39 protein-coding genes and 4 tRNA genes are annotated in these 48,359 nt (G+C 38.8%); 28 read left to right on the forward strand and 15 right to left on the reverse strand.

Annotated elements, in window-relative coordinates:
* Window positions 1-466 precede the first annotated feature (466 nt).
* The 8 genes from ccoN to B3E00_RS21005 all read left to right on the forward strand — a co-directional run bounded on the left by ccoN (window position 467) and on the right by B3E00_RS21005 (window position 10,635).
* On the forward strand, window positions 467-2,608 hold the full coding sequence (gene ccoN, locus B3E00_RS20970) for a cytochrome-c oxidase, cbb3-type subunit I (RefSeq protein ID WP_293888555.1): 2,142 nt from the start codon (window positions 467-469) through the stop codon (window positions 2,606-2,608).
* A gap of 4 nt (window positions 2,609-2,612) precedes the next feature.
* Window positions 2,613-2,810, forward strand: a complete 198-nt coding sequence (locus B3E00_RS20975) for a hypothetical protein (RefSeq protein WP_293888553.1) — start codon at window positions 2,613-2,615, stop codon at window positions 2,808-2,810.
* A 3-nt stretch (window positions 2,811-2,813) separates the two neighbouring features.
* Window positions 2,814-3,728 carry a cbb3-type cytochrome c oxidase N-terminal domain-containing protein gene (locus B3E00_RS20980; RefSeq protein WP_293888552.1) on the forward strand — a complete coding sequence of 305 codons (915 nt, stop codon included), beginning with the start codon at window positions 2,814-2,816 and terminating at the stop codon, window positions 3,726-3,728.
* 15 nt (window positions 3,729-3,743) lie between these two features.
* The gene (ccoG, locus tag B3E00_RS20985; protein WP_293881671.1) at window positions 3,744-5,132 is read left to right on the forward strand and encodes a cytochrome c oxidase accessory protein CcoG; all 1,389 of its coding nucleotides are present in this window, start codon (window positions 3,744-3,746) and stop codon (window positions 5,130-5,132) included.
* An 11-nt stretch (window positions 5,133-5,143) separates the two neighbouring features.
* Window positions 5,144-5,566, forward strand: coding sequence for a FixH family protein (locus B3E00_RS20990; RefSeq protein ID WP_293881673.1), 423 nt, complete (start codon window positions 5,144-5,146; stop codon window positions 5,564-5,566).
* Window positions 5,567-5,575: 9 nt separating this feature from the next.
* Window positions 5,576-6,265 carry a sulfite exporter TauE/SafE family protein gene (locus tag B3E00_RS20995; RefSeq protein ID WP_293888550.1) on the forward strand — a complete coding sequence of 230 codons (690 nt, stop codon included), beginning with the start codon at window positions 5,576-5,578 and terminating at the stop codon, window positions 6,263-6,265.
* A 56-nt stretch (window positions 6,266-6,321) separates the two neighbouring features.
* Window positions 6,322-7,785 (forward strand): cardiolipin synthase, encoded by a 1,464-nt coding sequence (gene cls, locus B3E00_RS21000; protein ID WP_293888548.1) that lies wholly within the window; start codon window positions 6,322-6,324, stop codon window positions 7,783-7,785.
* Window positions 7,786-7,911: 126 nt separating this feature from the next.
* On the forward strand, window positions 7,912-10,635 hold the full coding sequence (locus B3E00_RS21005) for a carboxypeptidase-like regulatory domain-containing protein (RefSeq protein ID WP_293939923.1): 2,724 nt from the start codon (window positions 7,912-7,914) through the stop codon (window positions 10,633-10,635).
* 199 nt (window positions 10,636-10,834) lie between these two features.
* Here the strand turns inward: B3E00_RS21005 and B3E00_RS21010 are convergent, their stop codons facing one another.
* Window positions 10,835-11,416: a thymidine kinase gene (locus B3E00_RS21010; RefSeq protein WP_293939924.1), complete on the reverse strand. Its 582-nt coding sequence runs from the start codon at window positions 11,414-11,416 to the stop codon at window positions 10,835-10,837.
* A 234-nt stretch (window positions 11,417-11,650) separates the two neighbouring features.
* On the opposite strand from B3E00_RS21010, the gene B3E00_RS21015 reads away from it, so the two are divergent.
* The gene (locus tag B3E00_RS21015) at window positions 11,651-12,628 is read left to right on the forward strand and encodes a hypothetical protein (protein WP_293939925.1); all 978 of its coding nucleotides are present in this window, start codon (window positions 11,651-11,653) and stop codon (window positions 12,626-12,628) included.
* A gap of 70 nt (window positions 12,629-12,698) precedes the next feature.
* On the opposite strand, the gene B3E00_RS21020 is transcribed toward B3E00_RS21015, so the two are convergent.
* Complete coding sequence (locus B3E00_RS21020; protein WP_293939926.1) at window positions 12,699-13,325, reverse strand: hypothetical protein; 627 nt, start codon at window positions 13,323-13,325, stop codon at window positions 12,699-12,701.
* 204 nt (window positions 13,326-13,529) lie between these two features.
* Here B3E00_RS21020 and B3E00_RS21025 point away from each other — a divergent pair, with 204 nt between their 5' ends.
* Window positions 13,530-13,835, forward strand: a complete 306-nt coding sequence (locus B3E00_RS21025) for a YbaB/EbfC family nucleoid-associated protein (RefSeq protein WP_209582269.1) — start codon at window positions 13,530-13,532, stop codon at window positions 13,833-13,835.
* 10 nt (window positions 13,836-13,845) lie between these two features.
* Window positions 13,846-14,529, forward strand: a complete 684-nt coding sequence (locus B3E00_RS21030) for a metal-dependent hydrolase (protein ID WP_293881687.1) — start codon at window positions 13,846-13,848, stop codon at window positions 14,527-14,529.
* Between the two features lie 72 nt (window positions 14,530-14,601).
* Here B3E00_RS21030 and B3E00_RS21035 read toward each other — a convergent pair whose 3' ends face one another.
* The 3 genes from B3E00_RS21035 to B3E00_RS21045 all read right to left on the reverse strand — a co-directional run bounded on the left by B3E00_RS21035 (window position 14,602) and on the right by B3E00_RS21045 (window position 18,572).
* Window positions 14,602-15,423, reverse strand: a complete 822-nt coding sequence (locus tag B3E00_RS21035; protein WP_209582274.1) for a UDP-2,3-diacylglucosamine diphosphatase — start codon at window positions 15,421-15,423, stop codon at window positions 14,602-14,604.
* Window positions 15,424-15,740: 317 nt separating this feature from the next.
* Window positions 15,741-16,604 carry an N-acetylglucosamine kinase gene (locus B3E00_RS21040; protein WP_209582276.1) on the reverse strand — a complete coding sequence of 288 codons (864 nt, stop codon included), beginning with the start codon at window positions 16,602-16,604 and terminating at the stop codon, window positions 15,741-15,743.
* A 240-nt stretch (window positions 16,605-16,844) separates the two neighbouring features.
* A complete protein-coding gene (locus B3E00_RS21045; RefSeq protein WP_209582279.1) occupies window positions 16,845-18,572 on the reverse strand; it encodes an MFS transporter in 1,728 nt (575 codons plus the stop codon).
* Between the two features lie 301 nt (window positions 18,573-18,873).
* Between B3E00_RS21045 and rho the strand changes: the two genes are divergently transcribed.
* Window positions 18,874-20,376: a transcription termination factor Rho gene (rho, locus tag B3E00_RS21050; RefSeq protein WP_293939927.1), complete on the forward strand. Its 1,503-nt coding sequence runs from the start codon at window positions 18,874-18,876 to the stop codon at window positions 20,374-20,376.
* A 75-nt stretch (window positions 20,377-20,451) separates the two neighbouring features.
* Window positions 20,452-21,138: a CDP-diacylglycerol--serine O-phosphatidyltransferase gene (gene pssA, locus B3E00_RS21055; protein ID WP_293939929.1), complete on the forward strand. Its 687-nt coding sequence runs from the start codon at window positions 20,452-20,454 to the stop codon at window positions 21,136-21,138.
* Here pssA and B3E00_RS21060 read toward each other — a convergent pair.
* Together B3E00_RS21060 and folK are read right to left on the reverse strand one after the other, a co-directional pair.
* A complete protein-coding gene (locus tag B3E00_RS21060) occupies window positions 21,135-21,479 on the reverse strand; it encodes an Hpt domain-containing protein (protein ID WP_293939931.1) in 345 nt (114 codons plus the stop codon). The genes pssA and B3E00_RS21060 overlap by 4 nt on opposite strands.
* On the reverse strand, window positions 21,460-21,963 hold the full coding sequence (gene folK, locus B3E00_RS21065) for a 2-amino-4-hydroxy-6-hydroxymethyldihydropteridine diphosphokinase (RefSeq protein ID WP_209582291.1): 504 nt from the start codon (window positions 21,961-21,963) through the stop codon (window positions 21,460-21,462). The genes B3E00_RS21060 and folK overlap by 20 nt, the downstream gene beginning before the upstream one ends.
* Window positions 21,964-22,181: 218 nt before the next feature.
* Between folK and sppA the strand changes: the two genes are divergently transcribed.
* The 3 genes from sppA (at window position 22,182) to B3E00_RS21080 (ending at window position 26,391) form a co-directional block, all read left to right on the forward strand.
* On the forward strand, window positions 22,182-23,948 hold the full coding sequence (sppA, locus tag B3E00_RS21070; RefSeq protein ID WP_293939934.1) for a signal peptide peptidase SppA: 1,767 nt from the start codon (window positions 22,182-22,184) through the stop codon (window positions 23,946-23,948).
* 214 nt (window positions 23,949-24,162) lie between these two features.
* Window positions 24,163-25,353 carry a phosphoglycerate kinase gene (locus B3E00_RS21075; protein ID WP_293939936.1) on the forward strand — a complete coding sequence of 397 codons (1,191 nt, stop codon included), beginning with the start codon at window positions 24,163-24,165 and terminating at the stop codon, window positions 25,351-25,353.
* Window positions 25,354-25,536: 183 nt separating this feature from the next.
* Entirely contained in the window at window positions 25,537-26,391 is an 855-nt protein-coding gene (locus B3E00_RS21080; RefSeq protein WP_293939939.1) for an endonuclease/exonuclease/phosphatase family protein, read from the forward strand.
* Here the strand turns inward: B3E00_RS21080 and B3E00_RS21085 are convergent.
* Window positions 26,388-29,237, reverse strand: coding sequence for a hypothetical protein (locus tag B3E00_RS21085; RefSeq protein ID WP_293939941.1), 2,850 nt, complete (start codon window positions 29,235-29,237; stop codon window positions 26,388-26,390). The genes B3E00_RS21080 and B3E00_RS21085 overlap by 4 nt on opposite strands.
* 650 nt (window positions 29,238-29,887) lie before the next feature.
* On the opposite strand from B3E00_RS21085, the gene mgtE reads away from it, so the two are divergent.
* The 5 genes from mgtE (at window position 29,888) to B3E00_RS21110 (ending at window position 32,844) form a co-directional block, all read left to right on the forward strand.
* A complete protein-coding gene (gene mgtE / locus B3E00_RS21090) occupies window positions 29,888-31,264 on the forward strand; it encodes a magnesium transporter (RefSeq protein WP_293881708.1) in 1,377 nt (458 codons plus the stop codon).
* Window positions 31,265-31,512: 248 nt separating this feature from the next.
* Window positions 31,513-31,586, forward strand: a tRNA-Asn gene (locus B3E00_RS21095).
* A gap of 51 nt (window positions 31,587-31,637) precedes the next feature.
* A tRNA-Asn gene (locus B3E00_RS21100) sits at window positions 31,638-31,711 on the forward strand.
* 87 nt (window positions 31,712-31,798) lie between these two features.
* A tRNA-Asn gene (locus B3E00_RS21105) sits at window positions 31,799-31,872 on the forward strand.
* A gap of 57 nt (window positions 31,873-31,929) precedes the next feature.
* Window positions 31,930-32,844, forward strand: a complete 915-nt coding sequence (locus B3E00_RS21110) for a PfkB family carbohydrate kinase (protein ID WP_209576051.1) — start codon at window positions 31,930-31,932, stop codon at window positions 32,842-32,844.
* Here B3E00_RS21110 and B3E00_RS21115 read toward each other — a convergent pair whose 3' ends face one another.
* The 3 genes from B3E00_RS21115 to murB all read right to left on the reverse strand — a co-directional run bounded on the left by B3E00_RS21115 (window position 32,845) and on the right by murB (window position 34,910).
* On the reverse strand, window positions 32,845-33,090 hold the full coding sequence (locus B3E00_RS21115; protein ID WP_209576049.1) for a cytochrome b5 domain-containing protein: 246 nt from the start codon (window positions 33,088-33,090) through the stop codon (window positions 32,845-32,847).
* Between the two features lie 31 nt (window positions 33,091-33,121).
* Window positions 33,122-33,631 carry an RNA polymerase sigma factor gene (locus tag B3E00_RS21120; protein ID WP_293881714.1) on the reverse strand — a complete coding sequence of 170 codons (510 nt, stop codon included), beginning with the start codon at window positions 33,629-33,631 and terminating at the stop codon, window positions 33,122-33,124.
* A gap of 262 nt (window positions 33,632-33,893) precedes the next feature.
* Entirely contained in the window at window positions 33,894-34,910 is a 1,017-nt protein-coding gene (gene murB, locus B3E00_RS21125; protein ID WP_293881716.1) for a UDP-N-acetylmuramate dehydrogenase, read from the reverse strand.
* A gap of 104 nt (window positions 34,911-35,014) precedes the next feature.
* On the opposite strand from murB, the gene B3E00_RS21130 reads away from it, so the two are divergent.
* Entirely contained in the window at window positions 35,015-35,629 is a 615-nt protein-coding gene (locus B3E00_RS21130) for a TetR/AcrR family transcriptional regulator (RefSeq protein WP_209576044.1), read from the forward strand.
* Here B3E00_RS21130 and B3E00_RS21135 read toward each other — a convergent pair.
* Window positions 35,622-36,593: a YpdA family putative bacillithiol disulfide reductase gene (locus tag B3E00_RS21135; RefSeq protein ID WP_293881719.1), complete on the reverse strand. Its 972-nt coding sequence runs from the start codon at window positions 36,591-36,593 to the stop codon at window positions 35,622-35,624. The genes B3E00_RS21130 and B3E00_RS21135 overlap by 8 nt on opposite strands.
* A 43-nt stretch (window positions 36,594-36,636) precedes the next feature.
* Window positions 36,637-38,829 (reverse strand): FUSC family protein, encoded by a 2,193-nt coding sequence (locus B3E00_RS21140; RefSeq protein WP_293939944.1) that lies wholly within the window; start codon window positions 38,827-38,829, stop codon window positions 36,637-36,639.
* Between the two features lie 334 nt (window positions 38,830-39,163).
* Between B3E00_RS21140 and B3E00_RS21145 the strand changes: the two genes are divergently transcribed.
* From B3E00_RS21145 to B3E00_RS21165, 5 genes are all read left to right on the forward strand, one after another.
* Window positions 39,164-41,740 (forward strand): phosphoenolpyruvate carboxylase, encoded by a 2,577-nt coding sequence (locus B3E00_RS21145; protein ID WP_293881722.1) that lies wholly within the window; start codon window positions 39,164-39,166, stop codon window positions 41,738-41,740.
* Window positions 41,741-41,815: 75 nt separating this feature from the next.
* Complete coding sequence (locus tag B3E00_RS21150) at window positions 41,816-42,358, forward strand: hypothetical protein (RefSeq protein ID WP_293881724.1); 543 nt, start codon at window positions 41,816-41,818, stop codon at window positions 42,356-42,358.
* A 190-nt stretch (window positions 42,359-42,548) separates the two neighbouring features.
* Window positions 42,549-43,427, forward strand: coding sequence for an exopolyphosphatase (locus tag B3E00_RS21155; protein WP_209576038.1), 879 nt, complete (start codon window positions 42,549-42,551; stop codon window positions 43,425-43,427).
* 74 nt (window positions 43,428-43,501) lie between these two features.
* A tRNA-Leu gene (locus B3E00_RS21160) sits at window positions 43,502-43,585 on the forward strand.
* Window positions 43,586-43,873: 288 nt separating this feature from the next.
* Entirely contained in the window at window positions 43,874-44,899 is a 1,026-nt protein-coding gene (locus B3E00_RS21165) for a hypothetical protein (protein ID WP_293939946.1), read from the forward strand.
* A 39-nt stretch (window positions 44,900-44,938) separates the two neighbouring features.
* Here B3E00_RS21165 and B3E00_RS21170 read toward each other — a convergent pair whose 3' ends face one another.
* On the reverse strand, window positions 44,939-45,391 hold the full coding sequence (locus B3E00_RS21170; RefSeq protein WP_293939948.1) for an SRPBCC domain-containing protein: 453 nt from the start codon (window positions 45,389-45,391) through the stop codon (window positions 44,939-44,941).
* 3 nt (window positions 45,392-45,394) lie between these two features.
* A complete protein-coding gene (locus tag B3E00_RS21175; RefSeq protein WP_293939950.1) occupies window positions 45,395-46,075 on the reverse strand; it encodes a DinB family protein in 681 nt (226 codons plus the stop codon).
* Between the two features lie 323 nt (window positions 46,076-46,398).
* Between B3E00_RS21175 and B3E00_RS21180 the strand changes: the two genes are divergently transcribed.
* A complete protein-coding gene (locus B3E00_RS21180) occupies window positions 46,399-48,315 on the forward strand; it encodes a glycoside hydrolase family 97 protein (protein ID WP_293939952.1) in 1,917 nt (638 codons plus the stop codon).
* Window positions 48,316-48,359 lie beyond the last annotated feature (44 nt).

Below are 48,359 nucleotides of genomic sequence, written 5' to 3' on the forward strand. Positions count from 1 at the left end.
CGTTTAACTACCTCCATGGCCGTAGATGCGGCTGGTCCATCTGCCATGTTCCGCAACCGGCACTGTCCTCAGTCGCACAGTGCATCTTCATAGAGGTCTGCCGATCAATCTTAGTCCAAACTTGCAATTGTATCGATAGTGGCTATTGCATAACTGAGGCAAAGGTGTGTCTTGAGGAAACAACAACCTTTTTTGGCCGTAATAATAGGTTGACTTATATTAAAAGATCTAGCTGCAAGGTTAGAAAAGTGATTAGCATCACTTTTGACTTCACGATTAATTATAGGAACGCCGGTTCACCATTTTTATTTTTGATAACTTACTTACATTCAGTTGCAAATTGTAGAAACGAAGCGAAAGCCGAGATTAAGCTAAAAGTGATGCACATCACTTTTGTACGCATTGTGCATCATTAGATTGTCATAAAATGCTGCTTACTTTTGAAGCAGAATCAACAATTTAAGTAATGCAGTTAGAGCAATTTAATTACGACAATAAGATTGTCAGAAATTTCGGAATCGCTACCATTATTTGGGGGATAGTTGGTATGACCATAGGATTGCTTGTGGCGACTCAACTTGTTTGGCCTCAGATGAACTTTGGATTGCAATTTACAACATTTGGCCGTGTACGACCTGTACATACCAATGCGGTTATTTTTGCTTTCGTAGGTAATGGTATTTTTATGGGAGTATACTACTCCTTGCAGCGGGTGCTTAAAGCAAGAATGTTCAGTGATGCTTTGAGTAAGCTCCATTTTTGGGGTTGGCAATTAATTATTGTTGCCTCGGCTATTACACTTCCACTGGGTCTTACTTCAAGCCATGAGTATGCCGAAATGGAATGGCCAATTGATATCGCCATTACCCTTATTTGGGTTGTATTTGGTATCAATATGTTCGGCACTATTATCAAACGACGCGAACGCCATATGTATGTCGCAGTTTGGTTCTATATTGCCACGTTTGTTACAGTCGCTGTTTTGCACATTGTTAACTCCATTCAATTGCCCGTAGCGGGCTGGAAAAGTTACTATGTGTATAAAGGTGTACAGGATGCCCTTGTACAATGGTGGTATGGACACAATGCAGTAGCCTTTTTCTTGACGACTCCTTATCTGGGAATGATGTATTATTTTCTTCCTAAAATGGCCAACCGTCCGGTTTACTCGTATAAATTAAGTATTCTTCACTTTTGGTCTTTAATCTTTATTTATATCTGGGCAGGTCCTCACCATTTATTATATACGGCACTACCGGGTTGGGTACAGTCTTTAGGAGTCGTGTTTTCAATTATGTTGATTGCTCCGAGTTGGGGTGGTATGATCAATGGTCTGCTCACCTTACGGGGTGCATGGGATAAGGTGCGGACAGAACCGATGTTAAAATTCATGGTGGTGGCACTTACCTGTTATGGGATGGCAACTTTCGAGGGGCCTATGTTATCCTTGAAACAAGTTAATGCAATTGCTCACTTTACCGATTGGATTGTAGCACACGTACACGTGGGGGCATTGGGATGGAACGGATTTATGACATTCGGAATTTTGTACTGGTTGATACCTCGTATTTATAAAACAGAACTCTACTCTAAAAAACTGGCATCAACTCACTTCTGGATTGGTACACTGGGTATTTTGTTCTATGCAATCCCAATGTACTGGGCAGCTGTAGTACAAGGTTTGATGTGGAAAGAATTTACACCAGAGGGTGTTTTGAAATATCCGAATTTCCTTGCGACGACATTAGAAATTTTGCCGATGCACATGATGCGTGCATTAGGTGGGGCTCTTTATCTGTCTGGTGTGTTCTTGATGACTTTCAACTTGATCAAAACGATGAAAAGCGGAAAGCTTCTGGCCAATGAACCAGCGGAAGCACCTGCATTATTGCCAGTTCAGGTAAACGAACAGTCGCAACACCGTCGCCTCGAACGTAAACCAATTTTATTTATGGTGTTAGCGCTAATTGCCATCCTTATCGGAGGTATGGTCGAGATGGTACCGACGTTTACGATTTCTAAGAACGTTCCCACAATTGCTAGTGTGAAACCTTACACAGCATTGGAATTGCAAGGACGGGATTTGTATGTTAGGGAAGGCTGTGTTAATTGTCATACACAGACGATCCGTCCGTTTAGGTCAGAAACAGCGCGATATGGTGAATATAGTAAAGCTGGTGAGTTTGTTTACGATACACCGTTTTTATGGGGCTCGAAGCGGACTGGACCGGATCTGCACCGGATCGGAGGGAAATATCCGAACAAGTGGCACTTTGACCACTTGATGGATCCAACAATTACCTCTCCTGGAAGTATCATGCCAACTTATCCATGGCTGATCGATCAGAAATTGGACAATTCTATTCTGCAGGATAAAATGAAAGCATTGCGCAAATTGGGTATTCCATATACCGATGCTGAAATTGAACATGCTGAACAGGATCTTACTAAGCAAGCGCAAAAAATTGCTGATGATCTGAAACAAAATCAAGTGAATGTGTTAGCTGATCGTGAGATTGTAGCCGTAATTGCATACTTGCAGCGACTTGGAACAGATATAAAAGCAGCGCCGAAGGTAGCTGATAATACTATTAACGCAAATCAATAAAGCGATGTTTAAGCAAATAACAAATCTAAACGGTAGTGAGCTTTATTTAATCGCATCACTTTGGATCTTCTTGATTTTCTTCATTTCAGTAGCAATAATGTTGTTCCGGATGAAAAAAGACTATGTTACTTATATGAAGGAATTGCCTTTGGAAGAAGACGAAACAGAAAAGGAAATGAATCATTCACCTGAAAGTCTATAATATATGAGTTTATTATTGGATACTGCACCAGCTACCGCAGAAGTTGTTCAATCTACGATAGGATTTGGTACAGATAATTTATACACAGATATCTTAATTATCGTATTGATCGTTGTGATGTTGGCTCTCCTCGCTTCGGCACTGATGGTCAATCGTGCGATGAAATCCATTATTAAGATTACCATGCCTGAATTGGCCAACGAGGAAAAACTCAAAAAGGCAGCAAACAAAGGCTGGATGAAAAGGTCATGGAACAAGATCATGGGGATCAGACCGATTTCAGAAGAGAAGGATATTGTTATAGACCATGAATATGACGGTATTCGCGAATTGGATAATCCGATTCCAATCTGGTTTAATTTCCTCTTTTACGGAACAATCTTTTTTGGTCTTGTTTACTTATTCGTTTATCAGGTCTCTGGTATAGGAATGAACCAAGATCAGGAATATGAACATGAGATGGTCATTGCTGAGAAAGAACGCCAGGCTTATCTCACTGCTTCAGCGAGTAACGTAGATGAAAGTAGCGTGGAGTTTCAACCGGAGTTGGCCGCCGACGGGAAAACTATCTTTACCGCAAACTGCGTCGCCTGTCACGGCGGTAGTGGTGAAGGTGGTATCGGACCGAACTTGACCGATAAGTTTTGGTTACATGGTGGCGAAATTAAGGACATCTTCAAAACCATTAAATATGGTGTTCCTGATAAAGGAATGGTGCCTTGGGAACAAACTTTAAGTCCTGCTCAAATTGCCCAGGTGGCCAGTTATATTGTCACATTAAGGGATACTAACCCTGCTAATCCAAAAGCGCCTCAAGGTGAAGAGGTAAGCTATGGTGGTGGGCAGGCAGCAAGTGGAGAGAAATCAGCGGAGGAAGGTAAAACAGATCAAGCTGAAACAGAAAAAAAAGCAGAGTAATAAATCGAAATAACAATGAGTACAGTAGTATTGAATAATGCCAATAATGGTGGATCTAAGTCAAAAAAAAGACAATGGATTTATGCCAAGAAACCGCAGGGAGAACTTTACAAAAAGAGACAGTGGGTTGGATATTCACTGCTACTGTTCTTATTTGTCGCTCCTTTTATCAAAATAAATGGTGAACCGTTTTTAATGTTTAACATTATTGACCGGAAATTCTCCATCTTAGGAAATCTTTTCTATCCGCAAGACCTATACATATTCGTATTTGGCATGTTGATCGTGATGGTATGTGTGGTTTTGTTTACTGTTGTCTTTGGACGGGTATGGTGTGGGTGGACTTGCCCCCAGACCATTTTTATGGAATTGATATTTAGAAGGATCGAGTATTGGATTGAAGGTGATTGGCAACAACAAAAAAAATTGGATGCAGGTCCCAATACGGATCAAAAGCAGTTTAAGAAATTTTTGAAACACAGCATTTTTCTGATCATATCCTTTTTCATCTCCAATATCTTTTTATCTTACATTATCGGTGTCGATGCCTTGTTAAAGATTATCACTGATCCGCTGGATCAACATATCGGTGGTCTCATCTCGATTACTATATTTACATTGGTTTTCTATGGCGTATTTGCGTATGTTAGAGAAATTGTATGTATAGCAATCTGCCCATACGGCCGATTGCAAGGGGTACTCTTGGACGATCAGAGTATTACAGTAGCTTATGATCATAGACGTGGAGAACCTAGAGGAAAACATCAAAAGGATGTCATGGCACCTCAGGGCGATTGTGTGGACTGCAAGCTCTGCGTCCATGTATGTCCTACAGGAATTGATATTCGAAAAGGCTTGCAATTGGAATGCGTAAGTTGTACGGCATGTATCGACGCCTGTGATGCTGTCATGGACAAAATCGGAAAGCCTAAAAAGTTAATTGGCTTTTATCCAATGGGGGAGATCGAGGGTACGCTCAAGAAAAAAAACAATACGAGAACGATAGCTTATTCTATCGTGTTGGTCGCCCTAATGACTGTCTTTTGTTTTCTATTGTTCAACCGTTCTCAGGTGGATGGAAGGTTACTCCGCGCAAAGGGCAGTACCTACCAGCTTCGTGACGATAAGACAATAAGCAACTTGTATTCTTTGGAATTGATCAATAAGTCTGGCAAAGAAATGCCTTTCAAACTCGTCTGCGATGATCCGCGTTTAAAGATTCAGCTGGTTAACCCTATCCAAAAATTGGATAAAGATGGGCATGCGACAATGAGTTTTTTTCTCATTATCGCGAATAAAGATGTGGAGACTTATAAAAGTAATGTAAAATTAGCGATCTATTCGGGTGATAAGAAAGTGGAAAGTTTAAAAACTACTTTTATAGCGCCTCCGGGTATGAATTAAAATGAAGAAAAATGAATTGGGGTACAAAAATTTTTTTAACCTTGGCGGTATTTATGTTGTGCATAGTCGGAGCGGGTGTCTATATGGTAAGCCATGACTCAGATAGTCTGGAGGAAGATGATTACTACGAACAGGGGCTGAATTATGACCAAGCGTACGATAAAAAGCAGAATGTATTGACTATGAAGGAATCTCCGACTGTCGAAATCAGGAAAGACACCTTGTACATTCATTTTGTCTCTAAAGAAAATAAAGGGAAATTGGTTTTTCGCAAGCCTTCTGATAATCGATTGGATAAAGAATTACCGTTTCAGACGACAGGTAATCTATATACCCTTCCGATCTCCACGTTCGATAAAGGAATGTGGAACCTTTATATTGATTGGAAAAGTGTGGGTAAAGATTTTCTATTTGAAGAGCATATTTTATTTTAGTATAAGGAAATGAGCTATACTTATTTTGCTTTTTTCATGGGATTGTTTGGCAGTATACATTGTGCGGTAATGTGTGGCCCATTGATTTTCGCCATAGAAGGGAGGCAGGATTTGGGGTGGAAAGTTTTCCTAAATAAGATATTATATCAATCGGGTAGGGTACTGACCTATGGTTGTTTGGGGCTTTTACTCGGTACGATAGGGACATTTGCACAAATTCAAGGCTGGCAGCGCACCTTGAGCTGGGTTACAGGAATTATACTGATAGGAATTGCTTTATTTCAGCTAGTCGGTAAGCACAACAAAATGATCGCGAGCTGGCAGACCAAAGCTGTGCAGCCTATTGTACGGTTGTTGTCGAAGTGGTTGTATAAGCCAGGGGGAAGCTTTATAGCCGGTGTGTTGAATGGATTATTACCCTGTGGCATGGTCTATATGGCACTCATGTCTTCCATCAACGCGGATAGTCCACTCCAAAGTTTTTTCTTTATGGTATGTTTTGGTTTGGGAACTATACCGTTGTTGTTTCTCTTTTCTTTTCTTGGCAATTTTTCCCGATCCTTCAAAATTGGATTTTCAAAATGGGTACCTTTTCTATATTTCTTGTTGGGAATATGGTTTGTACTTCGTGGTGCCAATTTAGATATTCCCTATTTAAGTCCATTTATTCATGTTGAGGGTGCAATAAACTGTGTTTGACGACAACGATATGTCGGTACTAAATATTATATTTGGTCAAACCCTTAGCATACAAAATGGAGGTACTTCATCATATCTTACAAATAGTATTACAATATTACTGGATCCCTTTACTGATTCTTTACATTGGTGTAATCGGGACCATCTTGATCGAAAACCGTAATCCATCCAAAACGATTGCCTGGATTATGGTCATTGTGTTCTTGCCCGGCATTGGTTTACTCAGTTACTATTTCTTTGGACAAAAATTTAAAAAGGTCAAAAGAATGAAACGGGTATACCGTGAGCAGTCCAAAAAACTATTGGACGCTTGGCGTAAGGAGTCTGAAATTATGGAGGAACATATCGATACGTTAAATGAACGCATTGGAAGTTTGGCTATGGTGTATCGATATCTCAAAAACCAAAAAATATCTACCTTTTCCCTGAATAACGAGGTGACGCTATTTATCAATGGCGAAGAAAAATTTCCTGTACTTATCGACAGGCTTAAAGCAGCCGAGCATTCTATCCATATGGAATATTACATTTGGGAAATGGACGAAATAGGCCGTGAAATTTTACATATTTTAGAAGAGAAAGCAAAAGCTGGTGTCACTGTGCGTCTGATATTAGACAGCTTTGGTGCGCCGGATGTAATAAAATATTTGCGACGAAATAAACCTGATTTTGAATTTCAAGCCTTTCTTCCCGTTACTTTTAGTTCTTTGGCAAACAGTAACTACAGAAACCACCGTAAGATTGTGGTTATTGATGGTAAAATCGGCTTTGTCGGTGGGATCAATATTTCGGACCGATATATCAATAACGGAAAGAATGGGGTTTACTGGCGGGATACGGCGATGATGGTAATCGGCGCAGCAGTAAATACATTACAGATCCAGTTTTGGAATAGCTGGAATCAGACGGAAGCGGAGTCTTTTGAACTCGGGCGGGGTTATTTAAATCGATTTCCATTAAATCATGAAGATGCCAGTGGAGTAGGGTTTACGGCGAGTGATCCTGGATCGCCAGCACCATTCAATATGGAAGCTATTATCGCAGGTATAAATGAAGCTAAAGAGTATGTACAGTTGTGTACTCCTTATTTTATTCCAAGCGATCAATTGACCACTGCTTTAATGTTGGCGGTTTCGTCGGGTGTTCGTGTGGATTTGATGTTGCCGGCTCAGTCTGATTCGTATTTCGTACAACATGCTTCTTTTTCATTTATCAAACCGCTACTGGAAAGGGGAGTGAATGTTTACCTTTATAAAAAAGGGTTTCTCCATGCTAAAACGATCTGTATTGATGGGAAGCTGGCGTATATTGGTACGACAAACCTGGATATCAGGAGTTTTTATATCAATTTTGAGATTTCAGGAATTATCTCGGATAAAGCACTCTGTGACCGTCTGAATGCGCAGTTTTTGGCTGATATTGAATTTTCAGATCTGATTACAATTCGAAGTTGGATGCAACGAAGCCGTTGGAAAAGGGGGGTCGATTCTATCTGCAGACTATTGGCTCCTTTGCTTTAATGACGTTTGAAAGGGGCTCATGGTTCCAATACCAGATATAATAAATGTTAAAAATGACCTATTGGGGTTGGTCTTTGCCTAAAATTGAATATATTTAGCTATTCATTTTTTATTCTAAGACTTTCCATGAAGCACATAAAACTATTGACTTTATCGATAGGACTATTAGGAATAGGGACGACGTATGCGCAGACCGCACCTACACTACCTATTAATACGATCGTAGAACGAGTTCAAAAATATTTTCAAGTGTACCCCGTTGAAAAGGTACATTTACATTTCGATAAGCCATATTATGCTGTAGGGGATACCCTTTGGTTTTCTACCTATTTATCTCGCAATTTGCCTGAATATGAGCCGAGTAAAATAGCCTACGTGGAGGTGCTGAATAGCCGTGATTCCCTTATCCAGACTCTTCGGATTCCATTGGATAAAGGGGTAGGAAATGGGCAGATTGTGCTTGATCCTCAATTTATGGTTCAGGACAATTATCGGTTTAGAGGCTATACGAAATGGATGGCTAATTTTGATAATGCTTACTTCTTTAATAAAGTAATTCCCATTGGTGACGTAATTAATAAGAAATTGATTACGAATATTGAATTTCAAAATAACATTGGTGGGAATAAGACGCAGGCAGTCATACAGTTTCGCGATCGAACGGGAAAACCGATGATCAATTCAAAAATTAATTGGGAGTTTGTATCGGGCTGGGAAACGTATGACAAGGGTAAAGGTGAGACTGACGGATTGGGGAAAGTAACTATAAATCTGTCTGCTAAGGAAAAGTCGAATTTGGAAAAGGGACAATTGAAAATTAGTATTCAGGAAAATAAAAATGAAAAGCCGCTGTCTAGTTCTTTCTTACTCAAAAATGCCTTATGGGATGCCGACGTACAGTTCTTTCCTGAAGGCGGAGATCTGATCGCAGGCCTGGCTAAAAAGGTCGCATTTAAAGCAGTTGGATCGGATGGCAAAGGGCTAAAGGTTAAAGGCAATATTCTGGATTCAAAGGGCAAGTCCGTTGCTGAGATTGAGGACTTTGGAACCGGAATGGGTTATTTCTCGCTGTTACCTCTTGCTGGAGAAAAGTATCAGGCAGTGATAAAGTTTGACAATGGACAAGAACGCACATATAAATTGCCCGCCGTCGTTACTGATAAAGCAAATGTCGTTTTTGTGAAGCAGGATGCCACGAATGCTGAGTTCGCCGTGGTGACCAGTGAAGAAAATTTCTCAAAAAACCAAAGTCAATCTTATTATGTTTTGGTTCAGTCCAATGGACACCTTTGTTTTGGTGCGCAAGTGAATTTAAAATCTTCCTCAGCGTTAGTTAATATTCCGAAAGAACGTTTACCAAATGGTATTGTCCAGGTAACTTTATTGAGCCCAGAGGGAAAGCCTATCAGCGAGCGTCTGGCATTTGTTCAAAGCGAAAAGCTTTTAAATATCCAAGTCACAAGCGATAAGCAAAGTTATAAAGCCAAAGACTTCGTAAATCTTAAACTTGCGGTGGACAACAATGGACAGAAATTTCCAGGAAGCTACTCGGTATCTGTAATTGATGAGTCTAAAGTTCCCTATAATGATCAGGCGGATCTTTCTATCGTGAGTAACTTTTTACTAACTTCAGACCTGAAAGGGAATGTGGAGAATCCAAACGCCTATTTCGATGAAAAAAATCCCAATCGTGACAAAGCGCTGGATGCGTTATTAATGACACAGGGTTATCGCCGATTTGATTATCCAACGCTTATTTCGGAGAAGTTACCGCAGATTAGTTTTCTCCCTGAGCAAGGTATAGAATTGTCAGGCACTCTTCGGATGAACACAGGGCGTCCTTATCCAAATGGAGGCTTGCTTTTATCGGTTCCTTCCCGTAACATTAAAAAGGATGTGTACACGGATCAAAATGGACGATTCACATTTAAGGATCTGGTCTTTCCAGATTCATCCAAAGTAACGGTAAATGCCCGATCCAATGACAATTACAGGAGTTTGGTTATCAATATGGATCAGAGCTTTTATCCTGAGATCGATAAGAACAATGGGTATAAGAGCTATTTCATACCTAATATAGATCAGGCTTTTGCGCCTTATTTGGCCAATAGCCGAAAAGAATACCGAAAATCCATCTTGCTGGATGAAGTCGAAGTGACAGCCGTAGTGAAAAAGGTAATCACAAATAAAGATTTTCCTTCTATTTCGGGATTGTCGATGCCTGAGCATCGTATTGAACCTGAGCGTTTGACAGGGTGTAATGTATTAACGATGTGCCTCCAAACGGTGTTGACGGGTATTACCTATGATCCGCAGACTTTGAAGTATTATGTTTCTCGCGATTACAATGCAGGTGGGCGTACACCTGTCCAATTCTTTCTAAATGGTATGGCTATTGATGAACCGGGCCTGAATAGTATCAATGTGGCAGATATCGAAGGTATCGAAATTTTCTTGCGCGATGAATTGGGCACAGTCTCCAGAATGTATCAGAATAATGGTGTTGTTTCCATCTATACGAAGAAAGTTGAAGCTAAAAAGCCACGGATGTCGTTGAGTGAGATTGAAAGTATGTTACCTAAATCAAACGTTATCGATATGTATCCTTTGGGCTATATCAAAGAAAGAAAATTCTACGTTCCTAAGTATGATACTCCAGAAAGAAAGGCTGTAAATGATTTGAGAACCACTATTTACTGGAATCCGAAAGTCTCCATAACAGAAACAGGAGAGGCTGCGATTCAATTTTATAATGCCGACGGAAATGGAAATTATAAAGTAATTGTTGAAGGGATGGACCAAACTGGGAATATTGGACGGAAGGTAATAAACTATAGCGTTCAGCCCTAACTATTTCTGTAGGCGATAAAAAAGAGCAGCTCCTTGATGGGCAAGGAACTGCTAACTAACCAATTATAAACCTAAATTATGAAAAGTATTTTGTCGCTATTTAAAGCGTTAATCTTCTATTTGTAAAGTATATTTCAAATTTTATGCCAAACTGTATTTGTATATTTTTTGGCAGATTTTTATTGAATGCTTCTCAAAATCACTTAGTCAAATTAAAATAACAATGTCTGCACCGAGGTTCGTAGGCCTCTTTTTCACCTAAAAGTACTGTTGCTGTCTCATTGGTCAGGCGATAAGAATAATTTGCCGGAGCCCCGCATTGCATGCACACCGCGTGCACTTTTGTCACATGTTCGGCTACCGCCATAAGATGTGGAATTGGGCCAAACGGCCTTCCTTGATAATCCATATCCAGTCCTGCCACAATTACTCTAACACCACTGTTTGCCAATTTGACACATACCTCTGTCAAACCGTCATCAAAGAATTGCGCCTCATCGATTCCGACCACTTTAGTGGATGAACTTAAGAGTAGGATAGCGGAAGAATGATCGACAGGGGTTGATGGTATGCTGTTACTATCGTGTGAAACGACTAATTTCTCGTCGTATCGCTTGTCAACGGATGGTTTAAATATTTCAACATTCAGACGTGCATACTGCGCTCGTTTTAGTCTGCGAATCAATTCTTCTGTTTTGCCTGAAAACATGGAACCGCAGATAATTTCAATGCTACCATATTGAGCGGGGCGCAAAGCCAAATTATGTTCGGAAAAAAGCATTTGATTAATTTAATTTTGTCGTGAGGTCTACAAATAAGGTGATATTCGTATAATAACCTGCTACTATATTCTGTTTTTGACGCTGCTAATATCAGAATTAAATATTAAATTTGGGTAGCAAAAAAGTGAATGTAAATCCAAATATTTATAAATCAAAGGTTTGAGTTTTCCACTTTTAGGTTAGTTGAGGGTATAGGTATGATAAACGATTAATTGGTGATTTCAAATATAATTATGGGTACTCAGGAAGAAATTTTTAATAAGATAGGTGATTTATTACAGGATTTAAATGGACAGTATTTGACCTTGTCAGAACAAGATGATTTGTCCGAAATTAATGAATTAGTCCTATTGGAGGCTAAGGCGCAAACTGTGACAGCCTATATAACGCTACTCAAGACAAAGACTGTCCTTCGTGAAAATCAATCGCAGCCTCCATTAAATTCAGCTGCATTGGAAAGTAAGAAGATTGCATTCAACGATTATTTCACACCGCCTTCTACCCTTAGAACAACGGCGCAGCAATTTGTCGCTGAGCAGCCCGCAAAAGTAGTTCAGGAGATCCAGGAGGTTGAAGATATTAAATCCGTGAAAGAAGATAATGTGGTGGAAGAGAGAGAGAGACCAGTAACTTACGAAAGAGAACCATTGAAACCGGAGGTATCTAATCCTGTTGCCGTTGAATCTGTAGATTCTCGTGTTACAGGATCTCAGGTGGATGAGCCGTCTTATCAGGTCGAAAAGCAAGCAAACTCACACATAGAAGAAGCAAATGTCTTTGTTAAAGAAGTTGTTGAAGAACCCAAAGAAGTCATTATTGAGCAGCCCAAGGAAGTTTTTATTCAGGAAGAAATCAACACTGTAGCTGAGGAAGTTCCTGCTCGACCATTAACGTTAAATGAAATCATCTCTCAGCAGAAACAAGCGGGAGTGCAAAACCGCGTCTATCAGGTAAATCAATCTGGAAGTAATGATAAACTCACGGATATTAAAACAGGTATAAGCTTAAATGATAAACTTTTGTTTATTAAGGATTTGTTTAATGGCTATAGCTTGGCTTATAGCGAGGCAATTGAATTATTAAATAGATTTACAAGCTATGCGGAAGCCGACGCGTTTTTACAAACAAATTATGCGATTAAAAATAAGTGGGCGGATAAACCAAATACTGTTGAAAAATTATACGATGTCCTGCGCAGAAGATATAACTAAAATATCAAAACATTAGAAAAACAGCTCTCACATTATCGGAGCTGTTTTTTTTGTCTATATTTCAGGTTCATTAGCTTAGTTGAAATTGTAACCAATCATTTCCTTCATGACCATATACAAAGTATTTGGGCTGGAGAATTTCGGCTAATGATTCGAGTTCCTTTAAATAATTGTATCCCGGAATCTGTGCAAATTGCTTATCGGTCATAATAAAGACCTGATCGAGCTCGATAGCTTTGGATGAAGTGATAGCTGGCGTATTCAACAATTTAGGTAGCTGGATAAACGTTTGTTCGCCATGGCCAATGACAATGATTTTGTCGGCTTCATTTTCAGTCGTCACTGGAATACCGCCTGCAATTTTTATGGCTTCATGTAGATAAGCAGAACGGTTAATTTCAAGAGGTTCGATCTGATCTACCACCAAGACTTTAGGCCTGTCAGTAGCTGAGATAAACTTAAGTTTATGGATGAGGATATTCGTTTCATCTTCAATTTTTTCAATGAATGTAGCGGTTTTATCACCAGCATTGAGATCATTGCCGATGCCTTTGACATAAGTGATCATATCATCGATATCCACGATTTGAGGCTGAACTGAAAGTAATTTGTTATAAGTTTCCGCTGGAATAGCTGCTGAATTTAGGTTCAGCTGGTCCAAAATATGGGCGACAAGTTTTTCTTGATTGCTTTGCATACTACAAAAATACAAAACCTTCACGACTTCGTAGACACCAAGAGCAATGAAAGCGAACTGAAGGTTCTTTCTAACCAATAAGAACAGCCAATTTCTGAAAAAAGCCAATTTCAAAAAAAAAGGGGGAGTATTAGAGAAAGTAAATTAGCCATAGTAGGTATACACATATTTTTGTAAATTGGCATAAAATAAATGCTATAAAATATGTTTGACAAATTATTTGAGGCCCAACAAAAGGCAGAGGAGATCAAGAAAAGACTGGATTCAATTTCCGTTTCCGGTGAGGCGGAAGGTGGATTAATCCGTGTGGTGGCGACAGCAAATAAAGAGATAAAAGAGGTGATCATCGATCCTGTATTTTTATCAAACGCGGATAAGGAAGAACTGGAAGAATTACTTGTGGTTGCTTTGAATAAGGCTATTGTTCAAGCTGAGAATATCAGTCAGGCTGAAATGCAGGCAGCGAGTAAGGATATGTTGGGGGGACTGGGCGGATTATTTAATCAATAAGGTGATCATCATGAAAGCGACATATTACGGACAGTCTTGCGTGGAGTTTGATTTTGATGGGATAAAGGTACTTATGGATCCATTTGTCACCTTCAATCCACTGGCAAAAGAAATCGACGTCAATGCGATTAAACCAGATTATATCTTTTTAAGCCACGGACACCAGGATCATGTAGCCGATATGGCTACGGTTCAAAAAAATAGTAATGCTACTGTTCTAGCGATTGTTGAAACTGCAGACTGGGTCCGCAGACAGGGAGTCCCCGATGATAAAGTCATCGAGTTTAACTTGGGTGGAACTGTTCAGCTGCCATTTGGTTCGGTAAAGATGGTCTATGCTGCGCATACCAATAGTACACCTGACGGTCAATACGGAGGGTTTCCAGTAGGTTTTGTTTTCAATGTAAAAGGCAAACGAATTTATTTTGCAGGGGATACGGCTTTAACCATGGAAATGAAATTATTGGCTGAAATGAATCTCGATTGGGCCTTTTTACCGATAGGAGGCCATTACACTATGGACGTGGATGATGCAGTCAAAGCGGCTGAATTTGTGAACTGCGCCCGGGTAATCGGAATCCATTACGATTCGTTTCCGCCAATCACTATCGATAAACAACAAGCTTTGGATAAATTCCAAAATGCGGATATATCATTGTCATTACCTGAAATCGGTACGACAGTTGAGCTTTAAAGTCAAAAAAGCCGAGCTAACTCGGCTTTTTGTTTTAATTATGCAAACTTTTCAGATTTAAGGTCTTTGTATCTATGAGGATATGACAATTTTTTTAAGATCTTCCAAACTGAATAGGGGAATGTCAATGATTTTGTTTTTAAGGATTTGTTCTTTGTTTTCTTCAAAATAGAACAATTTCCATTCACCATTTTTATATTCTAAACTACTGAGGTTTTCAATCCAATCACCGGAATTCATATACGTACAGGTTCCTTTTCGCGTAATGACTTCTTTGATTTGAGGTTGATGTATGTGTCCACAAATAACAAAATCGTAGTTTTTTTCTATGGCTAACTCGGTTGCTGTATGTTCAAAATCCGATATATATTTGACTGCCTTTTTAACAGAGTTTTTAATTTTTTTTGATAGGGAGAATTTCTCCTTACCCATTTTGTCCAGACAGTAATTAATAATGTTATTGAGCTGTATAAGTTTATCATAACCCCATCCACCCAGTTTTGCCAACCATTTAGAATGATGAATGGAAGCGTCAAAAACATCCCCATGAAAGATCCACACTTTTTGGTTATTGAGGGAGAGAAGTAGTTTATTGCTCAGCTTGATATTACCTAATTTTAGGTCTGTAAACTTGCGCAACATTTCATCGTGATTGCCCGTGATGTAATGTACTTCTGTACCTGAAGAGCTCATGTCAATAATTTTTTTGATGACTTTGAGATGTTCTTGTGGAAAGTAGCTTTTTTTAAATTGCCAAATGTCTACGATATCGCCGTTCAATATCAATATTTTGGGAGATACTGACTCCAAGTAAAGTAAAAGTTCTTTTGCTCTACTGCCGTAGGTACCTAGGTGTAAATCTGAGATTACAAGTATATCAAGGCTTCTTTTCATTTGCAATAAATTATTTTATTTATCTCTGTTTAGAAAGATGACTCAACCTGAGTTGAACCACAATAATTTCATTCGATAAATCTATTATCTTCTATTACAAAAGAAAGATACATTTATTTTGTACCGATGAAATTCCCGTTATTAAATCATTAAAATATCTTGTAAAAAGGTTTAAATGGTTAATTGGAAATTAATACAAGCAACAAGTATGAGCTATTGGGGTAGTTAAGGGAGTTGGAGACTGTGGTATGCTATACTAAAAAAGGTATCCAACACAAATTGGATACCTTTTAAGTATGTTAAAGATTGTTATTCTTTTATTTGGCAGTAGCTGCCGCTCTATCAATGTGAAATTGTACCAAGTCGTCAATCGGGGAGCGTAAGATTTTACCTACTTTCATTCCATATTGTTCAGCTTTTTCAGCCAATACATTTCTGAAATTATAGCCTACTGAACCTATACAGTTGAAAGTATAGCTCTGATAATTCGGGTATTTGCTGACAAGGTTTCTGAAAAAAGCTTCAAAAGCTTCATCGACGATATTGCGCGTGTATTCGATATTCACATTATTGTCATAAACAAATTTGCTAAAACTAGCACAGAAACGATTAGGCATAGGTTTGGTATAAACCGCATCCATAATTTCGTCTTTTGTCATTTTATACGTGTTATAGAATACTTCCTTAACATCTTTGGGCATTAAATTACGAACATAATCCGCTAGTAATTTTTTACCGATATAACTACCAGAACCTTCATCACCTAAAATATAAGCACCGGAGTCGATGTTCAATGTGATTTCTTTGCCATCGTAAAGGCAGGAGTTTGTTCCTGTTCCTAGTATCGCAGCAAACCCGGCTTGAGTTCCTAATAATGCCCTTGCTGCCGCAAGAAGATCATGTCCTACTTCAACTTCAGCTGTTGTAAATACTTCTTTCAAGGCGTCAACTACGATTTGTGCTTTTTCCTTGTTGTGGACTCCGGCACCATAATAGTTTACTTCCGAGATTTTTTCAAAAGGCAAATCTTGCGGTAGTCCTTTTTTTAGGGAGTTTACAATGTATTCACTATCAACAAAATAAGGATTATACCCTTCTGTATTGAAGTAGATTTTTTTATTCGAATCGTCTAACAAACACCAGTTTGTTTTTGTTGATCCCCCGTCAGCAATGATTATCATTATTGAGTAGTTTTAATTGTGTTTATCGTTATAAAATGAGTAATCAATCATTAATCAATTCCCCGAAAATACATTTTTTAATTTTAAATATCATAATTTATCCATTGATTTTTCAAAAAATAAATTTTTGTGATTTAACCAGTATATAAAAAAACAGGCTTAGCAATATCGCTAAGCCTGTTTTTGTACTGTGTAATAAAATTGTTTAAATAGTGTACTATTTACAATTAGTGAGGGCTGTTAATGTCCTCCTTCAGCCTCTATTTCGTCAATGTTGATTCCTTGTTTTGTTAATATACCCTTCACAAATATTGCAAAGAAAACAACATAGCAGAATCCGATCAATGGTAGAATATACGAATTGTGGATACCGATAATATCTGCTAGTTTTCCTTGGATCGGAGGAAGAACACCGCCCCCAAGAATCATCATAACAAGGAACGCTGAGCCTTGTGCGGTGTATTTACCCAAACCAACAATGGATAAACTGAAAATGGAAGACCACATAATTGAACAAGCAAGACCTCCTGATAAAAAGGCATAGATAGCGATTGTACCCGATGAGAACAAGCCAACCAACATGGCAATAATTCCGAATAATCCGAAGATAATCAATGTACGAGCAGGTTTCTCTTTACTTAGGTAGAATGCTACAATTTGAAGAATAATACAAACGACATAATAATAGAGGTGTGACATTTCAAATCCAGCGAGTGTATTAACTCCAATAATAATAGAGAAGGCAATGAGTGGAACGATAATTAACAAACCGTTTTTGGTGGTTTTAGTTAAGTTAAACGCAGTTATTGCGCCTGCCCATCGGCCGATCATCATACTTCCCCAGTACATGGATACATAAGGTGTAATTTGTGATGATTGCAAATGTCCAAATTCTTTCAGGGTTAATAATTCGCCTAGGTTACTACCAATGGCTACTTCGATACCGACATAGATAAACAAGGCAAGCATACCTAAAGCCAATTGAGGGTATTTCATCGCACCCCAACCTTCTGGATTCTTTTGGGCACTTTTATTAGAGAATAACAAACCGCCAATGACAACAACCAAAGCGCCTGCTAGCCAGAGCATACGTTGGGTTTCAAGAGGTTTGGCGATTTCTTTAATCTGTGATTTGAGTTGATCGATCTGAACGGGATCCGTTAAACTTGAAACTTGCTTGTGCAATTGCTCTACTTCTAAGGCTAGATCACTTTTATAGCTTAAAAAAACGGGGGTGAACATACCGAAGAGCAAAATGGTCATAATAATCAATGTACGTAAAGCTTTGTTTGCTTTTTCCATTGGCTCGTCGCTGATCCCAGCAGGAACTTTTTTACTGAAATTAAATAGCGCTGCAGCTAAAATAAACAGCAGGCCAACGCCTATATAAAGATAGACTACTTTATTTAACGGAAGGTTGGCAATTTCGGAGTCAGAAATAGGTTCAAAAGTTCCGAATAATGAAAATCCGATAACAAGTGGGCCTATTGTTGTACCGAAAGAGTTAATACCTCCACCGAGGTTGACGCGCGAAGCTCCGGTCTTTGGATCACCCAGTAAAACTGCAAATGGATTTGCCGCGGTCTGTTGTAATGAAAAACCGAGGGCAACGACGAAGAGACCCAACAACATGCCAACATATAGGTTCACTTCGACAGCGACGATCATGGCTGCAGCACCTAAAGCTGAGAAAAGTAAGCCATAAACGATACTCTTTTTATATCCCCATTTGCCAACCAGATCTTTTCCACCGATTGAACTGAAAATAAATAGTAGCAATGCACCGATGTAATAAGCTGTATAAAAAGCAAAGTCAATCAGCTGGGATTGAAACTGATCTAAATGAAAGTAATTTTTGCAGAACGGTATAAAAACACTGTTCCCTGCCGCAATGAACCCCCAGAAGAAAAACACAATAATTAGTGTGTAAAGCGCGGGGTAATTGGTTTTAGTTTGTTGCTGTTCCATATAAGGGATCTAAAAACTTAAATTTTGAAAGGTACGAACTTATGAAAAAAAATATAAATTCAATCTAAAAATGTTGTTAAATCGTTTTACTAGCTACAATAGTAAATATTTTTTTTGAAATATTTTGAAATAACAAAATTTGTTTTTTTCTTTGTCAAGGTTCTCAATATTTAATCCGCTTCGGATTTAAAAGAAATCATTAAGTTCTTCATCTCACTTAATCTTGGAAACTCGCTTAAGTGTAATCAGAATTCAGAATAAAGCTCAAAAAGAAAATCCAAAAATCATACACAACACATTAATGGATATTAACGAATTAAACGCTAAACTCGTATCAGAATTGCGCGAGATTGCTAAGTTGATCGGTATCGCAGATGCTGATAAATTGCGTAAACAAGAATTAATCGAAAGAATTAGTAATACTGGCGCAGAAGAGGAAGCCGCTCCAGCTTCAGCTGAAAAAGTATCAAAAGTAGAGGAAGATAGTCAGGAACATGCTGAACGTACACGTAAACGTGTGCGGACCATTAAAACTGCGGAACCTGTAACGGTGAGGAAACGTGAAGGTTCTGAGCATGAAGAAACCCCCGTTGCAGCCGAGGATACAGCAGCAGCAGCAGATAAAGGTGCCCAACCTGAAAAAACCATTCAAACTCCTAAAGCAGAAAGCACTTCTTCAAGTACAGATTTCGACAATGTAATTGTTAATGAGGGGGTATTGGAAATCATGCCTGATGGTTATGGCTTCTTACGTTCTTCAGACTATAATTATTTGACATCTCCTGATGATATTTATGTATCACAATCTCAAATCAAATTATTTGGTCTGAAAACGGGTGATACTGTTCGTGGTTGTATCCGTCCTCCTAAAGAGGGGGAAAAATATTTTCCTTTGGTCAGAGTAGAGGCTATCAATGGACAAAATCCTGCAGAGGTACGTGATCGTGTACCATTTGATTATTTGACACCATTATTCCCAGATGAGCGTTTAAATTTGGATATGGGCGTTGGAAATTATTCTACGCGTATCATGGATTTATTTACGCCTATCGGTAAGGGGCAACGTGGATTAATCGTTGCGCAGCCAAAAACTGGTAAAACGAACTTGTTGAAAGAGGTTGCGAATGCTATAGCAAAAAATCATCCGGAAGTTTATCTGATCATTTTACTAATCGATGAACGCCCCGAGGAGGTTACCGATATGGCAAGAAGCGTCCGTGCTGAAGTTGTTTCTTCAACATTTGATGAACCGGCTGACCGTCATGTAAAAATTGCGAATATCGTGCTTGAAAAAGCAAAACGTATGGTAGAGTGCGGACACGATGTTGTGATTTTACTAGACTCTATAACAAGATTAGCGCGGGCCTACAATACGGTTGCTCCTGCATCAGGTAAGATTTTGTCAGGGGGTGTGGATGCCAATGCGCTACATAAGCCAAAACGTTTCTTCGGTGCTGCTAGAAATATCGAAAACGGTGGTTCATTGACTATTTTAGCTACTGCATTGACAGATACAGGATCTAAAATGGATGAAGTTATTTTTGAGGAATTCAAAGGTACGGGTAATATGGAATTACAGCTGGATCGTAAATTGGCAAACAAACGTATCTTCCCGGCAATCGATATTACAGCATCCAGTACGCGTCGCGATGATTTGTTGACCGACAAAGAAACATTGCAACGTATTTGGGTACTTCGTAACCATTTATCCGATATGAATTCTACTGAGGCCATGGAATTTTTACAAGGACAATTGCGTGGAACTAAATCGAATGAAGAATTTTTGATCAGTATGAATGGATAATTCCATCAAATTTTGATATTTTAGCCATCATTTGATTAAAAATGATGGCTTTTTTTTATAAAGTAGATCCTGTACATGAAAAAACATATTCCTAATTTGCTGACTTGTCTAAATTTATTTAGCGGGTGTATCGCTGTATTAATGGCATTACAAGGTAATATTAAAATTGTTACCATCTGTGTGTTCGCGTCGGGGGTATTTGATTTTTTTGACGGAATGGTGGCGCGTCTTCTTCATGTTAAATCGCCGATTGGGAAGGAACTTGACTCGTTGGCCGATATGGTTAGTTTTGGCTTTTTACCTGGAACAATCATGTTTACTTTGTTGTCAAAGGTATTTCCTGATGGCTCTTTATTTCCTTATTTGGGATTTATTATTACAGTTTTCTCGGCTTTGCGTTTAGCCAAGTTCAATCTAGATGAGCGCCAAACCTCTGATTTCATCGGTCTCAATACACCAATGAATACATTTTATGTTCTCTCACTTCCGTATATTGCTGACACCTATCCCCAATTTGTTTTAAATCCGTTGATTTTAATCAGTAGTGTTCTTTTAACAAGTTATCTGTTGGTGAGTGAAATTAGGTTGTTTTCGATGAAATTTAGTTCGATGGAATGGAAAGCAAATAAATATCGTTTTATATTTCTGATCTTGACTTTGATCTTTTTTATGATTGGTCAATTTATGGCTCTTCCCATTATTCTTATTTTGTATTTCATCTTATCTGCATTGCATTTCAATAAAAAAAACGATCTGGCTTAGATCGTTTTTTCATATTGTTCCAATTCAAAAAGGAGTTCCTTCATCTCGATATCGATGATACAGAAAGTTGCCCGCAGTATCTCTAAAGAATCCTTGTTTTTTGCGTGGTTCTCCAACTCTTCAAATTTTTCTTTCAGATGAAAAGCACCTATATAGTCCATTGTCGGTTTGATATGATGGGCGGCATCGCCAATTTTCTGCAGGTTACCTTCAGCTAGTGCCTGGCGGAGTTTATCGAGATCGACAGGTGTTTGAATAAGGTACATTGATACAAATTGTTTAATTAATTCTTGATTGTCGAACATGTTTAGGCTGATCAGTTCAATGTCGAGATGGTTCATCGTTGCTTGTTTTCTTTACAGGTAAATCGTCTTTGCATTTATCCAATAAATATACATTATTTTTTTTGTAAACAGGGTGAACATAGTCTGGGGCTATTTCCGCCAACGGTTCGAGTGTAAACCTACGTTGGGCAATGTAGGGGTGTGGAATCTGAAGGGATGGTAGGTCGATGATTTCTTGGTTGAAGTAGAGTAGGTCGATGTCAATAACTCTTTCGCCCCACTTTTCTTTACGCACGCGTCCTAGTTCCTGTTCGATATGCTGTGTTAGTTTTAAGCATGCTAAGGGCGGTAATTTGGATGCTACCAAGATAACCTGATTTAAAAAAGCTGGTTGGTCTTTCACTCCCCAGGCAGCAGTTTCATAAATTGACGACGCTTCAATTATCTCTCCAGCATGTTTCTCGAGCTGCTTTCTCGCTAAATTAAGCTGCTGAAAGCGATCCCCTAGATTGGTGCCCAATAGGATATATATTTTATTCATACTGCTAAAATAAGCTTTTGAGGGATTTAATGATGAAGTTTGCCTTTTAATTCCATCTGATTATGCAAATTTTTGTTAGCAAGTCAGCTCACTTTGCTAAGAAAATATGATATAGATGAAATAAAAGACTGTGTGAATAAAAAATATTGCATTACCTTTAATGGAAAATAGCGCGTTCGATTAGAAGAATTGTTCTTAATCGGATATAATTATAAAATATGAAATCATTTTTTAAGTATGTACTGGCAACAATTACAGGGATTGTGATCTCTTTTGTTGTGTTGTTTATTGTTTTGATGGGAATTATTGGAGCGATTATCAGCTCGGCATCCTCTGATCAGGAGATTGTAGTGAAGAGTAACTCGGTTTTATACCTTTCTTTTGATTATGATATTACCGAAAGAAGTGAAGCCAATCCGCTTGGAAGTCTCAATCTTCCCGGTTATTCGACCAAAAATATTGGACTAGATGATATTTTGGCAAGGATCAAATATGCGGCTACAGATGGAAACATTAAGGGTATTTATTTAGATGCGAGTCATATCGGCGTGGGTTTTGCGAGTTTAAAGGAAATAAGAGACGAGCTTTTAGCCTTTAAGAAAACAGGGAAATTTGTAGTTGCGTACAATACCGGGTATGATCAAAAGGCTTATTATGTAGCAAGTACGGCTGACAAAGTGTATGTTAACCCACAGGGGTCGATCGATTTTAGAGGTTTGGCAAGTTCTACGATGTTTTATAAAGACTTGCTGGACAAGGTTGGTGTAGAGATGCAAATTGTTAAGGTAGGCACCTTTAAAAGTGCTGTTGAACCTTACTTTTTGAATAAAATGAGTGACCCCAACCGTTTGCAGGTAACCTCTTATTTGGGTAGTATATATACTACTTTTATTGATGAAATAGCGGCAAGCAGAAAAATTTCTTCAGATTCATTACGGGCAATAGCAAATGACTATCGGGTTCGGGATGCGGAAGATGCAGTAAGATATAAGCTTGCAGACGCTAAGCTGTATAAAGATGAGCTTTTGTCGGACTTAAGAAAGCGTTTGAAGATTTCGGAAAAAGATGATATATCTTTCGTTTCTTTATTGGATTATAATAAGAAAACGAAAGAAGATACCAGCGGTTCTGAAATTGCAGTACTCTATGCTGCTGGAGAAATTGTGGACGGTGAGGGAGCCGCGGCCGGCGAAATCGGAGGTGACAAATTTTCCCGGGAACTTCGGAAACTAAGAGAAGACGATGCTGTTAAGGCGGTTGTTTTGCGTGTCAATTCACCGGGAGGGTCTGCTTTAGCTTCAGATATTATTTGGCGAGAAGTTATTTTGACCAAGAAAGTAAAGCCTGTTATCGTATCGATGGGCGATTTGGCTGCTTCAGGAGGATATTACATCTCGGCAGCTGCGGACTCAATATTTGCTGAACCCACCACAATTACTGGGTCTATCGGCGTATTTGGTGTGATTCCAAATTTTCAGAATCTGATGAACAATAAAATCGGAGTACATTACGATGGCGTAAAAACAGGCAGGTTTGCCGATTTGATGACTTCTTTTGATCGGCCGCTGACAGCAGAGGAAAGAAGTATCATCCAGAGTCAAGTTGATAAAGTTTATGGAACTTTTACAAAGGTTGTCGCTGATGGACGTAAATTGTCTGTGGCAGATGTTGATAGTATTGGTCAGGGAAGAGTTTGGACTGGAGCCCAGGGGGTGACGAATAAATTGGTAGACCGTTTGGGGAATCTGGATGCCGCTATTCAGGCTGCTGCTAAAAAGGCAAAATTGAGTACCTATAAAGTGTCCCAATATCCGGAAAAAGATGATCCTTTTACTACAATATTAAATAATTCGAAAGAAAGAATCCAAATTTGGATAGCAAAAGAACAAATGGGTGAATACTACCGTTATTTTGACGTGATGAAGAAAGCTACTGCACAGACAGGTGTGCAGGCTAGAATTCCTTATACGGTCGAAATTCATTAATTGCGGTTCAGACTGGATGAGCGAGGCTACGTTTGTCCAAAGTTTTTAGTGAGGTACAACAATACAGGCGATACTTACTTTGGGGCACGGAAAATTCCATTCGAGGTAAGAATTGCCCTTAATAAATAATAATTCTAATGAAAGCAAATGCTTTTTTTTATATTTAGCTGGTCGTTTGACAAAATGACTAATCTAAAATCAATAAAGTTACATAATGAAAACAGTAGACGATTTAAATTTTGCAGGTAAAAAGGCCTTGGTACGTGTTGATTTCAACGTACCGTTGGATGAAAATTTCAATATTACGGATGATAATCGTATCCAGGGTGCTGCTCCAACAATAAAGAAGATTTTGAATGATGGTGGAAGCGTGATATTGATGTCCCATTTAGGAAGGCCAAAAGACGGTCCTACTGATAAGTATTCATTAAAACATATTGTTGCGCATCTTTCTCAGGTTTTAGGTACTGATGTTCAGTTTGCCAATGATTGTATCGGTACAGAGGCTGTAGAAAAAGCTGCGGCTTTACAGGCTGGTCAGGTGTTGTTGCTCGAAAACCTTCGTTTCTATAAAGAAGAAGAAAAAGGAGATGTTGGATTTGCGGAAAAGTTGTCAAAATTAGGTGATGTCTATGTAAATGATGCTTTCGGTACGGCACATAGAGCGCATGCTTCGACAGCAATTGTTGCCCAATTTTTTCCCGCAGCTAAGTATAGTGGTTATCTGATGGCAGCCGAGGTTGGAAATGCAGAGAAAGTATTGAATAACCCGGTTAGACCTTTTACTGCAATTATGGGAGGAGCGAAAGTTTCAGATAAAATTCAATTGATCGAGGCGCTGTTGGATAAAGTTGATAATCTTCTTATAGGAGGAGGTATGGCCTATACATTTATTAAAGCCAGAGGTGGAGAAATCGGTAAGTCATTGGTTGAGATGGACAAACTTGATTTAGCGAATGAGCTTGTTCAAAAGGCGAAAGAAAAAGGTGTAAACTTAGTTATTCCTACTGATGCGCAGATAGCAGATGCATTCTCGAATGATGCCAATGTATATGATGGACCAAATGATCAAATTCCTGCAGATTTGCAAGGCTTGGATATTGGTCAGGATTCTGCAGCAAACTTTGCGTCGATCATCAAAAATTCTAAAACAGTTCTTTGGAATGGTCCAATGGGTGTGTTTGAATTTGATACTTTCGCAAAAGGTACTAAAGCGGTGGCTGATGCAGTTGTGGAAGCAACGAAGAACGGAGCTTTTTCTTTGATAGGTGGTGGTGATTCTGCTGCTGCTGTAAGTAAATTCGGTATGACTGAAGATGTAAGTTATGTCAGTACAGGCGGTGGTGCTCTTTTGGAATACATGGAAGGAAAGGTGCTTCCTGGCGTAAAGGCACTCGAAGATTAATATAAATTGAATTTTTTGGAAAAGGGACAGCATTGGGTTGTCCCTTTTTTATTTTATGGATCGCGCTATCGCTCGTGCTGAACTATGGATGTAATGTCAGATTATATCAATTATCCGTTAATTATCTGTACAGTACTCGTGAGTTTTTATTGTAATTGCTAAATTTATCAGACAAGGTTATATATGCAGATATCGATGGATGCAAATAAGAATAGAGAAAAAATAAGTTCCGGTTTTTTTTCAGTGCTGACGTATAATGTCGCGGGATTACCCGGGATTATTTCGTCGGCAATTACAGGTAGAAGCAGGAGTATTGCCGAAATTGGAAGGAAGATCAATCCTTTTGATATCGTGAATGTGCAGGAAGATTTTAACTACAATAGAAGTTTGTATTTAGGCGGTAATTTACATCCATATCGTACAAAAACAAAGGGCCGTGTTCCCTTTGGTGATGGTTTAAATACCCTGTCTCATTTCCCAATGACTGATGTTATCCGTATTCCATGGAAAAAACGTACGGGGGCAGATTTTTTAACACCCAAGGGCTTTACTTTTGTTCAAGTGGAGATTGTGCCTGATGTCTGGCTGGATGTCTACAATGTCCATGCAAATGCACAAAATAGCAGAAAAGCTTCAAGTGCACGTCGCGATAATCTGAATCAGTTGCGCGATTATATCCGTGAACATTCGGGCGATAGGTCAATTCTTGTGATGGGCGATTTTAATGCACATTATAGTTTTTGTGATGATAATCTGCATGATTTTATGGGTTCAACGGCTTTGGTTGATAGCTGGGTTGAACTGGAAAATGGGGGCTTAGTGCCAGAGGCTCGCCACGAGTTTAAACCCCAGCATATGTTGTCGATATGTAATCAGAGCGAATCCATTGATAAGATTCTTTACAGGAGTAGCAGTGACCTCAGTCTTGCTGCCCGGGACTATAATATAGAAAACAATCTATTCACAAATGTCAAGGGGCTGCCGTTGTCGGATCATTATGCGTTGGCACTCAATTTTAATTGGGCGATCCACCCTTAGTAGCTGTAACTTAGACTGAATGTTGGAACTATACGTTGCGTTGTCGTGTTGTCATTGATATAGGTTCCCTTAATGATGAATTCGAAATCCGGAAGCGGATATCTGAAGGCGTTAAAGTCAAGTGAAACGTATGCGCCGAAGCTTTTTGGTGAAACGTCAGTGTGTTTGTGAATATTTTGATAGTCGGCGAACATTCCGCCTTTTACGCGCTTAATATAAGCCAGTGACCCTAATCCAAGGTCGGGATAAGCTATTGGAAAACGGTAGTTGACCAATACGGTATTTTTTACTTTTTCATATTTGTAATAGCTAAATCCGCTCACTAAAGGGATATCGTTGATATATTGATAAATTCCCGATCCTGTTTGGGCACTCAATCGGATCTGAAAACCGTGATTGCTCCTAAACCCTGGAAGATAAAATATTGTTCGTGCCGATAGGATATCACCTTTTGCGTGGTTTTCAAAGGGCGTATGTCGATAGGTGACACTCATATTTTGCCCCCATCTTGGGTAAAGATCCATTCTGGCCATTCGGGCGTTGCGATTGAGATAAAGCTGGTATGTCAATGGAAAGGCGGTTTCATCATTAAAATTTTTGACATCGGTACGGCTCAGATCATAACGTTTAAGATAGGCGGTAGCCAGGTTGAAACCGGTGGAATAGATGTAGTCTCTTCTGTAAAAGGAAATGGGGATAGCGATTTGTGAGGATATATAATGCTCCCTCCAGTCAAAGCGGATGCTGCTATCCGGTTTGTTAGGGATGCTTGCCGCGGCGATCTGCCCCCTGTTTTCGTAACGCAAGGAAAATTTTGGAAAGTATTTATTGTAAGTAAGTTCGGCGGAATATATTCCTTTTCGAATATCCGTATCGTATTCGTATCCTAATGCAATTTGTGTGGTGTTTAAGATGTTGTTTGACAACCAGAACACGCCAGGTTTAAAGTTGTCAAAACTCTCAAAATTACTGCTGCTTAAGGAAAGACTATGAAAATTGAAGGTTCGTCCGAGACCATTATAGGGGACGATTTGGCTATACTGACTGGTATCTACTGGGATTGAAGCGATGTTTTTGACACTGTCTTTGGTCAATGCAGTAGCGTAGTAGTGTGAAAAATAATCCGTTTCGGGAGCAATAGCAAATGAGGTGTCAATAGATGTTTGACCGATTTTATAACCATCAAATTGGTAATCATTGAAGAATAATTGTTTAGTTTCTTTATCGTAAAATGGGTTAAATGCGCCAAACTGTGCCTTCGTCAGAAGTTCCTTGTTGCCGGTTAAAAGGTCTATTGTGTAGATGTTGTCGATACCATTAAAGTTTGCTTTTGCCATAATTTTCGTACTCGAAAGGTATTGTGGTCGCTCAAATTGCTGACTCCCCCAAGCTGTTAGGTTAGTAATTTTATCACTTTTTAGATCAATTTCGCATATAGCAGTTCCTGTTTGTGACAATCGTATAGCGATAACTTTGTCGCCTTGGGCGTTGAAAGCAGGATGTTGGAGCTGTTCAGCATCACTTATTTTGATCCGTTTGACGACAGTGTTGTTTTTAAGGCTTATTAGCGTTAGATAACTATCGTTGGATAAATCTACTTCGACGCAAGCGATGACCTCCTCTAATGGGCTAAAAACAGGTGAATAATATCTAGATTGCTTGGTAATCTGTTTAATTTTTCCTGTTTGGAGGTTCATGATATTAATGATGCTATATGTTCGCTTATTGAAACGGGGGTCTTTGTGAAGCTCATCCCACATGATGTAGTGACTATTTACATCGAAATGTGCCGTTAGTTGGATGCCCGTTTTAACCAGCATATTTTCTGCTTTTGTTGACGTATCAAAAGTATATATAGCGTTTGTCTTTTGTGGATTTTCCCGGATAAAATAGATCGTCCCATTCTTGTATTTCGGCAATAAATTGCTGTTATAATATCGGTTGTTTTTTTTGTCTATTTCTGTGTATTTTTTGTAGTGATAATTGGCTGTTTTTGTCTTCCATATTGTGTCCAAATTTGCAATAGTTTTACGGTATAGATAGGCGCTATTCCCACCGATTTTTTTCTTTAAGACACGATTGATATTATAAGGGAACAGTGGTTTTCGATTTAGTTCTGAAAAGAGATCCGCTTCATAATTTGGCGGCAATTCTGATTTTAACGTCGAGGTCATCAGATAGCCTATTGTGTAGTAACTGGGAACGATATCTTTATAGGATCCCAATAAATATTTATTAAAACTATAGTTACGATTTGTTTGAAAGTTGGCTTTTATCGGCATTTCAAAAGCGGGTAATCTTCCCCTTCCTCCTTCAGAATATAGGGTCTCCGTCAGGGTGGCATCGCCTTCGAAGTACCACGAAGGAACAGTCAGTCCATAGTAAGCAAGAGCGAGCTGCTCAAAAAATGGTGCGCGTAATTTTTCTGTCAATTTGTCAAACTGATTGACGTGCCTAGACTCGTGAAGGATCAAATTGGGTAACCAAGTTTGGTTGTCGGGCTCTGCTCCAGCGGTGCTATATAACTCAGATTTACGCGGCGATAACTGGACAAAACCATTTGTTTGGAGGTTGGTGTTGTGAATAATGAAGGGAATCTTTCTAGGTTTAATTTTATAGTTTCTTGAAGTTGCACGGAGTGATCGGCTAAGTTGATCCGCTAGGGTGGGGGCTTTGTCCTTCATTTCCGCTGGGAAAATAAGTTGAAAATTTGCTGTCTCAATCTTCAGCCATTTTTGGCTTGAAGGTGCTTGGCTATCTTCAAAAAACTGAGCAAAAGATTTTTTTGAAGATATGGTTAATGTGATTGATGTTAATAAACTGATAATTATATGTTTATGATTCATTATTTTTCATATATGAGGGTTTTGCTATTTTTTTTAGTTTTATTTTTCCTTTATATGTCAACTTTAAGTTTCTATATTTAGTATTTAACTATTGAATATTAGATGTTTGTATATTTTTAATTTCTTTTTTTTATTATATTTTTTTTGTCTAAAATAGGCTTGAAAAGTGTTTAGGATATTACTTGAATGTTCCTTTACTTAACAGGTTAAAGCACACGACGAATATACTTAAATAATTGGCGATTCAATGATTTTGCACTAAAAATTTGATCGCTTTTTTTAATCGGTTTCTCTGACTTTATTGCTTTGGCACTTGCACTGGATTTGTGCGTGAACGGGTGCTGAATTCATTTTTTTTGTTGTGGAAAGTCACGTAGTAAGTTTTAAATAGATAGGTCATATCTTTTCCTTTTCACATTGTACCTATTAGAGGTGATCATGTAATTAGATTAGCCTTTTTCTACATAATGACATAATGTCTTGTTTTTGTGTTGAGAGGTGGATTGCAATTACGATGTGCATGCGAAATACCTTGCTCAATAACTGCATTTTATTATTTATTTTTTTATGCAGAATTTGCTTTAAAAAAGCGATTTTTGTAACATATAAATTTTGTGTAGATGTAGGATTTTTTAAATGGATTAGGAGATATGGAAGAACTGGAAATGCAGGTGAATCAAATAGAGCAATTGATAGCAAGTGGAGATGTTGTTGGTCTGGAAGAATTTTTGAATGAATTGAATATTTCTGAAGTAGAGGAGCTGATTGATGAACTGCCCGAACATGGTTCGCTATTTATAGAGTCATTAAATTTGAACCGTGCAGTAAACGTTTTTCGTATCCTGGATTTTCCTACGCAGAACAGGATTTTTAAAAAGCTTTCTAAAGCAAAAATAAGCGCCCTAATTAACGAGTTACCACCGGATGATCGTACCTCATTTTTTTCCGAAATGAAGGATGATATCAAGCATTTAATTTTATTGTTACCGCCCAAAGATCGCGTTGAGGCATTGGCGCTGCTAGGGTACCCGGAGGATAGTGTTGGACGCTTAATGACCCCTGATTATATCACCGTAAAAGAGCATTGGAGTATTGAGCGGATATTGGGTCATATCAGGCGTTATGGAAGGGATTCTGAGACGATAGATGTATTGTATGTGATTGATGGTGCGGGTAAGCTAATTGATGATATACGCATCAAAGATGTATTGATGGCGGAGCCCGATACAGTGGTTGGGGAATTGATCGATCATCGCTTAATATCGTTAAATGCTTATGACCCGCAGGAGGAAGCAATCAACATCTTCCGGATGAATAATCGGGTGGCCTTGCCTGTTGTTGATGAACATGGCGTGATGTTGGGGATTGTTACCGTTGATGATATTCTTTGGGTTGCCAACGAGGAGTATACCGAAGACATGCAGCGTATCGGGGGAACCGAGGCATTGGATGAGCCCTATCTGGATGTATCGATTAAGAACTTGGTGAAGAAGAGAGCCGGTTGGCTTATTGTGCTTTTTCTTGGGCAACTTTTGACAGCGACAGTGATTGAACATTTTGAAGAGCAAATGGCGAGTGCGATTATGTTATTCGCGCTGATGCCTGTTATTATTTCCAGCGGTGGGAATAGTGGTTCACAGGCGTCGACATTGATTATTCAGGCTATGGCTTTGGGGGAAGTTACGCTAGGCGACTGGTGGCGGGTGATGCGCAGGGAGATCATATCGGGCTTGCTCTTGGGACTTATTTTGGGTACATTAGGTTTTGTAAGGATCATGGCTTGGCAGTCTTTTGCACATAGCTATGGGGAGTACTGGGTACTGGTTGCGTTGGTTATTTCTTTATCCTTAGTCGGTGTTGTACTATGGGGGTCGCTAATGGGATCTATGTTGCCTTTTGTGATGAAGCGGCTAGGAGCTGATCCTGCGAGTTCGTCGGCACCCTTTGTGTCGACTTTGGTCGATGTCACCGGCTTGTTGATTTATTTTAGCGTGGCTACGCTTATTTTGAAAGATGTATTGCTTTAAGTGGGATCGAATTTGCATTATTAGTGATGGATATGTTCATATTCTTCGCTAACAAAAGAACAGTAAAGTTCGTTTCGAAGCTGAGAAAGGGGTTTTTTAAAGTGGAGTGGGAAAATAAAAATAAATTATTCTAATTGGAATTTAGGAAGTTGTAAAAAATGTGCTCAAAAAATTTGTAGTATTCTAATAATCTTCCGATACTTGCATCACGGAAACGCAATAGGGTCTCCGGAAAAATTGAAAAATACTCCTGAATAGCTCAGCAGGTTAGAGCATCTGACTGTTAATCAGAGGGTCGCTGGTTCGAGCCCAGCTTCAGGAGCAATGCGATAACTTACATAACCGGGGTTATCTATACTATTCAATTTTTCATTCCTGAATAGCTCAGCCGGTTAGAGCATCTGACTGTTAATCAGAGGGTCGCTGGTTCGAGCCCAGCTTCAGGAGCAGCAATGCAATAATTTTATTTGCATAACAAATTAAAATGTACTACTTTTGTACACTCAATGAGAAAGTAATTTCTCGGGATTAAATTCCTGAATAGCTCAGCAGGTTAGAGCATCTGACTGTTAATCAGAGGGTCGCTGGTTCGAGCCCAGCTTCAGGAGCAATATTTAAACCGGCTTTATGCCGGTTTTTTTGTTTACCATGCTTATAAAAAGACTATGAGTTTAGTAATTATTGGTACGGTGGCTTTCGACACAATAGAGACGCCGTTCGGTAAAACTGACAAAATTCTAGGTGGTGCCGGCACATTCGCAAGTCTGGCGGCATCCTATCTGTGTGATCAAATCAAGTTGGTCAGCGTTGTTGGAGAAGATTTTGGAAACGACCATTTTGATCTTATCAAGAACCGTGGTATAGATGTAACGGGCGTGCAGGTGATAAATGGCGGGCAAACTTTTTATTGGTCGGGCAGATATCATAATGACATGAATAGCCGCGATACTTTAGCTACGGACTTAAATGTATTGGCTGAATTTGACCCCATTATTCCAGAGAGCTACCAGGATTGTGAATATCTTCTCTTAGGTAACCTTACCCCTCAAATACAATTGACAACCTTGGCGCGCTTAAAACACAAGCCGAAGTTAGTTGTACTCGATACAATGAATTACTGGATGAATGTTGCGATGGATGACTTAAGAAAGGTTCTTCTGAAGGTGGATGTATTAGCTATAAATGATTCAGAAGCCAGACAACTATCTGGCGAATATTCTCTTGTTAAGGCTGCAAAAGTTATTTTAGAAATGGGGCCGCGCTATTTAATTATTAAAAAGGGTGAGCACGGTGCACTTCTTTTCGGTGAGAATCAGATTTTTTCTGCTCCGGCACTTCCCCTGGCAGATGTTTTCGATCCAACCGGTGCAGGTGATTCCTTTGCAGGAGGTTTTATTGGATATCTAGCGAAAGTAAAAAGTATAAACTTTACAAATATGAAGAATGCGTTGATTTTCGGTTCTGCGCTAGCTTCATTTTGTGTAGAGAAATTTGGAACAGATCGCTTGGTTAGCCTCACTCAAGAGGACATACAAAAGCGATTGAACGCGTTTGTAGCCCTGTCTCAGTTTAATTTATAATCACTTATCTTTCAGTTTTCCGATAATTTGGAATTTTAAAAATACAGCGTCTGAATGAGGAGCGTCTTGAAGCTCCTCAGTTAGATCTTGTCCAGCCCAATGCTCGTAATGCATGCCATTTTTCCACAGTCTACTTTCGCCGACATCATAAATGTATCCACGATAGGCAACCCAGATCTGCGGTTTGTCGCAGCCGTTCCTTAAAGCCAATTGACTTTTGCTATATTCTAATAATTCCTCTGCCATTAGTAATGTTAAGATGGCGAAGATATAAAAACTAGGCTACTTTATACGCCGATAGCGATCTTTTCATTAATTTTCTGGCTACATGTATTCTTGTCTTTACTGTTCCGATGGGGATATTGAGGTGTTCAGATATCTCATGATATTTAAAACCTTCAAAGTACAATGTAAAGGGGATATAATACTCTTCGGAAAGACTTGATAATGCTTCGTGGATGTCTTGCAGTACAAATTTACTTTCTCCCTGATTGGAGGAAGCAGACAAGAGGAGGTTTGCATTAGAAATATCCTGATCTTTCGTGATGAAGGAATTTGTTTTTACAATGCGTCTATAATTATTAATAAACGTGTTTTTCATGATGGTATAGAGCCATCCTTTTAAATTTGTTCCTTCTCTGAAATTTTTAAAATAGGTTACAGCTTTCAGAATTGTATCCTGAACGAGATCGTTTGCATCTTCGTAATCACTGGTAAAATTTCTGGCGTAGAGTTTTAATGAGTCAGATTGCTCAATCACCATGGTGTCAAATTCATTCTTAGTCATAGCTTAATGAATTATAACTGTTCTTTTTACAAAACAGTAAGTTTATAAAATGAGGTTCATTAAGTATGAGGCAAATAATGCGCCAAAAATGATAAAATATGATTTGTTAATGTAATTTTAAGGTTATTTTAAGGCCAATAAAAATGTCTTATGGCTAACTTTAAGTAAATAAAATTAGCTAAAAGTGATTCTATGGTGCTTTGAAGCGTTTTTCTAACCCGCTTTTATTTGTGGAAAGTCAAAACGGATTAGTTAGCGGTTTTTATAATAAATTTACCTCACGCTCTAACGTAACGCCGAATTTATCGGCTACGTCGCTTATTATATGTTCCGACAGCTTGTAAATTTCCTGTCCACTAGCGTTTTGTCTATTTATTAGTACAAGTGCTTGATTTTTCCATACACCCGCTTGTCCATATGTTTTTCCTTTCCAACCGCATTGCTCTATTAACCATCCTGCAGCTAATTTTGTTTCATTATTGGGCATGGGATAGTGCGGAATAGTTGGGTATTCTTTTTGGAGCGTAGCAAAGAATGATTCAGTGACTATGGGATTTTTAAAAAAACTTCCTGCATTTCCGACTGTACTCGGGTCGGGAAGCTTTTCCACGCGTATTTTGGAGACAACGGTTGCAACGTCGGCGATACTTGGATTGGTTATATTTTCTTTATCAAGCTCCACTTCTATTGCGCCATAACTTGTATTGATATGAGGGATTAGGCTGAGTTTATAGGTTACTTGAGTGATAATAAACCGGCCCTTATGTGCTGTTTTAAAGATACTATCCCTGTAGGAAAAGCAGCAATCTTCTTTCTGGAATCGTATAAAGCTACCTGTACGTGTATCAAAAGCCTGGCATTCGTGGAAGATATACATTAATTCTGCCCCATATGCACCTATATTTTGAACAGGAGAGGCGCCTACAGTTCCAGGAATCAGCGCCATGTTTTCGACCCCAGCGTAATTATGCTCAATGCAATACCAGACGAAGTCGTTCCAGATTTCTCCCGCTTGCGCTGTTACATAGACATCGTTGCCATCAATTTTTGACTGTATGCCTTTGCTTGTCATGCGGATGATATATCCCTCGAAAGCTTTGGTGAACAAAACATTGCTTCCAGCTCCCAAAACAAAAAAATTGTCTTTAAAAATGTTGTTTTTAAAAATTTCGGTCAATGTTTCATTATCATTCACTTCAATGAGAAAATTTGCCTTTTCCTCTATTCCAAACGTATTGAAAGGTTTCAAAGAAATATTCGATTGAACGTTTAATTCCATATTGACTTTAATTTTCAGAAATTCAAAAAAATCAGCTATCTTTAGCATGATAATCGGTAAAGATAGTATAAACCGTTTATTTAACGATAAAAAATATAAGTTTAATGGGTAATGCAGATGTAAAAAGAATCAAAATTCTAGAGGCTGCGACAAGGCGCTTTGCACACTTCGGAATGGCTAAGACAACGATGTCGGAAATAGCTAAAGATCTCAATTTTTCAAAAGCATTGCTGTATTACTATTTTCCAGACAAAAATAGCTTATATTCTGCTGTCTTCGAATATGTAATTGATAAAATGATCGAGGATCTGGAGGATGTCATAGGGAGGGGAGGCGACTTCGAGGAAATCATGATGTACTCCATTGATATGCGTGTCAAAATTATCAATCAATATTATAATTTGTTTGAATATACCATGAAGATGGTGAAAGAACTTCCCGATGAATTGGAGCAGGTGTTTAAAGAGTCTTATCTTCGGGAAGTTGAAATTATTGAGAAGATTCTGAAGATCGGCATCGATGCTGGAGAAATACAGGTTGAAGATATTAATGAAACGGCGAGAATTCTTTTATACTCGCTGTTCGGTATGCGTATGGGCATACTGAAGGATATGAAAAACATGTTATTTCCCACAAAAGAGGAATTCGATCATATCCTCAGTTTGCAAAAGAAAATGATGAAAATCTTCTTAAATGGCCTACGATTTCAGGTTAAGTAAGTGTTGATTGAAGAATGTGTCCGATAATCTGTTTGGCATGGATTCGTGAATTTTCAATAAACCATAGGTGAGTGTTTAAGCCGCCACAAACCACACCTGCTAGATAGATTCCCGCTACATTTGTTTCCATCGTGTCTTCATTATGACTTGGAATACAAGGCGCTTCTAGTGGAATATCAATCCCGATCTTTTTCAAAAAATCAAAATTGGGTCGATAACCCGTTAATGCCAGCACAAAGTCATTTTCGAGTTCGATAGTACCCTTTGGGGTTTGTATGTGCGCGGAAGTCGGTGTTACTTCGGTCAAGCAGCTATTATAATAGACATTAATTTCCCCCGCAGCAATTCGATTTTCAATATCAGGTTTTACCCAGTATTTTACCCGATGGCTAATTGCGCTACCACGGATAACCAAAGAAACTTGAGCTCCTTTTCGAAAAGTTTCCAGCGCAGCATCAATAGATGAATTACTAGCCCCCACAACAATTACTTTTTGACTGCTATAATAATGCGGGTCATCGTAATAATGCCTGACTTTGGGAAGTTCTTCGCCCGGAATATTGAGCAACATCGGAATGTCGTAAAAGCCGGTTGCAATAATGATTTTTTTGCTCAAATACATCCTTTTGCTGCTGGTAACCAAAAATCCGGATCCTTCCTGCTTGATATCAAGTACTTCTTCGAAGAGGTGTGTATCTAGGGCGAACTTTTGCTGTATACGTCTGTAATACTCCAAAGCCTCCATCCGTTTGGGCTTAGGATTGGTTGTTACAAAAGGAATATCTCCAATTTCTAATCTTTCGGAGGAAGAGAAAAAAGTCATATTCTGTGGATAATTATAAAGAGAATTAACCAAACAGCCTTTTTCAAGGATAAGATAATTTAAATTTGATTCTTTCGCTTCTAGGGCACAAGCTAAGCCAATTGGCCCGCCGCCAACTATAATCAGGTCGTACTGTTTCATGCTATCACTCATGATGTAAATGTCGATAATTTTATAGAATAAATCAGCTTAAAGCCTTTTGCAGATCTTTTTCTGACATTGTTGTGCTTTTGGTGTGGAGATCCTGAACTATTTTATGTAGATCTTGAGCAATTTTACTTAAAAATTCTAACTGTTCGGTCAGGAGCTGTCCATCTACTGAACTGGTGTCTGCATGGGCAAATCGATCGTTTGGAATCTCGATGATCAAAGGAACGAATTCCTTGGTACTATCTTCGGAATGTAGGAGCTGAATGGATTGTTCAAGTGAGCTTAAGATTTTTCGGATTGCCCGAACATGGTCCTTATTGATATAATTATTGTCCATTTCGTCAAGATGGTTCATTAAAGTCACCGAGAAAGAAGCCAAAATATGGTTGAATATGACGAATTTATTGACTTCCTTCGTATATTTTTGACGTTTTTTTGGTTCCGTCAGCATCCGTTGGAATGTAGAACCCATATTGGCTGTTTCTACATAGACAGCCTTGCGGGTCAATTTATAATCGGTGACAGAAGGTGCTTGGCCTGCAATTTCTTTCAACGCCTGAACGATGTAATTGTAGTTGGCGATCAGTAGCTTACGCATGGATTCCTTGACTTGCATGCTTTCCCAATTAGGGAAAATAACATAACTGGATAGGAACGCGATCATACCGCCTATAAAAGTATCCAATATTCGTTCTTTTGTGACATCCAAGGTATTGGCACTGACGAAGCTCAGCATAATCAATACATATGGTGTCATAAAAAGTACGGCAATAACATAATTGACTCGGAACAAGCTATATGCAGTTAGAAAAAAGAATACCAACAGTACGAATAGCACAGTGGGGTCATGAATGGTTAAGAGGATAAGAGCTCCTATGAGCCCACCTATTGTTGTTCCGATAAGCCGTTGAATATTTCGTTCTTTTGTGAGTCCAAAGCCAGGTTTTAAGATCACCATAATCGTGAGCAGGATCCAGTATACATTGTTGGTGATATTGGTTACTTCAAACACATAATAAGTGATCGACATGACAATTGCCATCCGGCAGGCATGTCGAAATATAGTCGATTTTAAAGTAAGGTTTTCACGAAACTTTTTTAAATCGATTGCGGAGCTCTGAACAAAGCGTTTTGCATCATCAATTTCTTTTCGTTTGACATCATCGGGCTGTAGATGTGAATAGCCATATATATTTCTGATTCGGCGGACAAGATCGCGCAAATTGATTAATACTTTGCGTAAAGCGAACGTGCTGTACTGCTGGTTTCTATCCAGCTGATCGATTTTAGCATGAAGACGGCTGAGATCAGCGTCGAAATCATATAAGGGTTTAGGCTGAGTATTTGTATTGAGCTGATACGCTAAATTATCAAGCTCATTGGTGTATTTTAAGATTACATTTTTGAAATCTTCTAATATTCCAGTGGGGCCAAAGCGCTCACTGATGGCGTTATAATCATAATGCGCTGCCATACTTTGCTCAAAGAGGTCAACGATATCGTTGAAAACGAGTGTTAGGTAGCGTCCCACTTTCGTGGTATCTTTAATCGATCGTTTACTCTGAAACAGTACATCCCGTAAGTTTTCCTGATGCTGATTGACTTCAACTTGTTTGTCAATGAGCTTCAGGTAATTTTTGTCGTTATCGATTTTGGCATCGTAAAAATTAGCTTTCAGCCGGATGTAATCTGCGACATAACGGATAGTTTCGGATAGTTCCTGTTCAGCCAACCGGTAAGGACGAACCTGGGTGATGGAAAGACTGATGGCGATATACCATAATCCTCCTAATGTATAAAAGCCTAAATAGTTGAAGGCTTCGGCGATGGGGTAGTGAATCTGTACATGAATCAACATCATCAGAATACACATGAGACCGACATTGGCAGCTCTGCTATTGAATACCGCAAACATGGCGAATATAAAGCAAGCCATGCCGATGAATACTGCTAGTAGATATACATTTTGATTAACTAAATTGGTCAGAATAAAAGTTAACGTAGTCAAAATTGCTCCCGCAATCATCCCTTTCCTTCTGTGGCTGGGGGCTCCCGGTGTATCGGAAAGGCCCACTAGAAGGGCACCCAAGGAAACGATTGTTCCATTGGTAAACTGTCCGAAAGTAGCAAATATAAGGACAGGCACGATACATCCGATAGTGATTCGGAGTCCATCAGCAAAATATTGGCTGTAGAAAAAACTTTTTATTTCTTGTGTCTGTTTCATAACGTATAGTACAAACTTAGATAAATTGCGTTTCATATTAAAAACAATTGTTCTTCGATATTACTCCATGGGCGCTGTAAATCGCTATTTCATTTATAGCCCTCTTTCGTATGAAGAAGCTTAATTTTTAATATTGATGGTGAACTCAGGATGGCAATATTAGTAGTGTTTGTTATTATGTTTATAATAATATAATTGTTTTTTTGATCAATTTATATTTTTTTATTTGTTTAAATATAATATTATTATATTTGGAGGCATAGGGTAATTTCAGAGATATTACAGAATTTCAAGAGTCACCTAAACTCTCTTGACCACTTTCAAAGATTTAAATATGAAGCAAAGTAAAAATGAAGCCGTCTTTCAGGACGAGGTATTGACACGCTTTGAGCTTTTCAAAAGTTTGTTTTTAACATTGCCGTTTCAACGTGTTAAAGATACCGGAACTTTATTGCCATTTTTTGCAAAGCAATGTGAAAAGGGTGTCGATCAACATTTAACTCCTGATGAGATCATAAAGAGTTTCTTCGATCAGCATGAGGAATTTTCTTCGGAAGAGCAACGTATCGATTTGTTGTTTCGATTTGTTCAATATATAGAGCGTCAGGTCGTCTTATTTGACGCGATCGAAGATTCTTCATTTCAGATGGTCGGCCGTGGCGATGATGAAAACGTTTTGGGAGCATTGATTAAGAATGCCGAAGGCAGTGATGATATGCGCCGTAAGATCGTTTCTAAATTGAAGGATTTTTCTGTACGTCTCGTGTTGACTGCACATCCTACCCAGTTTTATCCCGGGCCAGTATTAGGTATTATAAACGACCTAATTGATGCAATCAAAACCAATGATATCCATAGTATTCACTTGTTGCTGCAGCAATTGGGTAAGACCCCATTCATCAATAAAAATAAACCTACTCCAGTAGATGAGGCTGCCAGTTTAGCGTGGTTTTTGGAAAATGTGTTTTATAAAGTCGCTTCGGAGATTCAGTCGTTTATTGATGATGAACTGAATGTAGAGACAGAAGAAGTGAAACAATTGATCGAATTGGGCTTTTGGCCGGGAGGAGACCGAGATGGTAATCCAAACGTAAGTGTTGAGAGCACCAAGAAAGTTGCAGCCCTATTACGTACTATTTTATTTAGATGTTATTACAGGGATTTTCGTATCGTTAGGCGGCGAATTACCTTTCGTGGGGTTGAAGAATACATGGAAAATCTGCAAACATTGTTCTACGAAAATAGCTTTAATCCAGTTGATCATCCTGTGGACGAAACCGACAATATTATCGCTAATCTAAAAGCAATCAAAAATGTTTTAGAGGAATACCACAATGGTCTTTTCGTTGAGATTGTTGATGATTTACTCCGCAAAGTGATGACTTTTGGTTGTTTTTTCACTACATTGGATATCCGACAAGATAGTCGCATATTGCGTGAGGCTACCAATTATCTGATCCAGCACAACCAAGAGAAGACCGGGATGCCATTGGATTACCTAACACTGAGCGAAAGCGATAAGCAAAAGGCATTAAAATTCAAAGAACTTGACTTGACGGTAGGAGAGGATGCTGATGCGTTGACGAAGGATACTTCCGGAGTGATAAAATTATTGAAAGATATCCAGCGTTCGGGTTCTGAGCGAGCAGCACAACGCTTTATCATTAGTAATTGCCAACAGGCCAGTGACATCTTGGGACTCCGTCAACTATTTTTATGGTCAGGATGGAAAAAAGAGGCTTTGACGATAGATTTTGTGCCTTTGTTCGAGACTGTTGATGACTTGACTAGGGCCGCAGATGTAATGAAAACCTTGTACAGTAATAAGGAGTATAAAGCACATTTAAAACGAAGAGGAAATAAGCAGACGATCATGTTGGGCTATTCCGATAGCACGAAAGACGGTGGGTATCTGATGGCGAATTGGTCGATTTATCGTGCTAAAATCGAACTTACGGCGATATCACGCGAGTATGAAGTAGATCTGGTATTTTTTGACGGTCGTGGTGGCCCGCCAGCCCGGGGTGGAGGAAAAACACAACGTTTTTATGCATCTATGGGAAAAGAAATCGCAAATGATCATATTCAGTTGACGATTCAGGGACAAACAATCAGTAGTCAGTACGGTTCTTTAGATACAGCGCGATTTAATATTGAGCAATTGTTGCATGCCGGAATTATTTCTGACTTGAAACAACGTGTGGGCGACACATTAACGAAACATCAACAAGAAATCATTGACAAACTGGCTGAGCTAAGTCACCATAAATTTATGGATCTACGTACGAATGAATTATTTTTGCCGTATTTGGAAACCATGTCGCCATTAAAAGCGTTATCATCGATCAATATTTCAAGTAGACCTGTTAAACGTAATTCAGGCCGTGAGTTGCGGTTGGAAGATCTGCGCGCAATTAGTTTTGTGACCTCTTGGAGCCAACTGAAACAAAATATCCCTGGATTTTATGGGGTGGGAACTGCACTGCAATGGGCGGAAAAAAATAACCTTTGGAAGGATGTGCAGCAACTGTATGTTTCTTCGGGATTTTTTCAGACATTGATCGATAACTGTATGATGTCGATGACAAAATCCAATTTTGACATTACCGCTTACATGAAAGACGATCCGATTTATGGTGATTTTTGGAAATCACTGTACGCCGAATATCAGATCACCAAAGAATACCTGTTGAAACTTAGTGGAACGTCAAAACTGATGGAGAATTATCCAGTGGATCGTGAGTCTATTTTAGCGCGGGAAGGAATTGTGCTGCCCTTATTGGTTATACAGCATTTTGCTATTCGTGCATTGAATTCGGATCAGCTGACGGATGCACAACGTGAAGATTATTCGAAATTAATAGCGCGTACAATCTTTGGCGTTGTGAATGCGGGAAGAAATGTTGCGTAATTTTTCTTTCTTTTCGAGGATAGGGTTTCGGAGAACATATATTTTATCTACTTTTGTATAGTTAACAAAATTGATATGAAGATTAATAAGTTATTTATTGTTGCGGCTTGTGCGGGTACATTATTTGCATCTTGTGGACAAACAGCTGAAGATAGACAGCGTCAATATGCAAATGCATCCTTAGCAGATGGTGATGCATTTGCAATGATTAAATTCGTTGGCGAAAATGGAAACTGCTTGGTAAATCTTGCCGATGTAGCAGCAAAACAATCTACTTCAGCTGAGGTGAAAAATGTAGCTGCTAAGATTAAAGAAGCATACGTAGCCGTGTTACCAGAATTGGACAATCTAGCAAAGGAATTGCATGTTGGCGACGCACAACGCGGGGTGCCTGCATTTCAGATTCCAGCGTCAATAGGCTCAGACAGTATATCCGCATTCAACGATAAAGCATTTTTAGCACTTGTGGTTGAAAAACAAGGAGAGATCAATACAAGATTATCGCATGAGGAGCACAATACGAATAAAGATGTGATTCATGTTTCGGAAGAATCTTTGAAAAAATTGACAGAAATCTATACCTTAGCCGGTGGTAAAGTTGAAGAACATCACCACTAAGCAGTAGGCTAAAGAAATGAAGAAAGGAGTATTCATGTAAATGAATACTCTTTTTTTATGGCTAAGTCTGATCAAACTCCCTGCAATAATCGTTTGTTATTTGTTAAATTAATGATAACTTAACATTCGTATAACATAGTTTTTAATTACTGTGTTTATTTTAGCATAATTTAATGAAATTATATATAAAGTGAGATACGCCGCAATAGATATAGGCTCCAATGCAGTTCGTCTTTTGATAGCTGACATTATAGGACAAAAAGACCAATATAATTTTAAGAAAACTACACTGCTACGTGTTCCACTTCGTTTGGGGGATGATGCTTTTATTCATCAGGAAATATCACCACGGAAAGCAGAAAGTTTGGTGAAAACAATGAAAGCATTTCGCGAACTGATGGACGTATATCATGTGGAAGATTATATAGCCTGCGCCACTTCCGCTATGCGTGATGCGAGGAATGGAGCTGACATTGTTGCTGAGGTAAAGAAAAACGGTATAAACATCGATATTATAGAAGGTGCGAAAGAAGCCGAGATTATTTACAATAGCCATTGGGATAATAAGATGGAAAAGGATAAAGTTTACCTTTACATTGATGTAGGCGGTGGTAGTACAGAATTGTCGTTGTTTGCGAATGGCATTTTGGTCAACTCGCGGTCTTTTAATTTAGGAACAATACGAATTCTGGACAATCAGGACAAGGCCGAAACCTGGGATGAATTGAAAGAATGGGTGCGAAGTAATACACATATGTATAAGCAGGTGATTGGCATTGGTACGGGCGGTAATATTAATAAGCTTGCGCGCCTATCCAATGAAAAATTGGATAGGCCATTATCCTATGCCAAATTAAAAGCTGTATATGAACATTTATCGTCATTTTCTCTAAAAGAGCGTATAATTTTATTGGGTTTAAACGAAGATCGTGCAGACGTAATTATTCCTGCGAGTGAAATTTTCCTGACGATTATGAAGCATGGTCGTCTTAAACAAATCATCGTACCAAGAGTTGGGCTTGTTGACGGTGTAATTAGAACGTTGATCAATAGGAATTTAGTAAAATAATGCTTTAAAAAGGTGTTTTCGACTTGTAAAAGACCGAAAATTCTTTATTTTTGTGGTACCAAAGGTGATCATAAGCCCAGGTGGCGAAATTGGTAGACGCACCATCTTGAGGGGGTGGCGCTCGTATGGGCGTGGCAGTTCGAATCTGCTCCTGGGCACTTTAGCAGACAACTCTTTAAATTGAGTTTGTCTGCTTTTTTTATGCGTAAAAATCCGTTACTTCTTCGATAATTTCAATATTCAGCTGTTCTAACAACATCACAATACTTTATCCTATATGCAAAATTAAGAGGTTGTTATTTTGACAAAAATTTAATAATGTTTGGATATATGTTGGATTTGTATAAAATAAACGTTATCTTAGGTTATTAAATTTAATTTTTCTGATAATAAATACATATCGTTTATTTTTACCGATAGTAGAACTAGCCCATTAAAACGCGATTATGCTTACTAGAAATCTTTTGCTTCTTATCAGCACACTTGTATGGCTTAGCTGTACCAAAGATCCAATCGAGCCAAAAGTGGAACCACCTGTGGTGGTACCTACAGATACCACGAAAAATGAACCTACTTTTCCAAAGGATAAGTACGAAATTCGGAAAGTACAGTTACAGATGAGTGAACTTTTTGCCGATGACAACATTGATGAGCAGGTTTACTTAGGTGGTATATGGCACCTCAAGGATACGATAGAAGGTCCCCGTTTGGAAAGCCTGGAATCTAAGGCAAAAAAAGTAAAATTCCATTTTTTATCTCATAACGACGCATCTGTCGATTTGGGATTTTTTGAACCTAGTTATAATAATGTCCTTAACTATGCAAATAAGTTCGAAAAATCGAAACAGGTGAGCAGCATAATATTCAGTTCCAGTACGTTTGAAGATTATGCCCAAATACAAGGATATCTCGGTAACTCAAAAGATGTCAAAAAAATATTGTCGCTGGTTAAGAGGGGCGACTCAACGACAATTAACAAAACAAATAGTACACTGCGGGTAAGCAATGTCAATAAACTCACCCTATTTATCGATTATACGGAATATCATGATGCTTATCCAGACTCTGAAGTGGCTGTTTTTACCAAGGCCGGTTATTCTCCTTACGTACTCTCCTCAGTAACTTACGGTACGCATACGATTCTGATGGGAGAAACGGATTCAACACGGGTAAGCTTAAATACAGCCATAGATAAAATATTGGATAACAAAACACTGGATGAATTAGATATTAAGGTACTTGATTGCAGTAAGCTACTGCTCTATTACCGTGGTGGCGGAAAGAACAGCTTTATTCAATATCCAACAGGAGCAAAAGCCATCGAAACAGCACTTAGTGATATGCTTCTCTATATAAAGCAAACGGAAAATATTTTTAATTATCCTCTTACCTATGACTTTATGAGTCTTCAGGATTATAGCACGTTGCGGTATTACAATATATTTGACATAAGGGTTAAAAAACAAAAGTAAACGAGACAAAAGGGAAAGGAAATAAGTAGCGATACTATTTTATTCCATTTCACTCAGATTTTTCAAGCGTTGTAATGCATTCGGCCAAACCTCATTAAAGTAGTCGATGAAGTCGTTGTTCGTATCTACTTCTACTTTCAATTCCATGTTTCCTTCAATAGGGGTAAAGAAATAATTTTCCAGTGCGCCGGCCCAATCCTCGACAGCGGGACCCGATAATATTTCTTGACCCTTATTCAAGATTCCCAAATGCCTGATCGATACAAATGCATTGGGAATATATTCTGCAATCTCAGCGATCATCCCTTCTTTCTCACCATGTTCATTGATTCCGATGAAATTAATTTTTTGACCCTGCTCCCAAATACCTTCGAAATCAGAGCTTGGATTGAATGCGCTTGTCCACTGTTTATAGGTTTCTTTATCGAGCATTGTTTTAAAAACACGTGAGACAGGAGCATTAATCTTAATTTGATAAGTCAGTTTCTTCATTTTCTATTTTTTAGGAAAGTTTGGATCTGCTTTTATTTCCGCGATCTGTTTGGTATGACGTGCACAGTGTCCGGCACTAAACATCAAAGCTTGGAAACCATCAATGGGACCAGTCGGAGAATCGCTGACATGATTCCTGAGATCTTCTACATCAGCCTTTTTAATATAATCAAGCACGGGTTGGCGAGCTGCATTGAAATCAGTGAGTGCAGTTCTTACATTTTTATAAATCCCTTCTGGCTGAAGTTCCTTAGGCGCTTGATATTTTTGGCTCCGGTCAGTGAGGGCATTCTTGAGATTTTCATCTGTCAATTTGATTTCATTCCTTCTTTCAGGTTGGGGATCTTGATTTAGGCCCTTCTTCGCCATGTCAAATGTCATCCGTTCCGAGCGGATAATATGCTCAAGACATTGGCTGATAGACCATTTGTCGGATGCAGGTTTAAACTGAAGTTGGGCTTCGCTTAGTCCAGCAACTTGTCTTTCAAGTTCTGCACTTGTCTGGTTAAAGTATTGCAGTAGCGAGTCGGTTCCGACGTACTCATCTTTTAAAGTCTGTCTTTCTTGTAAAAAAGCAACGCTTTGATGGTTCTGAATGACGAACGAGGGGAGTTCAGCTCGTGAGGGCGCTGAGAAAGCAGTTGCTACACTGGCAATTGCTATCACGTTCATAATTAGATTCATAAGTTAATACATTTTAAGATTAAAAATAAATGTCACTACTTCTTTACAATTATAATGCATTTTTGTTTTTTATAACTTGCCATAGGATAAGAAAAAGCCATTATGAAGACATTTCTATCCAGAACAATGATTTGTCGGTCGTAGTGGTACAAGTTAGTGTGAAAAGGAACTATCCGATAATAAGTGTTTGTTGTACATTTATAAATAAAAAGCTTATCTTTAGCATAATAACAGACCTACAATTTAATAAATCTATGTTTAATAATATTTATAGGCACCTTTTTAGACGATCAACAGTGAAGCGGTGCATTTTATTGTGTGTGGTGTCATTAACCAGCACAGTTGCTTTAGCACAACAGACATCGGTATCTAGTCCGGATGGTGCTTTGACCGTTAAACTGAATCTCAAAAATGGCAATCTCTTTTATGAAGTTGAATTGGGTGGAAAGACTATGTTGGAAGCTTCACCGCTTGGACTCCAAAGCAGTACGATTAATTTAATTGATAGTCTGCGTCCAATAGCGGAAAAGAGGTCAGAAATCTCCAGTAATTATAACGAATTAAAAATAAAGCGTAGTCAGGTCACGTATCAGGCAAATGAGCTGCTTTACCGCTTAGAGAATCCTTCAAAGCAGCAGATAGAGGTCACTTTTAGAGTAAGCAATAACAATATTGCGTTCAGATACTATGTGCCTCAGATGGGGGAGCCGGCCAACTTTGCCTTGATAAAAGAAGAGAGTGGATTTAAATTTCCGATATTTACAACGACATTTTTGACAGCTCAGGCTCCTCCGATGATCGGTTGGATGAAGACAAAACCAAGTTATGAAGAGGAGTATGAAGCAGATCAGCATCTGGGACTTCCTTCAAAATATGGTGTGGGCTTCACTTTCCCAGCACTCTTTCATGTCGGAGATCGCGGATGGGTACTTGTCTCAGAAACTGGCGTATCAAGTGCGTATTGTGGATCTAAATTAAGTGAGGGAACGAAGGATGGCCTTTACAAGATAGCTTTTCCAGAAGATGGGGAAAATAATGGGATTGGACGGGCGGCTCCCACGATTTCATTACCTGGTTATACACCTTGGCGAACACTAACTGTTGGAAGTAATTTAAAACCTATTGTCGAAACCACCATTCCCTTCGATGTCGTCGAACCTCAGTATAAGCCTTCGAAGCAATACGAATTCGGACGGGCGACATGGAGCTGGTTGGAATGGCAAGATGGTAGTATTAATTTTGAAGACCAAAAGAAGTTTATAGACCTTTCATCTGCAATGGGTTACGAATTTGTTTTAATAGACAACTGGTGGGATACAAAGATTGGTCAGGCCAAAATTAAACAACTGGTTGCTTATGGAAAAGAACGCGGAGTCGGTATTTGCTTGTGGTACAACTCAAATGGATATTGGAACGATGCGCCACAAACACCTAAAAATAAAATGAATACATCCATCGCGCGTAAGGCGGAGATGCAATGGATGCAGCAAGTGGGGATTAAAGGCATTAAAGTCGACTTTTTTGGGGGTGATAAACAGGAAACACTTAAGCTATACGAGGATATTCTTTCGGATGCTAATGATTATGGATTAACCGTTATATTTCACGGATGTACTTTACCTAGAGGGTGGGAGCGAATGTACCCGAATTTTGCGGGTAGCGAAGCTGTATTGGCTTCTGAAAACTTAATTTTCACACAGCATGCAAATGATATGGAAGCTTTTAATGCGACATTGCACCCTTTTATCCGCAACTCGGTTGCCGCCATGGACTTTGGTCCGGTTTTGTTAAACAAACGCCATAACCGCGAAAATAATGGTGGTACTATCCGCAAGACAACGGAAACTTTCCAAATAGCAACCGCTGTTATATTTCAAAATCCGGTTCAAAATTTTGGTTTGACACCGAATAACTTACAGGATATGCCAATCCATGTAATTGATTTTATGAAGCAGGTTCCAACACTCTGGGATGAGACAACTTTTATCGATGGTTATCCAGGTAAATATGTTGTACTTGCCCGCAGGAAGGCGGATACGTGGTATGTAGCTGCTATCAACGCAGCGGGTAAGGAAAAAACTATTTCGGTAACATTACCTATGTTTAGCACAGATACGGTACAGCTGATCGAAGACAATACAGCGCGTGCATCTGAACAAAAACAAATCCGACTTTCTAAGGCTAAAACAATAAAATTGACATTACAGCCTGAAGGTGCTGCTGTTTTAATAGGGAAATAGCCACAAGCACGTCTCTGGTAATTAAAGAAGCTGTCCGACAAGGG

The sequence above is a fragment of the Sphingobacterium sp. UBA5996 genome (genome assembly GCF_002429765.1).
Lineage (GTDB): Bacteria > Bacteroidota > Bacteroidia > Sphingobacteriales > Sphingobacteriaceae > Sphingobacterium.

What these genes read in the sequence shown, in the direction of transcription:
- ccoN (WP_293888555.1), top strand. Translation starts at nt 467, where the DNA reads ATGCAGTTAGAGCAATTTAATTACGACAATAAGATTGTCAGAAATTTC.
- B3E00_RS20975 (WP_293888553.1), top strand. Translation starts at nt 2,613, where the DNA reads ATGTTTAAGCAAATAACAAATCTAAACGGTAGTGAGCTTTATTTAATC.
- B3E00_RS20980 (WP_293888552.1), top strand. Translation starts at nt 2,814, where the DNA reads ATGAGTTTATTATTGGATACTGCACCAGCTACCGCAGAAGTTGTTCAA.
- ccoG (WP_293881671.1), top strand. Translation starts at nt 3,744, where the DNA reads ATGAGTACAGTAGTATTGAATAATGCCAATAATGGTGGATCTAAGTCA.
- B3E00_RS20990 (WP_293881673.1), top strand. Translation starts at nt 5,144, where the DNA reads ATGAATTGGGGTACAAAAATTTTTTTAACCTTGGCGGTATTTATGTTG.
- B3E00_RS20995 (WP_293888550.1), top strand. Translation starts at nt 5,576, where the DNA reads ATGAGCTATACTTATTTTGCTTTTTTCATGGGATTGTTTGGCAGTATA.
- cls (WP_293888548.1), top strand. Translation starts at nt 6,322, where the DNA reads ATGGAGGTACTTCATCATATCTTACAAATAGTATTACAATATTACTGG.
- B3E00_RS21005 (WP_293939923.1), top strand. Translation starts at nt 7,912, where the DNA reads ATGAAGCACATAAAACTATTGACTTTATCGATAGGACTATTAGGAATA.
- B3E00_RS21010 (WP_293939924.1), bottom strand. Translation starts at nt 11,416, where the DNA reads ATGCTTTTTTCCGAACATAATTTGGCTTTGCGCCCCGCTCAATATGGT.
- B3E00_RS21015 (WP_293939925.1), top strand. Translation starts at nt 11,651, where the DNA reads ATGGGTACTCAGGAAGAAATTTTTAATAAGATAGGTGATTTATTACAG.
- B3E00_RS21020 (WP_293939926.1), bottom strand. Translation starts at nt 13,325, where the DNA reads ATGCAAAGCAATCAAGAAAAACTTGTCGCCCATATTTTGGACCAGCTG.
- B3E00_RS21025 (WP_209582269.1), top strand. Translation starts at nt 13,530, where the DNA reads ATGTTTGACAAATTATTTGAGGCCCAACAAAAGGCAGAGGAGATCAAG.
- B3E00_RS21030 (WP_293881687.1), top strand. Translation starts at nt 13,846, where the DNA reads ATGAAAGCGACATATTACGGACAGTCTTGCGTGGAGTTTGATTTTGAT.
- B3E00_RS21035 (WP_209582274.1), bottom strand. Translation starts at nt 15,423, where the DNA reads ATGAAAAGAAGCCTTGATATACTTGTAATCTCAGATTTACACCTAGGT.
- B3E00_RS21040 (WP_209582276.1), bottom strand. Translation starts at nt 16,604, where the DNA reads ATGATAATCATTGCTGACGGGGGATCAACAAAAACAAACTGGTGTTTG.
- B3E00_RS21045 (WP_209582279.1), bottom strand. Translation starts at nt 18,572, where the DNA reads ATGGAACAGCAACAAACTAAAACCAATTACCCCGCGCTTTACACACTA.
- rho (WP_293939927.1), top strand. Translation starts at nt 18,874, where the DNA reads ATGGATATTAACGAATTAAACGCTAAACTCGTATCAGAATTGCGCGAG.
- pssA (WP_293939929.1), top strand. Translation starts at nt 20,452, where the DNA reads ATGAAAAAACATATTCCTAATTTGCTGACTTGTCTAAATTTATTTAGC.
- B3E00_RS21060 (WP_293939931.1), bottom strand. Translation starts at nt 21,479, where the DNA reads ATGAACCATCTCGACATTGAACTGATCAGCCTAAACATGTTCGACAAT.
- folK (WP_209582291.1), bottom strand. Translation starts at nt 21,963, where the DNA reads ATGAATAAAATATATATCCTATTGGGCACCAATCTAGGGGATCGCTTT.
- sppA (WP_293939934.1), top strand. Translation starts at nt 22,182, where the DNA reads ATGAAATCATTTTTTAAGTATGTACTGGCAACAATTACAGGGATTGTG.
- B3E00_RS21075 (WP_293939936.1), top strand. Translation starts at nt 24,163, where the DNA reads ATGAAAACAGTAGACGATTTAAATTTTGCAGGTAAAAAGGCCTTGGTA.
- B3E00_RS21080 (WP_293939939.1), top strand. Translation starts at nt 25,537, where the DNA reads ATGCAGATATCGATGGATGCAAATAAGAATAGAGAAAAAATAAGTTCC.
- B3E00_RS21085 (WP_293939941.1), bottom strand. Translation starts at nt 29,237, where the DNA reads ATGAATCATAAACATATAATTATCAGTTTATTAACATCAATCACATTA.
- mgtE (WP_293881708.1), top strand. Translation starts at nt 29,888, where the DNA reads ATGGAAGAACTGGAAATGCAGGTGAATCAAATAGAGCAATTGATAGCA.
- B3E00_RS21110 (WP_209576051.1), top strand. Translation starts at nt 31,930, where the DNA reads ATGAGTTTAGTAATTATTGGTACGGTGGCTTTCGACACAATAGAGACG.
- B3E00_RS21115 (WP_209576049.1), bottom strand. Translation starts at nt 33,090, where the DNA reads ATGGCAGAGGAATTATTAGAATATAGCAAAAGTCAATTGGCTTTAAGG.
- B3E00_RS21120 (WP_293881714.1), bottom strand. Translation starts at nt 33,631, where the DNA reads ATGACTAAGAATGAATTTGACACCATGGTGATTGAGCAATCTGACTCA.
- murB (WP_293881716.1), bottom strand. Translation starts at nt 34,910, where the DNA reads ATGGAATTAAACGTTCAATCGAATATTTCTTTGAAACCTTTCAATACG.
- B3E00_RS21130 (WP_209576044.1), top strand. Translation starts at nt 35,015, where the DNA reads ATGGGTAATGCAGATGTAAAAAGAATCAAAATTCTAGAGGCTGCGACA.
- B3E00_RS21135 (WP_293881719.1), bottom strand. Translation starts at nt 36,593, where the DNA reads ATGAAACAGTACGACCTGATTATAGTTGGCGGCGGGCCAATTGGCTTA.
- B3E00_RS21140 (WP_293939944.1), bottom strand. Translation starts at nt 38,829, where the DNA reads ATGAAACAGACACAAGAAATAAAAAGTTTTTTCTACAGCCAATATTTT.
- B3E00_RS21145 (WP_293881722.1), top strand. Translation starts at nt 39,164, where the DNA reads ATGAAGCAAAGTAAAAATGAAGCCGTCTTTCAGGACGAGGTATTGACA.
- B3E00_RS21150 (WP_293881724.1), top strand. Translation starts at nt 41,816, where the DNA reads ATGAAGATTAATAAGTTATTTATTGTTGCGGCTTGTGCGGGTACATTA.
- B3E00_RS21165 (WP_293939946.1), top strand. Translation starts at nt 43,874, where the DNA reads ATGCTTACTAGAAATCTTTTGCTTCTTATCAGCACACTTGTATGGCTT.
- B3E00_RS21170 (WP_293939948.1), bottom strand. Translation starts at nt 45,391, where the DNA reads ATGAAGAAACTGACTTATCAAATTAAGATTAATGCTCCTGTCTCACGT.
- B3E00_RS21175 (WP_293939950.1), bottom strand. Translation starts at nt 46,075, where the DNA reads ATGAATCTAATTATGAACGTGATAGCAATTGCCAGTGTAGCAACTGCT.